General features: G+C 46.7%; 47 protein-coding genes (1 of these 47 running past the window's edge). 22 read left to right on the top strand and 25 right to left on the bottom strand.

Annotated elements, in window-relative coordinates; all coding sequences use genetic code 11:
• Together hmpF and QUB44_RS12450 are read right to left on the bottom strand one after the other, a co-directional pair.
• On the bottom strand, positions 1-447 hold the start of the coding sequence (gene hmpF / locus QUB44_RS12455) for a pilus motility taxis protein HmpF (RefSeq protein ID WP_333367458.1). It extends 1299 nt beyond the left edge of the window; the window shows 447 of its 1746 coding nt (coding positions 1-447); its start codon is at positions 445-447; the stop codon falls past the left edge of the window.
• A 151-nt stretch (positions 448-598) separates the two neighbouring features.
• On the bottom strand, positions 599-877 hold the full coding sequence (locus QUB44_RS12450) for a hypothetical protein (RefSeq protein ID WP_333367455.1): 279 nt from the start codon (positions 875-877) through the stop codon (positions 599-601).
• A gap of 563 nt (positions 878-1440) precedes the next feature.
• On the opposite strand from QUB44_RS12450, the gene QUB44_RS12445 reads away from it, so the two are divergent.
• The 7 genes from QUB44_RS12445 (at position 1441) to QUB44_RS12415 (ending at position 15735) form a co-directional block, all read left to right on the top strand.
• A complete protein-coding gene (locus QUB44_RS12445; protein ID WP_333367452.1) occupies positions 1441-1650 on the top strand; it encodes a hypothetical protein in 210 nt (69 codons plus the stop codon).
• Between the two features lie 434 nt (positions 1651-2084).
• Positions 2085-3323 carry a response regulator gene (locus QUB44_RS12440; RefSeq protein WP_333163926.1) on the top strand — a complete coding sequence of 413 codons (1239 nt, stop codon included), beginning with the start codon at positions 2085-2087 and terminating at the stop codon, positions 3321-3323.
• A gap of 698 nt (positions 3324-4021) precedes the next feature.
• Positions 4022-4555 (top strand): chemotaxis protein CheW, encoded by a 534-nt coding sequence (locus QUB44_RS12435; protein WP_039887356.1) that lies wholly within the window; start codon positions 4022-4024, stop codon positions 4553-4555.
• A 147-nt stretch (positions 4556-4702) separates the two neighbouring features.
• Positions 4703-7795 (top strand): methyl-accepting chemotaxis protein, encoded by a 3093-nt coding sequence (locus QUB44_RS12430; RefSeq protein WP_333367449.1) that lies wholly within the window; start codon positions 4703-4705, stop codon positions 7793-7795.
• 141 nt (positions 7796-7936) lie between these two features.
• A complete protein-coding gene (locus QUB44_RS12425) occupies positions 7937-8755 on the top strand; it encodes an HNH endonuclease (protein ID WP_333367446.1) in 819 nt (272 codons plus the stop codon).
• Between the two features lie 51 nt (positions 8756-8806).
• Positions 8807-14125 carry a response regulator gene (locus tag QUB44_RS12420; protein WP_333367442.1) on the top strand — a complete coding sequence of 1773 codons (5319 nt, stop codon included), beginning with the start codon at positions 8807-8809 and terminating at the stop codon, positions 14123-14125.
• Positions 14126-14424: 299 nt separating this feature from the next.
• Positions 14425-15735: a Rid family detoxifying hydrolase gene (locus QUB44_RS12415; protein WP_333367438.1), complete on the top strand. Its 1311-nt coding sequence runs from the start codon at positions 14425-14427 to the stop codon at positions 15733-15735.
• A gap of 436 nt (positions 15736-16171) precedes the next feature.
• On the opposite strand, the gene QUB44_RS12410 is transcribed toward QUB44_RS12415, so the two are convergent.
• Positions 16172-16837 (bottom strand): methyltransferase domain-containing protein, encoded by a 666-nt coding sequence (locus QUB44_RS12410; protein ID WP_333367435.1) that lies wholly within the window; start codon positions 16835-16837, stop codon positions 16172-16174.
• 25 nt (positions 16838-16862) lie between these two features.
• A complete protein-coding gene (locus QUB44_RS12405) occupies positions 16863-18206 on the bottom strand; it encodes an amino acid permease (protein WP_333367431.1) in 1344 nt (447 codons plus the stop codon).
• A gap of 688 nt (positions 18207-18894) precedes the next feature.
• Here QUB44_RS12405 and QUB44_RS12400 point away from each other — a divergent pair.
• Entirely contained in the window at positions 18895-20118 is a 1224-nt protein-coding gene (locus QUB44_RS12400; RefSeq protein ID WP_333367428.1) for a PQQ-dependent sugar dehydrogenase, read from the top strand.
• Between the two features lie 517 nt (positions 20119-20635).
• On the opposite strand, the gene QUB44_RS12395 is transcribed toward QUB44_RS12400, so the two are convergent.
• Positions 20636-21025 carry a hypothetical protein gene (locus QUB44_RS12395; protein WP_333367425.1) on the bottom strand — a complete coding sequence of 130 codons (390 nt, stop codon included), beginning with the start codon at positions 21023-21025 and terminating at the stop codon, positions 20636-20638.
• 159 nt (positions 21026-21184) lie between these two features.
• On the opposite strand from QUB44_RS12395, the gene rppA reads away from it, so the two are divergent.
• Together rppA and QUB44_RS12385 are read left to right on the top strand one after the other, a co-directional pair.
• The gene (gene rppA / locus QUB44_RS12390) at positions 21185-21859 is read left to right on the top strand and encodes a two-component system response regulator RppA (RefSeq protein ID WP_333367422.1); all 675 of its coding nucleotides are present in this window, start codon (positions 21185-21187) and stop codon (positions 21857-21859) included.
• A complete protein-coding gene (locus QUB44_RS12385; RefSeq protein ID WP_333367419.1) occupies positions 21852-23108 on the top strand; it encodes a HAMP domain-containing sensor histidine kinase in 1257 nt (418 codons plus the stop codon). The genes rppA and QUB44_RS12385 overlap by 8 nt, the downstream gene beginning before the upstream one ends.
• A 289-nt stretch (positions 23109-23397) precedes the next feature.
• Here QUB44_RS12385 and QUB44_RS12380 read toward each other — a convergent pair whose 3' ends face one another.
• Positions 23398-25551: a polyribonucleotide nucleotidyltransferase gene (locus QUB44_RS12380; protein ID WP_333163904.1), complete on the bottom strand. Its 2154-nt coding sequence runs from the start codon at positions 25549-25551 to the stop codon at positions 23398-23400.
• A 449-nt stretch (positions 25552-26000) separates the two neighbouring features.
• On the opposite strand from QUB44_RS12380, the gene QUB44_RS12375 reads away from it, so the two are divergent.
• Both QUB44_RS12375 and QUB44_RS12370 read left to right on the top strand, forming a co-directional pair.
• Positions 26001-30758: an SNF2-related protein gene (locus QUB44_RS12375; protein WP_333367416.1), complete on the top strand. Its 4758-nt coding sequence runs from the start codon at positions 26001-26003 to the stop codon at positions 30756-30758.
• A gap of 219 nt (positions 30759-30977) precedes the next feature.
• Positions 30978-31805, top strand: a complete 828-nt coding sequence (locus tag QUB44_RS12370; RefSeq protein WP_333367412.1) for an SWIM zinc finger family protein — start codon at positions 30978-30980, stop codon at positions 31803-31805.
• Between the two features lie 151 nt (positions 31806-31956).
• Here the strand turns inward: QUB44_RS12370 and QUB44_RS12365 are convergent, their stop codons facing one another.
• Together QUB44_RS12365 and queG are read right to left on the bottom strand one after the other, a co-directional pair.
• On the bottom strand, positions 31957-32595 hold the full coding sequence (locus QUB44_RS12365) for an HAD-IA family hydrolase (protein WP_333367409.1): 639 nt from the start codon (positions 32593-32595) through the stop codon (positions 31957-31959).
• A 172-nt stretch (positions 32596-32767) separates the two neighbouring features.
• On the bottom strand, positions 32768-33733 hold the full coding sequence (gene queG / locus QUB44_RS12360; protein WP_333367406.1) for a tRNA epoxyqueuosine(34) reductase QueG: 966 nt from the start codon (positions 33731-33733) through the stop codon (positions 32768-32770).
• A 279-nt stretch (positions 33734-34012) separates the two neighbouring features.
• On the opposite strand from queG, the gene QUB44_RS12355 reads away from it, so the two are divergent.
• The 3 genes from QUB44_RS12355 to QUB44_RS12345 all read left to right on the top strand — a co-directional run bounded on the left by QUB44_RS12355 (position 34013) and on the right by QUB44_RS12345 (position 36061).
• A complete protein-coding gene (locus QUB44_RS12355; RefSeq protein ID WP_333367402.1) occupies positions 34013-34975 on the top strand; it encodes an orange carotenoid protein N-terminal domain-containing protein in 963 nt (320 codons plus the stop codon).
• Between the two features lie 338 nt (positions 34976-35313).
• Positions 35314-35739 carry a ketosteroid isomerase family protein gene (locus QUB44_RS12350; RefSeq protein ID WP_333367399.1) on the top strand — a complete coding sequence of 142 codons (426 nt, stop codon included), beginning with the start codon at positions 35314-35316 and terminating at the stop codon, positions 35737-35739.
• A 148-nt stretch (positions 35740-35887) separates the two neighbouring features.
• Entirely contained in the window at positions 35888-36061 is a 174-nt protein-coding gene (locus QUB44_RS12345; RefSeq protein WP_333367397.1) for a hypothetical protein, read from the top strand.
• A gap of 18 nt (positions 36062-36079) precedes the next feature.
• Here QUB44_RS12345 and QUB44_RS12340 read toward each other — a convergent pair whose 3' ends face one another.
• The 3 genes from QUB44_RS12340 to rsmH all read right to left on the bottom strand — a co-directional run bounded on the left by QUB44_RS12340 (position 36080) and on the right by rsmH (position 40152).
• On the bottom strand, positions 36080-36502 hold the full coding sequence (locus QUB44_RS12340) for an ATP-binding protein (protein WP_006633914.1): 423 nt from the start codon (positions 36500-36502) through the stop codon (positions 36080-36082).
• A 508-nt stretch (positions 36503-37010) separates the two neighbouring features.
• Entirely contained in the window at positions 37011-38684 is a 1674-nt protein-coding gene (locus QUB44_RS12335; RefSeq protein WP_333367395.1) for a SpoIIE family protein phosphatase, read from the bottom strand.
• A gap of 565 nt (positions 38685-39249) precedes the next feature.
• Entirely contained in the window at positions 39250-40152 is a 903-nt protein-coding gene (rsmH, locus tag QUB44_RS12330) for a 16S rRNA (cytosine(1402)-N(4))-methyltransferase RsmH (RefSeq protein ID WP_333367392.1), read from the bottom strand.
• Between the two features lie 57 nt (positions 40153-40209).
• Between rsmH and QUB44_RS12325 the strand changes: the two genes are divergently transcribed.
• Genes QUB44_RS12325 through QUB44_RS12310 form a run of 4 tightly spaced genes read left to right on the top strand, consistent with a single transcriptional unit; the run spans position 40210 to position 43213 of the window.
• Positions 40210-41394 (top strand): NAD(P)H-quinone oxidoreductase subunit H, encoded by a 1185-nt coding sequence (locus tag QUB44_RS12325; RefSeq protein ID WP_333367389.1) that lies wholly within the window; start codon positions 40210-40212, stop codon positions 41392-41394.
• 40 nt (positions 41395-41434) lie between these two features.
• A complete protein-coding gene (locus tag QUB44_RS12320) occupies positions 41435-41713 on the top strand; it encodes a type II toxin-antitoxin system HicB family antitoxin (protein ID WP_228049875.1) in 279 nt (92 codons plus the stop codon).
• On the top strand, positions 41713-41940 hold the full coding sequence (locus QUB44_RS12315; protein ID WP_333240184.1) for a type II toxin-antitoxin system HicA family toxin: 228 nt from the start codon (positions 41713-41715) through the stop codon (positions 41938-41940). Before QUB44_RS12320 ends, QUB44_RS12315 begins: the two co-directional genes overlap by 1 nt.
• A 34-nt stretch (positions 41941-41974) precedes the next feature.
• Positions 41975-43213, top strand: a complete 1239-nt coding sequence (locus tag QUB44_RS12310; protein ID WP_333367386.1) for a class I SAM-dependent methyltransferase — start codon at positions 41975-41977, stop codon at positions 43211-43213.
• On the opposite strand, the gene QUB44_RS12305 is transcribed toward QUB44_RS12310, so the two are convergent.
• The 7 genes from QUB44_RS12305 to QUB44_RS12275 form a co-directional block, all read right to left on the bottom strand.
• The gene (locus QUB44_RS12305; protein ID WP_333367383.1) at positions 43214-43810 is read right to left on the bottom strand and encodes a hypothetical protein; all 597 of its coding nucleotides are present in this window, start codon (positions 43808-43810) and stop codon (positions 43214-43216) included.
• A 2-nt stretch (positions 43811-43812) separates the two neighbouring features.
• On the bottom strand, positions 43813-45525 hold the full coding sequence (locus QUB44_RS12300; RefSeq protein ID WP_333367380.1) for an AAA family ATPase: 1713 nt from the start codon (positions 45523-45525) through the stop codon (positions 43813-43815).
• A 17-nt stretch (positions 45526-45542) separates the two neighbouring features.
• The gene (locus QUB44_RS12295; RefSeq protein WP_333367375.1) at positions 45543-46685 is read right to left on the bottom strand and encodes a DNA cytosine methyltransferase; all 1143 of its coding nucleotides are present in this window, start codon (positions 46683-46685) and stop codon (positions 45543-45545) included.
• 96 nt (positions 46686-46781) lie between these two features.
• Positions 46782-47531: a Uma2 family endonuclease gene (locus tag QUB44_RS12290; RefSeq protein WP_333367373.1), complete on the bottom strand. Its 750-nt coding sequence runs from the start codon at positions 47529-47531 to the stop codon at positions 46782-46784.
• A gap of 138 nt (positions 47532-47669) precedes the next feature.
• Positions 47670-48944 carry a histidine--tRNA ligase gene (gene hisS / locus QUB44_RS12285; protein ID WP_333367369.1) on the bottom strand — a complete coding sequence of 425 codons (1275 nt, stop codon included), beginning with the start codon at positions 48942-48944 and terminating at the stop codon, positions 47670-47672.
• Between the two features lie 102 nt (positions 48945-49046).
• Positions 49047-49328, bottom strand: coding sequence for a hypothetical protein (locus QUB44_RS12280; RefSeq protein WP_333163930.1), 282 nt, complete (start codon positions 49326-49328; stop codon positions 49047-49049).
• 34 nt (positions 49329-49362) lie between these two features.
• Positions 49363-49638: a photosynthetic electron transport-dependent transcriptional regulator PedR gene (locus QUB44_RS12275; RefSeq protein WP_333367365.1), complete on the bottom strand. Its 276-nt coding sequence runs from the start codon at positions 49636-49638 to the stop codon at positions 49363-49365.
• Between the two features lie 444 nt (positions 49639-50082).
• Here QUB44_RS12275 and QUB44_RS12270 point away from each other — a divergent pair, with 444 nt between their 5' ends.
• Positions 50083-51060 carry a carbohydrate kinase gene (locus QUB44_RS12270; protein ID WP_333367362.1) on the top strand — a complete coding sequence of 326 codons (978 nt, stop codon included), beginning with the start codon at positions 50083-50085 and terminating at the stop codon, positions 51058-51060.
• Between the two features lie 416 nt (positions 51061-51476).
• On the opposite strand, the gene QUB44_RS12265 is transcribed toward QUB44_RS12270, so the two are convergent.
• The 3 genes from QUB44_RS12265 to QUB44_RS12255 all read right to left on the bottom strand — a co-directional run bounded on the left by QUB44_RS12265 (position 51477) and on the right by QUB44_RS12255 (position 53392).
• Positions 51477-51965 carry a gluconokinase gene (locus QUB44_RS12265; RefSeq protein ID WP_333367359.1) on the bottom strand — a complete coding sequence of 163 codons (489 nt, stop codon included), beginning with the start codon at positions 51963-51965 and terminating at the stop codon, positions 51477-51479.
• Between the two features lie 128 nt (positions 51966-52093).
• Positions 52094-52792 (bottom strand): aquaporin Z, encoded by a 699-nt coding sequence (gene aqpZ / locus QUB44_RS12260; protein ID WP_333367356.1) that lies wholly within the window; start codon positions 52790-52792, stop codon positions 52094-52096.
• A gap of 345 nt (positions 52793-53137) precedes the next feature.
• The gene (locus QUB44_RS12255; RefSeq protein WP_333367353.1) at positions 53138-53392 is read right to left on the bottom strand and encodes a hypothetical protein; all 255 of its coding nucleotides are present in this window, start codon (positions 53390-53392) and stop codon (positions 53138-53140) included.
• Between the two features lie 616 nt (positions 53393-54008).
• Here QUB44_RS12255 and QUB44_RS12250 point away from each other — a divergent pair.
• Both QUB44_RS12250 and QUB44_RS12245 read left to right on the top strand, forming a co-directional pair.
• A complete protein-coding gene (locus QUB44_RS12250; RefSeq protein WP_333367349.1) occupies positions 54009-54308 on the top strand; it encodes a type II toxin-antitoxin system HigB family toxin in 300 nt (99 codons plus the stop codon).
• Positions 54292-54690 carry a transcriptional regulator gene (locus tag QUB44_RS12245; RefSeq protein WP_333367346.1) on the top strand — a complete coding sequence of 133 codons (399 nt, stop codon included), beginning with the start codon at positions 54292-54294 and terminating at the stop codon, positions 54688-54690. The genes QUB44_RS12250 and QUB44_RS12245 overlap by 17 nt, the downstream gene beginning before the upstream one ends.
• 215 nt (positions 54691-54905) lie before the next feature.
• Here QUB44_RS12245 and QUB44_RS12240 read toward each other — a convergent pair whose 3' ends face one another.
• The 4 genes from QUB44_RS12240 to QUB44_RS12225 all read right to left on the bottom strand — a co-directional run bounded on the left by QUB44_RS12240 (position 54906) and on the right by QUB44_RS12225 (position 57572).
• Positions 54906-56228, bottom strand: a complete 1323-nt coding sequence (locus tag QUB44_RS12240; protein ID WP_333367343.1) for a 3-isopropylmalate dehydratase large subunit — start codon at positions 56226-56228, stop codon at positions 54906-54908.
• A 79-nt stretch (positions 56229-56307) separates the two neighbouring features.
• Positions 56308-56574 (bottom strand): MafI family immunity protein, encoded by a 267-nt coding sequence (locus QUB44_RS12235; RefSeq protein ID WP_333367340.1) that lies wholly within the window; start codon positions 56572-56574, stop codon positions 56308-56310.
• A 23-nt stretch (positions 56575-56597) separates the two neighbouring features.
• Complete coding sequence (locus tag QUB44_RS12230) at positions 56598-56987, bottom strand: EndoU domain-containing protein (protein WP_333367337.1); 390 nt, start codon at positions 56985-56987, stop codon at positions 56598-56600.
• A gap of 225 nt (positions 56988-57212) precedes the next feature.
• Entirely contained in the window at positions 57213-57572 is a 360-nt protein-coding gene (locus tag QUB44_RS12225; RefSeq protein ID WP_333367334.1) for a DUF2442 domain-containing protein, read from the bottom strand.
• Between the last annotated feature and the right edge of the window lie 99 nt (positions 57573-57671).

Below are 57671 nucleotides of genomic sequence, written 5' to 3'. Positions count from 1 at the left end.
ATCTCTAGTATTTTCAATTTCCGAGCGCTGAGCCTCCAGCCGCTCCAACTCCTCTTCCATTTGAGCCAACTGCTCTTCGCGGGCTTGCATTTCCATTTCCCGGCGATTGAGTTCCTGACTCGAAAACGTCAGAGAAGCCTTCCACTGTTCAATTTCCTCTTCCTTATCCTTAAACTTGTCCTGCAATCGCGAGAAATTTTGCAGAATGCTCACCAACTGGCGGGCCGCCTCCTGAATCCGCTGCACTTGCTTGCTAGCGCTCAACTCAACCAGCACCAGCGTGCCGTCGTTAAACTTATTAGCTTCCTCAACTGGGATCCCGTCATCGCCAGGTACGGCGCTCCAGTTATGTTCGCCCCGCTGACAAGCTAGCAGTTTCAGTTCAGCCTTACCGCCACCGAGACCAAAGCCGCTTTTCTGTTTTTGTACTTCCGCTAGATACAGCACACTAATAGTCCTCTGCTTCGTAAAACCTATCCCAACTTACTTTAAGTTACTTAAAGGCCTAAAAGATAAGTGGTGTTTACTTCCTACGCTGTTGGGTAGACGGCTAATTCCAACATAAGTAGGCTATCCCCCTTAAGCCAAAGGTTCTTGGCTAAACATAACACTGCGTGTGATCTTTAGTCAACTTACCTAAAGTAAACAAGTATAGGCAAGTAATGATAACTTTTTGCCACTTAAGTCTTACTTTTTGGTATCGTTTGCCCAATCGGGGGATAGCATTTTTTTCTAACTTTTCTTCAGCACTCACGCATAGCAAGCCCTCACGGGAGAACTTCCAGAAAGTACGGCCGCCGCCAGTTGTCTGGAGGAATGAGAGAGCAGTACCAATGCCGCTTGATTCAAGACTAGCTCTCACTGCGGGGACTGCCATAGGCTAAACCTGAAAAAGGTCAGTCCTTGAACCTCCCCACCTCACCTCTAAAGCCGGGGGATTCTTGCCCACCTTCAAGACGACAACGGGACATTCAAATATCCCTCTACTCACTCAAAGAACTTTACTTCTCCAGGAGCGCAGACTTGCTGAGTTATTCATATTTTTAAGGTTGAACGTGACCTATGCTGCAATTATTTCCCCTTTAACTATTCCGAATTAATAGGATTAGTGCGTTGCCGGGGTTGCTCGCCCTCTTGGATATTTCAATGGGTTGAAAGTTATTCTTACTCTGGCGAATGGCTATCTGCCAATTATACCACTCTGGTTTTAGCAACACAATCGTTTCACGAGACTTAAAAGTCCCTACCGACTGATCCCCAGGTCTAAATCCCCATGTCGTTAGCGCAGGGCTTGCCTCTGGCGTTTCGATCAAAAACTTTCTATTGATTTTACAAAGCTTTAGTTATGGGTCGATCGTGAGAAAAGCCGTTGCGGCCCCCAAGCCGGCGCAGGGGTTCGGCGGACTAGGGATTTGAACCGCGCTGCCTTAGAATAGGGTAATGACGCGAGCCTATGACGCTCGCCGCGGGCGAGCAAAAAGGTCGATCGGCACTGAGGGTTTTGCTGACAATTGCCAACAAAAGTTCATTTTGACTGCACCTGATTTTAGGGCTGTGGCAAACCCAAAAAAACCTCGATCGCAACTCATCCAACCCAACAGACTAGCCTCAAGTTCCCATCGGGGCTTGATCGGCACTTCCTGCTGGTAGCAGCGGTAAAACCAGAGAATCCTCGGTATTTTGAAGTTGACCTACGCCAAGATGTGCTGGATAAACTGACGGCATACTCAGCCAAAAACTTCAAAAGTTTGGCGATCGAAGACTTGAACCAGTCGGGAATGCCAGCCTTGCACACTCGAAGAACCCGTGCAATCGTGCGATGTGGATTCTACGAGTTTAGGCAACAGTGGGAATACTAAGGTGAAACTCTACACTTAGAGAATGCCGCGAGTTTCGCGGTTTCAGCTTGTGGACTGGTAGCGCGGCCGAGGAGCGGCAGCAAGTATCGCCCTTTCGTCAATTCCCAATTGTGAGATCGGCATCAGCGCGTAAATTATTGACGGAAACTAAAGTCAATCTTTTCGCCAGCACACAGTCTTTCCGAGCTCAGACGCCAACGGTTTTAAGGAGGATACTTTAGCTGCATGCAGGGAAATTTGAGTGAAATAGACATCCGCAGCATCCTGCAATTGATTGAGTTAGGTCAGCGAACCGGAGAACTGTTCGTAGAGGCCTACACCTCCACCGGCAGCAGCACGGGTACTCAACCTACCCCGCGCTCCCTTGCAGGACAATCCTGGTATGTCTTCTGCTTCAACGGTCAGATTATTTACGCTACCCAGAGTGCGGGCAGTTTGTTTCGCTTGCGCGATTACCTGCGCCGCTACAAAGCAGATACCGCCCTCGACAAAATCCAAGTTCCCTATATGGCATCTACCAATGCCCCAGAATACGGCTACCTATGGGCCCTGCTAGAAAACCACATCCTCACCCCAGCTCAAGGGCGCAACATCATCCAGAGCATGATCCACGAAACCCTATTTGACTTGCTCAGTCTCCACCAGGGTTCCTTCACTTTTGAAATGGGCCCAGCTTTGGCTCCTCAACTGACCAGCTTAGAAATTAGCTCGCTGCTGGCCAAGATTGTCAAACAGGTGCAGCAGTGGAAGCAGTTTCACCCTCACATTCAGTCGCCCAACCAATGCCCGGTGATTTCAGATCCCTCCGAGCTGCGAGTCGCGCTGCCTGTCAATACCTTTAATACTCTCAGACGCTGGGCAGACGGGCACACTTCGATCCGCCAAATGGCGCGCTACCTCAACCGAGACGTGCTCACTGTCGCTAAGGCGATTTACCCCTTTGTGCAGCAGGGATTGGTGCAAGTATTTTACGAACCCTCTGTTGCCCCCACCAACAACAAAAAAGAATGGTCGTCCCCAGAAACCAAGGTTCCCAGAGTTGTCTGTATTGACGACGACAATACTATTCGCAAAACAGTCGAGTCAATTTTAAATGAACACGGTTACGAAGCTACCACGATCGGCAATCCCCTCCAAGCCCTGAGTTTGGTGTTTCCACTCAAACCCGATTTAATTCTGTGTGACATCGCCATGCCGGAACTCGACGGCTACGAAATTTGCGCTATGCTGCGTAGTTCTAGCGCTTTCCGGCAGACGCCGATTGTTATGCTGACCGGCATCGACGGATTTATCGACCGCGTTAAAGCCCGCATGGCCGGAGCTACAGACTTTTATACCAAACCTTTTGGTGAAAGTGAGTTATTGATGCTGGTAGAAAAATATGTAGGTCCGGGCTACCCTCGGCTCAATCTCTCGGAAAGATTATTAGACCGCTCGCTAGAAGACCAATTAGAAGAAAAATAAATTTCGCACCCATGCCATGATGGAAGCTTTTTTGTACCTGCGGTTAGATCAAGTCTCGGTCGTCACAAAGAGAAAGCTGGCGGACACTATTGGCGATCGCACCATAAACTAGAATGTATAAATCCGCGCGCTGGCATGAGGGCGTCGGTAAAACTCTGTTCAATTTCTAGACCCAAGTGGGTCTAACACGCTCAAAGTGCAAATATAATATACTTGTTCTCCACTTGCAGCCACTCCGAAAAACTGATGCACAGAGCTACTTATTCCTAGGTATTTCTGTACAAAGTCAGAGAGTGCATTCTCTGTCTTAAGTGACTCCGTTCATCAATTGTCGCGACACTAGCCATGTCAACAACTCCTCGCTGACCCGAGTATCGGTTTAGCATTTATCGCAAAAATTACCCATAGTTTTACCACTTGAGACGGCGGTGGGAGTACAAAGTGAAGTTTTAGGGGTTCCCAATTAATTGTTCGTAGTCGATTTAAGCTAATTTGTCAGCAAAGGTCGCGCGAATTATTGATTGCAGTCAATTATGGACGGAGCAAATTTATTGCCAAGCACCTCCGGCAGTCGCGCCATTCACCCCTTGGCTGTGCCAAGCTTGGCTGTGTCAAGTTTCGAGCATCGAAGTTTCGATCGGGTTCTTCTTGGCGGGAAACCTCAACAATTTGCTAGAAATGCAGGTGTCAGAATTATGATTAGCGGTAGCCCAGACTTTATATTACCAGGACTAGGGGTAGATCCGGCTCCGGAATTCCAAGAACTAGAAACTCCCGAAGGTGAGCTGCACCTGCGGTTCTACGTTCCTTCGGGGAACGAGTTCGCACTGCCAGCGACAGGGATTAGAGAGGTACTATCCCCGTCCCCAGACCGCATGACACCGATCCCCAACGTTTCCTCTTTGCTTTTAGGTACGCTAAATATGAGAGGACGAGTGATTTGGGTGGCAGACCTAGGCCAATTTCTGGGAGACCAAACACCTCTGAACACAGATAGACCCGAAATCCCGATCGTGGCTGTGGAAGACCAAGACACGATTTTGGGGCTGGCAGTCGATCGAATTGTGGGGATGGACTGGCTCGACGTAGAGCAACTGCACTCTCAGAACAATGCACCAGACGGCATGATTCCATTTCTGAGGGGAGAATGGATGTTAGGTGCACCAGCTCAGAAAGTGCTCCGACTGCTAGATCAAGTGAAAATTCTGCGCTCGGCGCGGTGGGCAGCGTGAAATCGATTTTAGATTTGCGATTTGCGATTTTCGATTGAGGTCTAACCATCAACAGTCACACGACTTGAGGCGCGCATCTAAACATTCAATTCAAGATAAAAATCAAAAATCTCAAATCTAAAATCTAAAATCCAAAGAGGGCGGCAAATGGCAACAAGTACCAACTTTCAGCAGGACTACCAACGGGCAGAAGCGGCCTACATGGATGGCAATTATTCAGAAGCCGCAGCCCTAGTTTATCAATTAGTAGAAGATTTTCCCGAAGACCCCAGCGCTCGCCTGCTGTGCGGACACATTTACTGCTACGGACTGCAACAGTATGAGGTGGCGCGGGAACAGTACACGGTTGTGCTAGGCCTGAGTGACGACCCGAGTTTGGTGGAACACGCTCACAACGGAATTACCTACACTGACCAATTTTTATCTGGAGAACTACAAACGGAAAATTTCGAGGCTTTGTCTGCTGAAACTGAATTAGAATTCTATCCAGACTTATCTCTCGATGAAGGGTTAGAAGACCCGGATTTGGGACTTTTCCAAGGAAATTCCTCATCCCTTTCCTATAGAAGTCAATCTCCAGACGACATGGAAAACGAGGACTTAGCCGACTTGGGCATGAGTGGCTTGGGGTGGGAAGCAGAAGACGACGATGGCGCAGGCTCAGTCCCAGATTTAGCCTCACATTCTAACCCCTTTGGTGGCGACAGCGGCGGAATGGCAGCTTATGCTGACAACTCCGACTCGCTAGACATAGACGAGTTTGCAGACTCGGACTTTGGAGACCCTTTTGCCTTAGATGATGGAGGGTTTGATGCTGCTGACTTGTCTAGCAGCAAACTGTCTGGTTCAAGCGCACCTTACTCAGGAGATTCGTTTTCAGAAGCTCCGACTCAGATGCTCAACGGTCAAAGTTTTACCTCTTCAGAAACCGGGAATTCCTTCGACTCGAACCAACTAGACTCCCCCATCGGGCCCTCGGACAATTTTGGCGAACCTTTTGCTGCGCTCGATTTGCCAGACGAATTTGACGATAACTCCGACTACGACTACCAATCCCCGCCCCAGAGTGGCCAAAATTACGGTCATAACGCACCTCTGGCAGAAGAGGAAGACCCCTTTGCTGAGGCGATGCCCTCGTCGGGTTTCGGGTCTTCTCGAACTCAAAACAAACAGCCGAATAACGGGTCGGACTACTCGTCAAACTATTCGCTGGCGGAAGACGAAACGCTGTTGATGGGAGGTGCAGTCCCTAACTCTCAAAGTCAAAGGTCGAGCCGGGGACAATTTAATTCAGTCGATCGATCTTCCGCCAACAGCAACGGTTACAGCGACTCGGAACCCCCGGCATTTGGCTCTAGAGACAACTTCGAGTTAGATGCTTTTGATGATGATGCTTTTAGCGATTCTTTCTCTTTCGACGAAAACGAACAAGCGACAGCTTTCGGAGCGTCCGACAAGAACAGCAGCGCCTGGTCGTCAAAAACTGGGAACGCTCAAGAACACAGCGACTTTTTAGACGAATTTGACGAGTTTGACGATTTGGGCAATTTGCCGGACTTTGATATCTCAGAAGATGCCACCAGTTCGATCCTGACTAGAGGTAACACCAATTTCGGCAACTCGACCAGCGGCATGATGGGAACGACGGGCAGCAGCCTGGACTTTGACAACAGCGATGGCTCAGCAATTCGGGATGACGAGATATTTAGCATAAACGGCCCGGCTGATGCGTCGGTGCCGACTTTTTCTCCCAGCGAAACAGAAGCGCTCGATACTTCGGTAACAGTAGAACAGGGGGGACTGGCTTTCTTGGAAAATGCCCCTTTGTTTACAAAACAGTTGTACACGGCAATCGGGGCGGGACTGGTTTCTCTGGTAGCTGTGGCTTTCGTCACCAACATTGCCTCCTATCAAGCTCTGCGGCAAGACAAACCGGAGGCGATCGTTTACCTGCGCCAAACAGGCTGGGTAATGACCGCAGCAGCAGGCTTTACGAGCTTTTTAACTTCTTGGGGCATCGGCCAGTTGATCGCCAAGCAGGTACGCAAGTCGTCGGATAATTTGCAAGCTCAGTTCGATGCCGTATCTCAAGGAACTTTGGATGCTCGAGCTACGGTTTACTCGGAAGATGAATTTGGCAAAATGGCTGCTAAATTCAACCACATGGCGAAGGTCATCCAAACCACGATTAGCGATACCAGGCGCAAGTCTGACGAGCAGGAACAGGCAAAAGAAGACTTGCAGCGCCAAGTGATTCGCTTGCTAGACGACGTGGAAGGAGCGGCCCGGGGTGACTTGACGGTGACTGCGGAAGTGACTGCAGACGTTTTGGGTGCTGTTGCTGACTCGTTTAACTTGACAATTCAAAATCTGCGCGAAATCGTCCATCAGGTGAAGCAGGCGGCTCGGGAGGTTAGCAAAGGCGCTACAGATAGTGCCAAGTTTGCGGGCGATTTGTCTTCAGACGCGCTGCGACAAGCTGAGGAACTGGCGGCAACGCTGAATTCGGTGCAAGTCCTCACCGACGCGATTCAGCGGGTCGCAGAGAGCGCTAGAGAGGCAGAAGAAGTGGCCCGGGGTGCGGCGGCAACGGCTCTGAAAGGAGGCGAGGCTGTGGAGCGGACGGTGGCCGGGATTTTGGAAATTCGAGAAACCGTAGCAGAAACCACGAGAAAAGTCAAGAGGTTGGCGGAAGCTTCTCAAGAAATTTCTAAGATTGTGGCTTTAATTGCGACGATCGCCTCCCGGACGAATTTGTTGGCCCTCAACGCCAGTATTGAGGCGGCGAGAGCTGGGGAAGCGGGCCGGGGTTTTGCGATCGTGGCAGACGAGGTGCGACAGTTGGCAGATCGATCGGCTAAGTCTTTGAAAGAAATCGAACAGATCGTGATGCAAATTCAAAGCGAAACCGGCGCGGTAATGACGGCGATGGAAGAAGGTACGCAGCAGGTGATTGAGGGGACAAGATTGGCAGAACAGGCGAAGCGATCGCTTGAAGATATCATTCAAGTTACTAATCGAATTGACGTGCTGGTGCGATCGATTACTGCGGACACTGTGGAGCAGAATGAAACAGCTCGCTCGGTCGCCAGTGTGATGCAAGCAGTCGAGCTAACTGCTCAGGAAACATCCCAAGAAGCGCAGCGAGTTTCCGGTGCTTTGCAAAATTTGGTAGGTGTTGCTCGCGACCTTTTGACATCGGTGGAAAGGTTCCGAGTAGAAACAGCAGAAAGACAATAATTGATTGTTTAATGCTTTTTTTACTTGCTGACTTACAAGCACATTAGTGTGGCAACAATGATAGATAAAAAGCAACCTCGCAGTCTTGAAACCGCTGCGGGGATGCCAATCCAGCACCTAAATAAACTAGGAGTTGTACAGATGAACGATAACATAGTAGAGGTAATTCCTGGCATATTTGGTGAGATTCAGCCGACGGGCTGTATTATCTCTACCCTAACAAAATCTAGCAGCGGCTATGCGAACAAAAGACTTCGCATTAACGGTGAATGGAAAACGTTTACAGTCCACCGTTTAGTATTAGAAAATATATTAGGTCGTCCGATTAGACCGGAATACTTTGCTTGCCACAGTTGCGATGTCCGCAACTGCATCAATCCTAACCATTTATGGGAAGGTTCTCGACTGGAAAATTCTCAAGACAGGTTTAAAAAAGGACGTATTAAGGATGTAGGAAGTACATCGGCCCCGACACCTCAAAAACAACTGGTAGGCAGAGAAATAATTCCCGGTATTCGCGCTGAAATACAGCCGAACGGCTGCATGATTTGTACCTTGGCTAAAAGAAGTGATGGTTACGCCATTAAGGGTACTAAAATTAATGGCAAAACAAAAAGTTTCTACGCTCACAGACTGGTACTGGAACACAAACTGGGACGACCTGTAAAATCAGGTTATTTTGCTTGTCACAGTTGCGACGATCGCGGTTGTGTCAATCCTGACCATTTGTGGGAAGGAACTCCCGCCGATAACTCCCGCGATTCTATAGAAAAAAACCGCTTTCCTTTCGTTCCTGGCAATATCTGCCCTAACCGCAAACTAAAACCCGAACAGGTGCGGGAGATTCGCTATCTTTTAGGTGAGGGCATATCGAAAAGAAAAATAGCCAGGACATTTGCCATATCTCACAGTCAGATTATTCTCTTGGCAAGGGGCGAGATCTACAGAGACATTCTCTAGAACTACTAACATAGACCCAATACAATAACGCTTAAAATCAGGAATAAAACTATGCTGCCGGAGCAACAACAGAGGATAATGGGCTACTTTATTGAGGAGGCAAAAGACCACCTCAATACGATCGAACAAGGCTTGCTGAATCTGCAAACCACGATCGAAGACCCAGAACTGGTCAACGAAGTATTTAGGGCCGCTCACTCTGTCAAAGGAGGAGCAGCAATGCTGGGGCTGACGAGCATTCAGCAAACAGCTCACCGACTAGAAGATAGTTTTAAAGTTTTAAAAGAGTGCAGCGTTAAAGTAGACCAACAGCTAGAGTCCCTGTTTCTGCGAATTTTTGACACATTGCAAGGGCTGTTAGAGCAACTGTCGGGGCCTTTTGGACTGACAGAGGAATTGGGAGAACAGATGGTTCGAGAATTAGAACCAGTATTTGAAGAACTCAACGGACACTTGGGGGGACTCGTTGGACACGGAGAACACCATGCAGACGAGAGCTACGCGATGCCAGTACCCGAACAAGTTATGGCGGGGGTGGGAGTCGGGGCCTTTGCCTCATCAAAGAGTTTTCCAGATTCGCGGTCAGTTTACGCACCTGATGTCAGAGAAACAGAAGACAGCGCGCTGCTGCTAGTATTTGACTCAGACGTGCCGGCGAGGATGCGGGAACTCCTGCAAGAGTTCAAACAGCCCGAAGGCCCAGAAAGCAGGCGACAACTCAAGAATATTTGTCGGAACTTGCTCAGGGCAGGGGAAGAATTTGAACTGCCCTGCTGGATAGAATTGATCCAAGCTGTATCCAAGGCGATCGCCAACCCAGAAAATAGCTACCGTACCTTAGCCGCAATAATCATAAGAGACATCAAACAAGCGCAAGAACTGGTAATTTCTGGTCTAGAATCGTCGATCGCACCAAGCGCAAAACTTCTGGCGCTGCAGCCGGCTGTTCTGGTTCCAGAAACAGATTTTGAAGATTTGCTGGCCTTTGCTCAACCGAGTAAATCCGGGAAAAATGTGGTTTCTGTTGAGGATGAGGCCTGGGATCTGGTGGGTTCGGGCGATGCCCCGGATGGATTGAACAAGTTGCTGCCGACTATTTCTGGGCTGAGTATAGACGAGCTGTTCGACCAACTCGACAGCGGCGACAGCAACGATGACAGTGGCATTAGATCGTCCCAGTTCGACGAAGATTCCGCCTTCGCAGAATCGGATATGGAGACGGGTGCTTTTAGAGGCTCGACCCGCACCGGCCCGGAAGTGGGCGCTGCAGAACTAAACACCTTAGCTGACTTGTTTGACGGCGAGTCCCCGGAACTCGACGGCGCTTGGGAAGAAGAAGAAGAAGACCTCGACTACGCACAGTCTTCTGGGATATCGGCGGCGGGAATGCTGGGTTTAGACGACGACAATTCCGGCGATTTTACTGATTTGTTGTTTGACGAATACGATGCGGAAAGTTCCGAAACGAACACGACACCTCCGATTGACGACCTGACGAGTTTGTTTGGAGAGGATTTGCTGTTTGGAGAGGAGGCAGAGGGCTCGGCAGTAGCTGCCGGTCAGAAAAATGCGGGTTCGAGTCAGCGGTTAACTCGCAAACAACTTAAAACGGGTAAGGGTAAGGGGGCTTTGGAGCGGCGAGAGGACAAGGTTGCCCCAGGCAGGGGACAAGCGGACGAAGATGCTCTCGGTACGCTTTTGGACGAAGTGGCTGCCCAAACTTCTGCTGGTGTTACGGACAATGCTGATTTCGATAACTTGTTCGGCGATTTAGGCTTATCTGAGGCAACGGGTGGGCCGGCAGTCTCTTCGGAGTATTCCCTGAAATCGGAGGGTTTCGACGCAGGATCGAAGGAGCCTGCAGCAGGGGTTGGCAATGATTCAGCGGATGCTGAAGCGCTTGCTCTGCCTGAAATGGATGATTTCGAGTTGCTCTCTGAGCTTGGCGAGGATTCGGATTTGAGCGAGCTGTTGGGGATTACTTCTAATTTCCTTTCTTCAGAAGACGAAGGTGGGGAGAACGGGGGCGATCGAGATCAAGCTGCAAACATCCCACAAAATGAGGAAATGGGCAACGTTCTTAACATGACATCAAATTCTGATTTAGATATCTCTGCGGATGAAAACTGGCTAGAAGATGCTTTCGGCATGGAAGACGAGTCTGTGCAATCGCTCAACCTGGAAGTGGAGGATACAGATTTAGATGCGCTGTTTGGGGATATGACCTCGGACGCGATTTCTGAGGATGAACAGACTGTGCGGGATCGGCAAGGAGCGGCTACTTCCCGAGAAGCGGCAGATTTGACTGAGCTGTTCGGTTCTGTACCTACTGGTACTGAGTATGACGGAGAAGCTTCGGGGCAAGCCCGTGGGAGTTGGCCCAATGATGGGGATTCAGAATTGCTGAGTGCGGATGTGGGAGTTGAGGAGGGCGACTTGGGGAGTTTGTTCGAGAACAATGGTGCCGCTGTTTCCGACCAAGACTTGACAAATTCGGCAGAGGTTGAACTTGGGGCTTTGTCGGACGATCGTCCTGAGTCGGAAATTTCAAATGTCGAATCTGATGAGGGCGCAGCTTTCGATTTCTTGGAGGATATGTTTGCCGAAGGCATGGTGCACCCAGGCGATGCTGGAGCGGCGCCAGATGACGGCGCTGCTGTGGATGTGAAGGAGTTGTCTGCCCAACCTGCCGAGGGTTGGGCAGGCGGGGCGAGTGCTGATTTGTTCGATCGAGCCGAAACAGATGTCGCCGGGGAGTATGAAGGCGAAGATGATTTGTTTGATGCTTTGGAAACTGATTTTTCGAGTGTGGATTTAGAGCCGCTGCCTGCAGAATCTCTCGATGGTATGTTTGAGGGCGATGCTGACTTGCTCTCGGCGATGGAAACCGGGGCTACTCTCAACAACGCAGAGTTGGAGGGTTTTGATGATTTGTTGGATTCGATCGATGCTGAGGTTTTGGTGACTTCGGAACTGACGACGGGCTTTTGGGACGCTGAGGACGAGTCGGCCGAGGCCGATTCCTCGGAGTTGGAAGAGGGATCGCTGGCAGACTTTTTTGCCGAGGGCGAATCAGGCGATGAGGATGATGCCGAAGGCAATTTTGACGATTTAGAAGCACTGTTAATTGCAGGCGGTGCTGGAGCTGTCATAGCAGCTTCTGGGAGCACAAATCAGAGTCCGGTAAATACAGAAGTTTTCTCGGATCTCGAAGAGCTCCTCAGCGAGAGCGCAACTATGCCGGAAATTCACGGGCTACCGGCGACAACTGGCAGTAAAGCTCCGCGCTCTGCAGCCGAGGAGAGCGACGACGAATTTGGCGATTTGGAAAAACTGCTCGAAGATCCCAAGGATAGTGGTCGCCAAGGGGAAGGCAATATGGGGCCGTCGGCGATCAACAGACCCAGGCGCAATATGCGCGCGGGCGGGTTCGGCGACCAGACGATGCGGGTGCCGATCAAGCAACTGGATAACCTCAGCAATTTGATGGGGGAACTGGTGGTAAACCGCAACAGTTTGGAGCAAGACCAAGAACGGATGCGGCAGTTTTTGGACAATTTGCTGCACCAGGTAGCGCTGCTGAGCGATGTGAGCCAGCGGACTCAGGATTTCTACGAGCGGAGTCTTTTGGAGATTGCTTTGCTGGCAAACCGTCAGGGACACCGATCGGCCTGGCGCTCTGAGGATTCGGCCCACACGCGCGAAAGTGCCTGGAGACCGGAGGAAATGGACAGGTTTACTCCTTTCCACAGTTTGGCTCAGGAGATTATTGAGCTGATCGTGCGGGTGCGGGAGTCGGCGGCGGACATTGAGTTTTTGGTGGATGAGGCGGATCAGGTAACTCGCCAACTGCGACAAGTTACGACTCAACTGCAAGAAGGTTTGACTCGCGCCCGGATGAAGCCGTTTGCGGAGACGACGGACAGGCTGTTCCGGGCGGTGCGCGAAATTGCGATTAAGTGCGGGAAGCAGGCTCAGTTGCAGGTTGAGGGTAAGGAGATTTTGATCGACAAGATGATTGTGGATCAACTGTATGACCCGATGACTCATTTGGTGAACAATGCCATTACTCACGGGATCGAAGCGCCGGAGGTGCGTCTGGCGGCTGGGAAGCCTGCAGTGGGCAGGATTACGATTCGCGCTTTCCACCAAGGGAATCAAACGGTGGTTTCGGTTTCTGACGACGGGGCGGGAATTGATCCGCAAAGGGTGAAGGCGAAGGCGATTAAGCAGGGTATGCTGACGGCGGCTCAGGCTCAAAGGATGTCTCGCTCGGAAGTTTACGATTTGCTGTTTATGCCGGGTTTCAGCACTCAGGAACAGGCGACGGAGTATGCAGGCCGGGGGGTCGGTATGAATGTGGTGCAGACTTCCTTGCAGGAGATTCGGGGAACTGTGTCGATCGATTCAACCATCGGCAAGGGGACTGTCTTTACCATCCGTTTACCTCTGGTGTTGAGCATTTCTAAGGCTCTGACTTGCATTAGCGATCGAGCTCGCATTGCTTTCCCGATGGATGGGGTCGAGGATATGATCGATGTGCCTCGCGATCAGGTGACGACGGGGGCGGACGGTTTGCCTTGCATTGAGTGGCGGGGTCAAAGCTTGCCGTTCCGGCCGCTGCGGGATTTGCTGGCTTACAACCGCCATTTGGGACGGGGCAGTGTTTACGGGTTTAATACTGACGATGACATGATTTCGGTGATCGTGCTGCGGTCTGCTGGCAATTTCTTGGCGGTGCAGGTGGATCAGGTTTCGACGGAACAGGAAATTGTGATCAAGCCGTTGGAGGGGCCGGTGCCGAAGCCGATCGGGATTGCTGGGGCCACCGTGCTCGGGGACGGTCGGATTGTGGCGATTGCGGACGTTCTGGAGCTGATCGATTTGGCTACCGGAAGGCTGCGGAAAGACGCTGGCGGTACGCTTTGGGATGAGGCAGAGAGGGCCACGAAGGAGGCGGAAATCGAGAAGACTGAGCCGACTGTGCTGATTGTCGATGACTCGATTACGGTGCGATCGCTATTGTCGATTACTTTCGAGAAGTCTGGCTATCGTGTGGAAGAAGCTCGCGACGGTAAGGAAGCTTGGGAAAAGATGAAATCTGGTCTGCCTTGCGATATCGTTTTCTGCGATATTGAGATGCCGAGAATGGACGGTTTGGAACTACTTTCTCGGATGCAGAAAGATGCTGTTTTGTGTGAATTGCCGATCGCGATGCTAACTTCTCGCGGTGCTGACAGACACCGCCAAATGGCTTACAGTTTGGGCGCGAAAGGTTATTTCACTAAGCCTTATTTGGAGGAGCAATTGCTTGATGCTGCTTCTCGGATGTTGAAAGGTGAGGTTGTTGGTGCTCCGGTTGGTGTGTAATCTGTAAATCTGCTTTTATCTGCGGTTGAAAAATGGTAATTTCTTAACCGCAGATGAAAATGGAATGATTAAACCGCAGAGGACACAGAGAACGCAGAGAAAGAGAACAGAGAGAGCGATGATTCCGAGGAAGGACGAATTTGATATAATTTATCTGGGTTTATCTGTGTTTATCTGCGGTTGAAAAAGGGAGTTGATTGACCGCAGATGAAAATGGATTGATGCGGATTTAGATCGCGCTTTCGGTTTTGGTGGTAGGCTGGGAAAGTGGGGTGTAGCGGAAGGGCGATCGGTTATTTATGAAAGCTGAAGAACTTTTAGAAAGATACGCTAAAGGCGAACGTGCATTTAAGAATGCACAGTTAAGTGAAGAAAACCTTAAAGGTGCAGATTTGAGTGGCATCAACTTAGACAATGCAAATCTTTCAGGTGCAGATTTGAGTGAGGTAATTCTCACAGGTGCATACCTTCAAAGTACAAACCTCACTAAAGCATCGCTGATAGGTGCTAATTTAAGTGGCGCCATTGCTGGCTCAGCGAATCTCAACTGGGCTGATTTAAGAGGTTCTGATTTGAGTCGATCGAATTTTAGTAATGCGATAGTGAGTAATGCCAACCTAGAGAAGGCAAATTTAACAGGAGCAAACTTAACTAGCGCTAAATTGATTTATACCAGACTAGACAATGCAAACTTGAGTGGGGCAAATCTGAGTAGCACAGATATGAGTGTAGCTTCTTTACATCGGGCAAGCCTAAATAGAGCCAATCTGAGCAAGGCTAACATGGATGAAGCATACTTGGTTGAAGCAGACTTGACTCTGGCAAATCTGACAGATGCAACACTCCACAATGCAAAGTTTCAAGGCTCTAAACTCGAGAGAGCTAATCTGTATAAAGTTGATTTGTCAGGCATAAATTTGGCTGAAGTAGATATTAAAGAAGCCTGTCTTCAAAGTGCAAAGCTAAAAAAAGCCTGTCTTCAAGGCGCCAACCTAGAGAAAGTAAATTTCAGGTGGGCAAATTTGAGCAGGGCCAATCTAAATGAAGCAAATTTGAGAAGATCTGACTTGACAGGAGCAATAACCTATGGCTGGAATATTAAAAATGCTGACTTCACTGATGCTATAATGCCCGATGGAGAAATCTACCAGCCTGAAACCTCTGAGGCAGAACTCTACCAGCCGGAAACCTCGGAAAAACTATCCCAAAAAGTGATATCTATGACGCGCAAAATTATTCGTACTGACAAAGCACCGGCACCCGTGGGCCCATACAATCAAGCGATCGCCGCTACGGGCACTATGCTGTTTGTAGCTGGTCAAATTGCGATCGACATTAGACTAAACGATATCGTCTACACCGACGACGTGGCAAAACAAACCGAACAAGTCATGGCAAATCTCGAAGCCATTCTCACAGAAGCCGGCGCTACTTGGTTGGATGTGGTAAAAACTACGGTTTTCCTCAAAGATATGAATGATTTTGCCGCCGTGAATGCGGTTTATGCGAAATATTTTGATGCGGAAACTGCACCGGCGCGCGCTTGTGTGGAGGTTTCGCGTTTGCCGAAGGATGTGTTAGTTGAAATTGACTGCATTGCTGTGATTTAACGTGAGTTAGTGTGCTGACCGAAAGCATCCAGGATACAAGCCCCCGGATTCATCCGTTCAGAAATAAAAAACCTGTATCCGATGAAACTTGCCCCCCGGATTTATCCGTGGGGTCAATGCTTCAAATCTAAAATCTAAAATCTAAAATCTAAAATCTAAAATCGATTGACTCAATTATTTCTCTTTGATTAAGTCGCCTTTTATGTGAAAGGAGCAAGAGTTTATTAGACCTCTTGCAAAAATAATTAGGATGGGTTCTCAGGCCCATCCCACAAGAAAAAATACAGCATATTCCATGTAGATGTAGATCGCGCTCAACCGGGTTTCGAGCAACAGAATCAGTAATGATGCGAGAACTCTAAAGAAACCCGGTTTCTGAGGTGTACTTCATAAAGCTGGAATACGCTGTATGACTCATCAAGCTGCCGTAGTCTCACTATTTCAAATTAGCAGGAGGAGTTTCAGGTACAACCCAGTAGTAGACTGTTCTGCCGTCCACTTTTACTACCTGCTCAGGTTTCCACTCGCCCATATCGAATTCATGGGACACAATGCGCGTACCTGGTTTTAATTCACTGAGTAATTTGGGACGCAGTTTTACGTTGAGTTCTGGCAGTAAGTAAAGCGTGACAACTGTTGCCTCACTGAAGTCCGTTTGGAATAAATCTTGCTGACGAAACTCGACACGATCGGTCACGCCAGCCTTTTTGGCATTCTCGTTAGCTTCTCGAATGCGTTCTGGGTTGATGTCAATACCAATGCCCCGCGCGCCAACCTTTTGAGCGGCTGCAATCACAATCCTACCGTCGCCACTACCCAGGTCATAAACCACGTCATTGGATTGCACGTTGGCCAGCCGCAGCATTTCATCCACAACAGGTACAGGGGTTGGAACGTAAACGACATCGGGTTGACGGGTGGGAGCTTCTGTTGTGGGGCTAGGAGTCGCTTGAGCCAGATCGGAAACAGAATTAGTTGGGGATGTGGCAGCCGGAGTTGGAGCCACTGTCTCAAAGTTACGTTGTTCGGTACAGCCGATCGCAGCAAAACTGAGAATGCTAATGCCAACAAAGAATGATTGCCTAATAGTTTTGAGTTGCATGATGGTAAATCTCCAAAAAAAGTTGCTATGTAGTATGACGGGCAAAGGGAATACCCAGTAGAACAACGATGACCCCTACGATCGCGCCGATGCCTGTATAGACCAGACTGGAATAGAGCAAATAGCCACAAATGGCGCAGAACACTATAGGAATGATCGGGTAAAGCGGTACGCTAAACGGGCGAAGTCGATCGGGTTCTCGAATGCGTAAAACAATCAAGGACAGGGTGCTGATCAAAAAGAAAAACCAGAAGATGGGCGCAGTGTAGTCCACCATTGTTTCAAATCCTTTGCGGGTGAAGGTTCCCAGCCCAATCAGCGTCAGGGCGATCGCACCTTGCAATAAATAAGCGGTTGTCGGTGAACTCGGATGCGGATGCCAGCGTCCCAACCAGCGAAACGCAGACCTATCCTGCCCCAGAGCAAAGCTGCTGCGTGCCCCCGTAAAGATGCTGGCGTTGATCGACCCCAGCGTGGCGGTCACAACCAGTAAACTCACAAACGCGGCTCCTGGTGCACCCAGCACTCGCCGCAGTAAATCTGATGCAACGGCTTGAGAGTCAGCCATGCCTGCGATACCCAATCCCCGCAGATATGCCAGATTAATCAGCAGATAAAGTCCTGTAATGATGCCAATACTCCAGATGAACGATCGCACAATATTGCGTTGCGGGTTGTGAATTTCGGCAGAAATGTAAGCGGCTTCATTCCAACCCCCATAGGACAGCAACACGAAGACCAGCGCTAAGCCCCAGGAAGAGGTACGAGAGGCATTCGAGGAAAGGGAGGGGACGGCAGGAGGGGAGGATGCCAGACCAACCACGATAACCAGCAGTAAGCCTAAAATGAGTATCACCGCTAGCCCGTTCTGGAGGCTTTTACTCTGGCGCAGTCCAATGATATTCAGCATTGTGAGCAAGGCGATGGCGAGTGCTGCGTAAATTGCAGGCGAGTAGCCACCTAGTGGAAGTAGCTGAGAGGCATAGTCGCCAAACACAAATGCCAGCAGCGCGATCGATCCAGTCTGAATCACAGTCATGCGTGCCCAGGCAAATAAAACTGCGATCGGTTGCCCAAATGCCCGTTTCAGGTAGTAGTAGTTGCCGCCGACATGGGGATATGTCGTTGCCAATTCGGCGTAGCAAAGTGCCCCCAGCAATGACACAACACCGCCTATCAGCCAGACTCCTATGACACCACCAACCGTTCCGGTATTAGCAGCGACCAGAGCAGGGGTTTCAAAAATGCCTGCGCCGATTACTAGCCCGACAATCAAGGCGATCGCTTCAATTAGAGTAATAGAGGGTTTTGGAGTCCCTGTTAGGGGTTCGTTACGTTCCACCAGTGCAGTGTTCTCTAATCTATCCACAGTTTTAGCTTCTCAACGAGTAAAATTTGTAACGACACCTAGGCTTAAACCAATTTCCGTTTTGCCCAAAAATCCGACGCCCACTCAGAATAATTAAAATTCCTGCGATACCAGAAATTAAAAAGAGTTGCTGGAAACGTGAACTGTTCATCCTCAAAAACCTATTTAGGATAGGGTAGACAATCAAGGTCTACTCTTAGCGTCCACAGCAAATGTGACTCAAAGGTGACAATTCCCACATTTTTCCAATTAATTACTGAGAGCAGGCTCCCATGCTTCGATTGTTTGCAGGATAATCAAACCAGAACGAACCATTGCTTGCAGTTGAGGTAGCATCTACCACATCCGCGTCACTACTGAAATCAATACATGAGCGCTTCGATCGCCAATCAGACAACCGTACAGATAATCCAGAAACGGGACTCAGCCTTTTGCAAGATGAGCAACTCTACACGATCTTGCACAATAGCAATCATGTTGTTGAATGGTTAGAAGCACTGGATTGCTAGATCAGGGCTTGGTATTGTCGGCAAATTTGTGGCTCAAAAGTGATTAAACGACGATCGATCGTGTCTACAAGAAAAAGTGATTTGAACAGGTGGATCAGCGGTGTTAGCTGTTTTCTTTGATTCACAAAAATTGATGGCAATTGAAGCGTAGCTCAAAAGTAATTAGTAGGTAAAAAGGCATGAAACGAACAAACATTCTTAAAAGTGGGTTAATGTTGAGCATCATGGGTCTAGTTGGCTGCACTTCTCCCCAGGCCCAGGTGCGCGAAACACCGGCTTCTGTCCAAATTAGTAGTGAAGCGCAACAGGCACAAACTAATCAAACGGCCCAGCCAGCCAGTTGCAAATTGGTGGAAGACGGGTTTGGTCCGCAGGGGCAGGTGAGTGTACGGGTGGAGGAAGTGGTGACAGGGCTGGATGTTCCCTGGGGGATTGCCTTCTTACCAAACCGCGATCTGCTTGTTTCTGAACGATCGGGACGGGTGCGGCTAGTGCAAAATGGCAAGCTGCGCCCCCAAGCGATCGCCACCATCAATGTCAGCGATCGCGGTGAAGGTGGATTACTGGGCATTGCCACTCATCCCGATTTTGCCAATAACCGATTCTTTTATGTGTATTTCACGACCAACCAAAATGGCACTCCAGTGAATCGTGTGGAACGCTGGCAGTTGTCCCAAGATGGGGTGAGTGCAACCCGCGATCGCACCATTGTTGGCAATATTCCCGTTGCTCAATTTCACAACGGCGGACGGATTCGATTTGGTCCCGATGGGATGCTTTATATTGGCACCGGAGACGCCAGAGATCCAAACCTTTCTCAGAATGTCAAAAGTCTTGCAGGCAAGATTTTGCGCGTCACCCCTGATGGCCAGGTACCCGCTGATAATCCCTTCCCAGGAAATCCAGTTTATATCCTGGGAATTCGCAATACTCAGGGGTTTGATTGGGTGAATGTATCGACTCTATTGGTCAGCGATCATGGCCCCAGTGGCGAGTTAGGGCGATCGGGACACGATAAAGTAAGTGTTGCCCAGGCAGGTGATAATTTGGGCTGGCCCACTATCTACCGCTGTGAATCACAGCAAGGATTAGTAACCCCTGCGATCGTGTGGCAGCAGGCATTACCCCCCGGAGGAGCCGCCATCTACACAGGCAATGCGATTCCTGAATGGAAAGGCAACCTCATCGTTGCAGGATTGCGGGCAGAGCAATTGCAGCGAATTGTCATTGATCCTCGATCGGGTCAGGTGCAGCAGCATGAAGTGTATTTGCAGGGGCAGCAGGGACGGCTCAGAGAAGCGATTATGGGCCCCGATGGGGAATTGTATGTGACCACCAGTAATTGTGATGGTCGCGGCAGTTGCCCACCAGAACAGGACAAGATTCTTCGCATTACTCGCTGACTCAGTTTTTGAACCTGTCACCTTCCGATCACTTTTCGGCTTCAAATTGAATCGGGATTTAAACGGTGCTCGTGGGATTTTCCTTCGGGCATTGGTTGATAGCTAGTCAAAGTATAGTCATTTATGACCAAGCATTATTGGAAAAATACATTCCTCTTCATCTGGGCAGTCGGCATTAGTTTGTCTATGCGGCTCCGGTGATGATGGATGCCGTTGAGCGGGCGTTATTTGAACTAAAGGTTCCCCTCACGAACGTTGACAAGGAACACTTTGATTTAGCTTAAGGGGGGGCTATTCGTTACAGTATCATGTTGCAACTGGTAGCAGGCACAAAGATTATTTTGTTGGGAGTTGCTGTTCTCTTTGCCTGGATTCAAACTCGAATTGAGCCGATCAATCTTAGAGAAGACACAATTTCTAGTCCTTCTCATCACAGGCACTAAATCCATGCTTATGATCAGCGCCACTTGATCTATTTCCCACTCGCCAATGGTGGAGCAATTTTTCGATCAACCGCTTAGTTCTTAATCCGGTAGCTGATCAATTTGCGGACCTTTTCAACCGGCATTGCTAATTCTTGGGCGATCGCTGCTTCGAGCTGACTGGTTTGGGTTACTGGAAACTCGTATTCCAGCTTCTTTAGAGTTGAGTCACTGGTGTTGACAAAAATAGTGGTAACACCGACGCTGCGATCGATTTCTGCATTTATGGTCAAGATTGTTACTGGTAATCTCCGATTTAACGGTCTATCTGCCTGGAGTTTGTGGACAGAGTTATAAGGACGGCTGAGAACTTGAACCGCGAGGAAGTTACCTGTAGTCCAGAATAAGGCTGCTACCAAAGGCAGAGGTACCCAGAATTCCCAGGCAGCGCGGTGTAAAAGTGGTAGGAAGCGAGGTAAAGCCATTGGAATGTTGGATTTTAGATTTAGATGGCTCGAAATAATCTGGAGAAACTACCAACATTTTAGTTAGCAACAGATTGGCATAAATCTTACCTGTGATGGAGGCTTTTCCTAAATTTCTTCTCTACCATACGTAAAATTTGCCAAACAATGGTTAGACGGATGCGAATTCTCCTGGTAGAAGACGATGTAGATCAACTGGAGCCACTTCAAGCTGCTCTCTCTGAAGCGGGACATATTGTCGATGGTGTAGAAGATGGGGCGACGGCCCAGTGGATTTTATCGAAGCGGGACTATGATCTGTTGATCCTGGATTGGTTATTACCAGAGGTCAGTGGCTTAAGCTTATGCCAGCAATACCGCCGTCTGGGAAAAACGGCCCCAGTGTTGCTGTTGACTGCCAAAGATGCGATTGTTGACAAAATTAGCGGCTTAGACGCTGGAGCAGATGATTATCTCATCAAACCTGCCGATGTGTTTGAACTGCTGGCACGGGTGCGGGCATTGGGACGACGATCGCCACTTTGGAAAGGAGATACTTTACAGGTTGAAGATCTGACTCTACATCTATCAACGCTGACTATTGAACGGAGGGAGCAGAGTCTGCAGTTATCGACTCGTGAATTTCTATTTCTAGAGTATCTGATGCGCCATCCTCGTCAGGTACTCTCCCGTGGCCAAATTGAACAAGCCTTGTGGGAGTGGGGCAACGAACCGGAGAGTAATGCGATTACTGTCCTAGTGCGTCGTCTGCGGCAGCGATTGCAGATGATAGGTGCTGTCAGTTGGCTGGAAACCGTATATGGTATGGGATATCGCTTGAATCCAGATGTTTAATCGTAGCCGCCGCAATCTTGCCCACTGGTTTACGCTCTCGATGGGGGCTATTCTGATCATTTTTGCAGGGATCATTTACTACCAGCGAGCGGTTAACAGCTTAGAACAGAGCGATCGACTACTCTACAAAAAAGCAAGAGTCATGGCTGCCAATATTGACTATGGTTTGCGGCAGGGAAAAGAACACATCGATCTGAGTAACGTTCCGATTCTGGGTAATTATGCTCCTCCCTCTGACAGTGAAGTTGTTTATGCTCGGTGGTATTCAGCGACTGGACAACTGCAACAGTTTTATGGGGCGCAGCCCTCGGATCAGATTCAGGCTCGCGCGGCGTTTCAAACCCTTCAGTCTCCCCCCGAGTGGCTGCGACAATTAACGCTTCCGGTTGACTACAAGGGACGCACGATTGGCTACCTCCAGATTGCCATCCCATTGACGGATGCTCAGAAAACACTCAGAGAGTTACTGATTGTGATGGTGGTAACATTGCCCTTGACCCTGGGCGCGATTAGTCTAGTAGGTTGGTTTTTAGGCGGATTGGCTATGCAACCGATTCAAAATGCCTATGTCCAAATGCAAAGATTTACGTCTGATGCTTCCCACGAACTAAGAGCACCGCTTGCCACCATACTCAGCAATGCCCAGGTTGGCTTACTCAGCCCAGTCGATGCCGGCAAGCCTAAGCATTCTCGATTGGAAAAGATTGCTGAAACGGCTAAGTCGATGAATCGGTTGGTGACTGATCTCTTGTTTTTAGCACGACAGGCAGGACAGTTAGACGCAAAATCGATTCAATCGATTCACTTGAATGACCTGTTAAAAGATACGATCGCCACTTCATCAATACAGGGTGTTGCCCAGCATTTAAGCCTTCATTTAGAACTGCCTGAAGAGAGAGTTATGATCAAAGGCAATTCTGATTTATTAAAACAAGCTATCACTAATCTACTCACCAATGCCTGCAAATATACCTTACCTGAAGGAACAGTGTGGCTGCGGTTATTGAATCAGTCTCATCGCATTTTAATTCAAATAGAAGATAGGGGAATCGGCATTCCAGAGGCAGATTTGCCACACATTTTTGATCGATTTTACCGAGTTGATGAGGTACGAACACGGAAGAAAGGTGGCTCTGGATTGGGATTGGCGATCGCCCAGCAAATTGTGGAAGCTCACGGCGGACACCTAACGGTAAGTAGCGAGGTTGGGAAAGGTTCTCTGTTTCAAATAGAACTGCCCCTATCATAGAAGATATCCTGCAGCTATAACGGGGACATCCAAGATTGTCACTCTTGAATCACAGTTGCGATCGATTGTGTAGTTGTGGTTTCAGCCGCAGAGGGGAAAGTGCGCGACTTTATTAACTTCTACAGCCGATCGCACTATTGTCGATCTGTCGCTGTCGCGCACCCTACTCCCAAATCAATCTGAAACAATCAGATTTAATCTCAATTAGCAATTAGCAATTACTAATCACGAGTTAGCAATTAGCAATTAGCAATTACTCTACAAGTAATTACCAATTACCAACCGTAAACTATTTATTCAACGCTTCGCGGGCGGCTACCGCTTCGTCGGGATGAATATTCAAGCGGGTCAAATTAATTCGACCTTTATTGTCAATTTCTCGCACTTTGACAATCACTTCATCGTTCACAGCTAACTCGTCTTCCACTTTGCCAACGCGGTAGTCCGCTAACTGGGAAATGTGAATCATTCCTTCTTTTCCGGGCAAAATTTCCACAAAAGCGCCGATCGGAATAATTCGAGTTACGCGGCCGACATACACGTCTCCTGCATTCAACTTGCGCGTCATGCCTTGGACAATGTTGTAAGCCCGTTGAGCTTTTTCGCTGTCGTTGCCAGCAATTGTCACGGTTCCGTCGTCTTCGATGTCAATTTTGACACCGGTTTCTTCGGTGATGGCTTTGATCGTTTTGCCACCAGGCCCAATTACCAAACCGATAAATTCTGGATCGATTTTCAGGGTTAGCAAACGCGGTGCAAACGGCGACATTTCCTTGCGGGGAGTGTCGATGGTTGCCAGCATTCTTTCTAAAATGTGCAGTCTAGCCGGTTTGGCTTGGCGGATGGCGGTGGCTATCACATCTAAGGGCAAACCTTTGATTTTCATGTCCATCTGCAAAGCAGTAATCCCGGTGTCGGTACCGGCTACTTTGAAGTCCATGTCGCCTAAAAAGTCTTCAATTGCCTGAATGTCAGTCAAAATTCGGACTTCATCGCCTTCTTTAATTAAGCCCATTGCCGCGCCGCTGACGGGTTGGGAAAGGGGAACGCCTGCATCCATTAATGCTAGCGTTGAGGCGCAAACTGAACCCATTGAGGTGGAACCGTCGGAAGAAAGGATTTCTGAAACTACGCGAATGACGTAGGGGAAATCTTCTTTGGATGGCAAAACCGGCAGTAAAGCGCGTTCTGCGAGGGCTCCGTGACCGATTTCTCGGCGTCCGGGCGATCGCATCGGCTTGGTTTCTCCCACGGAAAACGGCGGGAAATTGTAGTGATGTAGGTAGCGTTTGTCTTGCTGCGGGTGCAAGTCGTCTCCTAAGTCTTGGGCGTCGCCTGGGGTTCCCAGGGTAGCTGCGGACAACACTTGAGTCAAGCCCCGATTAAACAACGCACAGCCGTGTACTCGCGACGGCAGCACGCCTACGCGACAAGAAACGGGTCGCACCTCGTCTAGCTTGCGACCGTCTACACGGATGCCATCTTCGAGGATCTGCTTCCGCATCATTTTTTTGGTAACGTCTTTGAAAACGTTGCCGATCGCCTTGCTGTTGGCGGTGGCGGCTAGTTTTACCGGATCGTCTTCCGAGAGTTCGGCGATCGCAGATTCGACTGCATTTGCCTTAACTTCGTCCAATGCTGCATTCCGTATTGTTTTGTCTTTTTCAAATCTTGACAAAATGATGCGGATGGGTTCTTGGGCGCGATCGCGAATGAAGGTTTCCAGGGCCGAATCTTGCGATGGCCGTTCTTCTACCACCAAATCGATGCCCAATTCCGCCATAATTTCGCGCTGGGCTTGAATCAAGTCACAGGCTGCTTCATAGCCGAAGTCGATCGCCTCGATGATATCCTGTTCGGGCAATTGGTTAGCGCCGGCTTCTACCATGATTACTCCGTCAGGAGAACCAGCTACCACGAGATCCAACTCGCCTTCTCTGATTTCGCTGTAGGTTGGGTTGATGATGAAATCGTCCCCTACCAAACCGACTCGCACTGCCGCCATCGGCCCGTAAAACGGCATTTTCGCCAGCAGTATCGCCACCGAAGCCCCCGTCACCGCCAAAACGTCCGGCGGCACTTGTTCGTCCATCGAAACCGTTGTGGCTACAACTTGGATGTCATCTCGCAGCCAGCTTGGAAATAGCGGACGCAGCGGTCGATCGATCAAACGGCCAGTCAAAGTCACTTTTTCTGGGGGACGCCCTTCCCTTCGCAAAAATCCACCGGGAATTTTACCGCCAGCGTAGAGTCTCTCTTCGTAATCCACCAACAGGGGCAGGAAATCAATTCCTTCTCTCCCCTGCGATCGAGTCGCTGTCACCAAAACCGCCGTGTCACCTGACTGAATCAAAACTGCACCGCCTGCTTGAGGCGCCAGTAAACCAATCTTCAGTCTAATATCCCGTCCATCGAAGGATATTGACTTGTCTATCTCTACCATGTAGCACTGCTTCCTTATCTACCACATTCTTTCTCTGTCGGGATCGTAACATTACCACAGGATGTTTGAGAGTCCGACGCCAAAAGACGGGGATAATCGCCTCGCGATCCACTGTCTGCGTCTGGCTTGTAAGCATTTATACTCTCGAATTATTTTTTGCACTCAGGGGTCGATTCTCCGGTCGATCGTCCGCTAAACGCCTGAAATAGATGGTAGGATGAGTTTTCATTTGGGAATTGGGACGTTTAAGGAAGAAGGAAAAGGGATTTAGTTATCTAGGTCAGGGAATCAGCGGTAAGGTGTGCCATAAGTACCTAAATATACAGGTTCTACCTAATTCCTATCAGGCTCAAATTTTCCTCGGTTTGTTTTAAATAAAATTTTCATAAATTCTATATAAATGCTGTAGTCAACCTCGCACTTAAATACAAATATCAGGGTAAAAAAATATGGCTATTTTACACGGCAGTTGGCTCGTAGAGAATGAAAAAAGTTGCTTATTTATTTGGGGAGAAACTTGGCGTAAAATTGGAGCCATTGAAACCATAGAATCGGGGATAAATATACCGCATCCCTTAGCAATGACCGAATCGGAATTTAGGATTTTCCTAAATTCGTTGCAGCAGTCGGGAAAACTGGATTGGCAATTACCGGAAACCGCAGAAACTCCATCGGAAAAAAGCAAAAAAACTAGGCGGTCGCCCAAAACTCAAAACGCAGAAATTACCCCCCCAAACTCCTCAATTAAAAGGGAAATTCGGGTGATAGCACTTCCGACCAAAATCTCAGAATCGAACGCAAATCTGATGCCGCAGCACTCAGCAGCAGCACTTGAGGAACCGGCCCAAACCGAGGAAATTTACCTTTATCCCTGGCAAGTCGAGGGTTTGTGTCTCAATCCTCAAGCAGCTTTTGTTTTCTTGCAATCACTACCGCTTAACAGCACGGAACCCGACTCTTTTGTCGGCTCAGATTTGCGTTTTTGGTCTCATATTGCTAGGTGGAGTTTGGATTTGTTGGCAAGATGCAAATTTTTGCCGGGATTGGAGAAACAGTCCGACGGTTCTGCTATTGCCAAATGGCAACCGCTGTTAGATAGTTCTACAGATACATTCCGCCTCGCCACTTTTGTCAAGCAAATGCCGACGGCTTGCAGAACATATCAATCGAAGGAAGAAGGAAGTTCGGCAACGGATTCTGTAACGGATGTAACGGATATCAGGAAGAAAGAAGAAGGAAGAAGGAAGAAGGAAGAAGGAAGAGGGGAAAAGAAAGAAGAATCGAGTCAATTGCCTTTAGCTGTGGATTTGCCGATGGGGGCTGAGGAATTAGTGTTAGGCTTTTTGAGCAGTATTGTAGATAGTCAAGTGCGATCTGCTGGTAGCTCTACTTTAGACATCAAAGCAGTTTCTCCTGTGCGCGACTGGCTGCAAGCTTTGCAGCAGGAATCTGGGATTGTGCAAGTAGAAACAACAGCATTGGAAAACTTGGCAACCAAGCTGAGTGCTTGGACTGCACCGCTGCAAAACCAATTATCTCAACAAAGTCAATTTCGCACTTGCTTTCAACTCATACCGCCGTCTCCTGGTAAAGCCAACTGGAGTTTAAATTATTGCTTGCAAGCAGCAGATGAAACGGAATTTTTGGTTGACGCGACAACTATTTGGAACAACTCAGTCGAGCGTTTGGCTTATGCGGGGCGGACAATAGAATTGCCCCAAGAAACTTTGCTCAGCGGCTTGGGTTTAGCCTCGAAACTTTATCCCTTAATTGAACCGAGTTTGCAAGCACAGCGGCCTCAATCTTGCCAATTAAATCCGCTGCAAGCTTACGAGTTTATTAAGTCTGTAGCTTGGCGGTTTGCTGATAGCGGCTTGGGCGTAGTTTTGCCGCCGAGTTTGACAAAGACGGATGGTTGGGCGAGTCGTTTGGGTTTGAGCATTCAAGCGGAAACTCCGAAAGTGACTCCGGCGAAAGGTGGGCTGGGATTGCAAAGTCTGCTAAATTTTAAGTGGGAATTGACGATCGGCGGACAGCGCATTTCTAAGGCAGAATTTGACAGATTGATCGCGTTGAATTCGCCTTTGGTGGAAATTAACGGCGAGTGGGTGGAGTTGCGTGCGCCGGATGTGAAAGCGGCTCAAACTTTTTTTGCCAGCCGCAAAGAGCAAATGACTCTTTCTTTGGAGGATGCTTTGCGTTTGGCGTCGGGCGATACTCAGATGATCGAGAAATTGCCTGTGGTGAATTTTGAGGCAACCGGTCAACTTCAGGAATTGTTGAATACTTTGAGCGATAATCAAGCGGTAAGTGCGATCGCAACTCCCGCTAGTTTCCGAGGACAATTGCGGCCTTATCAAGCCCTGGGAGCTGGCTGGTTAGCATTCTTAGAACGCTGGGGTTTGGGTGCTTGTCTCGCGGACGATATGGGATTAGGAAAGTGCATTTTACCACATTCTTTGCTTTTTGTTAATGGTTTTTTACAAAAAGCTGAAAAAATATGGGAAGCTTATGCCGGAAAAACAGAATTCGACGGTGAGGGCTTTTGGTCTGAACCTAACGAGCAATTACTGGTAAATTCCATAAATCAGGAAACAGGCAAAATTGTACAGGCGACTATTCGACGACTTTACCGCCAGCAAGTGCAAGAAAAGTTGCGAACCATCAAACTACAAGATGGTAGCAGCATCACAATTACCCGCCGCCACAAATTGTTAGGACGCGATGGCTGGACAAATGACCTCAAGGTTGGAGATTATGTTTGCGTTCCTGCTAAATTGTATTGGGAAGGAAAGCCGGAAGATCCCGATTTGGTCAAGTTTCTGGCTTGGCAGATTGCTGAGGGATATGAGCAGCGCGATCAAGCAATGCTCACAATAACGCAGAAAGATGTGGCAGTTATTGAAGAATTGCGTTTCACACTTCACCGTTTAAGCAAAAAGTATGGGATAAAAATAAATAATCCTGCTGTTCGTACTCCCGGTAAGGAAAGAGCAGCATATTTAGCTGTGTGTAGTCGATCGTACCAAAGCTTTCTTGAGGCTAAAGGCTACGAGTGGGGGAAACTGTCAGCCGAGAAAAGCTTCCCACAATTTATCATGCAAGCCAATCTTGACAGCATACGAATTTTCCTCAAAAACTACTTTGATGCTGAAGGTTCTGTCATTCCTAAAATGCGGACTATCGAAATTAGCACCGCTTCGCCTTTAATCATCCAACAACTTTCTACACTACTGCGGCGCTTTGGAATTTGGCTGCGAATCGCCACTAAGCAGAAACGCGCCACCAATGGCAGCGGGATTTTTCGCACGTATTACATCGGCACTTTCGGCGGTAACTCAGCGCGCATATTTTTGCAGGAAATTGGCTTCGGTGATTCCGAAAAACAGCGTAAATTAGAGCAGATTTGCGAAGTTAGTGCCAATACAAATGTCGAAGGAATTCCGGTTTCGGATCTTGTTGCCGATGCAGTGGAGATGACCAAACTGCCGCTACGGCATTTCGGAATGCACAATCCTGTTTATATTAACGGTTCCCAGCAGTTTTCCCGCATCAGCCTAGGAAAGGTGGTAGCAGGTATGGAAAATGTGCTTGGTGGTTCCGCAGAACATGAGTACCGCCAGCTAAAGCCTTCTAAATGGACGAATCAGACCCTAGAGGCTTATGCAAATCTCAATGTAGCGCAGCTAGATAGTGTCCGAGAAAATTTGCAACTTATACTCGATCGCGAAGTATTTTATTGCAGAATAGAGGAACTTGAGGATTTTGAGTACAGCGGGTGGGTCTATGATTTTGAGGTGGGCAAACATCACAATTTTGTTGCCAATAATATCTTGTGCCACAATACTATTCAGCTAATTACTTTTCTCCTGCATTTACAAGAACAAGATGCCCTAGAAGCGCCAACATTACTGGTTTGTCCGACATCAGTATTGGGCAATTGGGAGCGGGAAGTCAAGAAATTTGGCCCGACGCTGAAAGTGTTAGTTCACCACGGAGACAAACGTGCTAAAGGCAAAGCATTTGCGACGGCAATTAAAGGAAAAGATTTAATAATTACCAGTTACGCGTTGGTGTTCCGCGATGCGAAGGAATTTCAAGGCATTAAATGGCAAGGATTGGTTTTAGATGAAGCGCAAAATATTAAAAATTCTGAGGCGAAGCAGTCGCAAGCAGTGCGACAAATTGAGGCATCTTTTAGAATTGCGCTGACGGGAACTCCGGTGGAAAATAGACTGCAAGAATTGTGGTCAATTTTGGAGTTTCTCAATCCTGGCTATTTGGGGCCGCGCAATTTCTTTCAGCGCCGATTTGCAATTCCGATCGAGAAATACGGCGATCGAGAATCTTTGCAGACTTTGCGATCGCTCGTTCGGCCTTTCATCCTCCGCCGCCTGAAAACAGACAAAGAAATCATCCAAGATTTGCCCGAAAAACAGGAGATGACTGTATTTTGTGGGCTGGCAGCTCAACAGGCGGTTTTATATCAGAAAATAGTCGAAGAGTCAATAGCTGAATTAGACTCAGCCGAAGGTATTCAGCGCCGGGGAATGATTCTGGCTTTGCTGGTAAAACTCAAGCAACTTTGCAACCATCCGGCTCTTGTGAAAACAGAAGCTAAGCCGAAAGAATTGGAGATTAAGAGTCAGGAATCGGGGAAATTGCAGCGGTTGGTGGAAATGTTAGAAGAGGTGATCGCTGAGGGCGATCGGGCTTTAATTTTTACTCAGTTTGCCGAATGGGGAAAACTCCTGAAACCGCATCTAGAACAGCATTTAGGGCGAGAAGTTTTGTTCTTGTACGGAGGAATTCGGCAACAGCAGCGGGAAGAAATGATCGATCGCTTCCAGCACGACCCCCAAGGCCCGCCGATTATGATTTTATCTTTAAAAGCAGGCGGCACAGGTTTGAACTTAACCAGAGCAACCCACGTTTTCCACTATGACAGATGGTGGAATCCCGCAGTGGAAAATCAGGCAACTGACCGCGTATTTCGCATCGGTCAAACCCGCAACGTGCAAGTTCACAAATTTGTTTGCACAGGTACGTTAGAGGAGAAAATACACGATATGATCGAAAGCAAAAAAGCTCTAGCCGAACAAGTTGTCAGCGCCGGCGAAAACTGGCTCACCGAGCTAGATACAGACCAACTTCGGAATTTACTAATCCTCGATCGCAATGCTATCATAGAAACGGAAGAAGAATAATATAGAATTTCTCAGAAAGATGAGGTGCTATCGGTCATAGGGCATAGGGGATAGGGCATACCTCACCACGCTTGAGAACCGCTATATGACCCATTCCCAACAGCATGACACGGAAGTCAGGAATACACGGATAGCTATTTTTTTCTTTCTGAATTCAACATCCCAATTACCAATGCCCGATGCCCAATGCCCGATGCCCAATTCCCAATTCCCAAATAAATGATTGACAGAGAATGGTGGACACAACAGTGGTTAGATTTAATAAATACCTACCGCTTCAAAAAGCGCTTAGAACGTGGCTGGCAATACGCGCGCGAGGGAAAAGTTCTCAGCATTAAATTCCCTAACCAAGAAGTAATTGCCGTAGTTCAAGGAACTGATCCAAAACCCTATCAAGTTTCTTTAGGGCTCGACACCTTAAGCGATGAAGATTGGGATTATGTGATTGAAAATATGTCGCAAAGAGCAGTTTTTTCAGCTAAACTCTTAGCAGGAGAAATGCCACACAATATTGAGGATGTATTTGCGGCGGCCGGCAAAACCCTATTTCCGTTAAGTTTATCTGATATTCGATCGCGCTGTAGCTGTCCTGACCCCCAAAACCCTTGCAAACACATCAGTGCAGTATACTACTTATTGGGCGATCGCTTCAGTGAAGACCCCTTCGTACTCTTTCAACTCCGGGGGAGAACCAAAGAGCAAATCTTGACAGCACTTCGTCAAAGACGAGGTACGCAAGGAGAGGAAAATTCCCAACTTAACTCCGGGGAAAATTCCCCCACTACGAATTCTAAATTGCCGAAGGTCGATCGCTTTTGGGAATACAACCAGCAGCTAGAATCATCTTTAGTAGTCATTGTACCGCCACCCAGCAGCGAAACAGTATTAGATATCTTAGGCCCAATTCCCCTCGCAACCGACGGAAAAGGAACCGCTAGCAAATCCTCCCCTGCATCAGACGCCCTTAAGCAGCATTTTAGCAAAATCTACCAAGCAGTTAGCCAGCAAGCAGTTTTAGCAGCACTGAAACGGGGCGAAGGAGATTAACATAATTTATTTGCAGAGATGATACTAGGGAATATGGCTGATAACAAATCAGGCTTTTATACCCCTTTTATTCTTTAGTCCCTCTCTGCTGGAAGGAAAGTTTGTCTAGAAGAGATTTCAACCGACGAGTCTTACTTTTGGCAATTTCAGTTTAGAGTTCCCGTAAATTACTCATAATCTCTATCAATTCCTGGGGGCGTTCAATCAAAAAATCGGGATTGTGTGCAGCCAACGCCTCCTGAGAATTAAAACCCCAAGCTACAGCCATTACCTTAATTCCTGTTTTTCTAGCAGCTTCTATATCTCTAATTTCATCTCCCACATAAAGGACTTCTTTAGCATTTATATGTTCGGTTTTTAGCCATCTATTAATAACTTTATGTTTACCAAAAGTTGAGCCAGAGTAAATAAATGTAAAAGTGTCTTGCAAAGCATTTTTCTCCAGCGATGCCAAGACGTTTTCTCTGGAATTAGATGTGATAATGCCCAGTTGAAATCCCATTTCTTTTAACTCCAGTAAAACTTGTTTAATTCCTGGAAATAATTGAATGTTGGGAATTTCGCTGCGTAACTCTGATTTCAACATTCTAATCAACAGCGGGAATTTGAAGATAGAAATGCCCGAATATTGAAGAATTTGCCAAGAAGTTAAATTGCTCAGTTGAGCGATTTGCTCTTTGGTCGCAGATTTAAAGCCTAATTCTACTGACAAACGGTTGGTGATGCTTAGAAGAATATCGATTGTATCTGCTAAAGTACCGTCAAAATCAAAAATAATTACTTTGGTCATTGGACAATAGCAAATAAGGAACGGGGAAGCATACAATTTTAGATTTTAGATTTTAGATGGGGAATGACTTACTGCATAATGTATTGACTACTGGCGATCTGTACATACACTAGGGTTATTATCTATAGGGTAAGGTTTCCCCTAAGCACCCTGAGTGCGAACATCTCAACTTTTAATCGTTAATTTGATTGGCTTTCGCATTTCGCCGCAGCATTTCGGGTTTTATGCGCCGCAGCGCCGAAGCGGTAAATCTGCGGTTCCATTCTTCGTCGGAAATGTCGGCTAATTCTGCAAGTGTCGGTGCTATGTTTTCAGGATAAGGCTCAAAGTCTGTAACATCAGTTGGTTTAGCAAATCGCTGATTCCAAGGACAAACATCCTGACAAATGTCGCAACCTGCTACCCAACCTTGTAAATTAGAGGCAATTTCGTCGGGCAATCTTTCGGCTCGATTCTCGATCGTGTGATAGGCTATACATCGATCGGCATTCACCACAAAAGGCTCAGTAATTGCTCCCGTCGGGCACGCCTCAATACAGCGAGTGCAAGTACCGCAATGTTCCGTATGAGACTCATCCGACGCTAACTCCAAATTAGTCAAGATTTCGCCCAAAAACACCCAAGAACCGTATTCGCGCGAAATTACATTACCATTTTTAGCAATCCAACCAATCCCGGCACGCTGCGCCCACATTTTATCCTGAACTGGCCCGGTATCAGCATAATACCGCGCTTCAATTCCCTCGCCTTGCGATCGCAGCCAATTTGCCAATATTTTCAGTTTTTTGTGCAAAATTTTGTGGTAATCCCGCCCCCAACCGTAGCGAGAGATTTTAGCATATTCGACCGCTGCATCGTCCCCCCCCTCCCACACGGGATTTTCGGGGCGTTGGTGGGGCGTGTAGTAGTTGATGGCGACACATATTAATGACTGCACCTCTGGCATGAGCGATCGAATATCCTGCCGTTTCGGGTTTGCCATCCAAGCCATATCCGCCTGATAACCCTTGTCCAGCCAAGCCTGCAATCTTTGTTTTTCTAAATCAAAATCTGCGTCTTTTGAGGCTATCCCCACTTTGTGAAATCCCAACTCAAGGGCTTTTTGCTTCACCAAAATGCTGCTAATTGGCGCTTTCATTTGATACCCGGTAAATATTTACCTTTTGTATTGACTATTTTGATTTTATATGATAAGATAAGCAATTTTTAACGATCGGCTTCCAAAATAAACTAATTCGGCAGACGGTCTAGTGACAGCGATCGCATTTGACCAAACTATTGATTATAGTTTGGTAACTCAGCTATATGTAATTTATATTTGCAAAAATTCACAAAACGTTACATGATGTTAATCAAGGGAGCTAGAGGTTTCCTAACTCAAGTACCTCACTAAAACCACAAATCCCACAGCATACACATGGCAGTTAGCATTCAATCCGCTCAATCTATCTTCTCAAACACCGAGATTGCTAGCGTTGTTCCGGCTACCACCGAAGCCTTCTACAAACTCAGCGTTGAAGACCAACTCGCCTTGCTCTGGTATGCCTACACCGAAATGGGCATTACCATTACCGCAGCCGCCCCAGGAGTAGCCAGCATGGCGCTTGTCGAAGGCGTCCTGGGCGAAATTAAGCAGATGTCGCCTGCAGATCAAAGCAAAACCATGTACGACCTGGCTAGCAATGCTGACACCACAATCGGCCGGATTTACACTTCATTGCGCGTCAACACCAAACTCGGTTTCTGGTACGAGTTGGGACAGTTGATGAAACAGGGCCTTGTCGCTCCGATCCCGGCTGGCTATCAAATGTCTCCCGAAGCCACCCAAGTCCTTGAAACCATCAAGAAACTCGATCCGGGTCAGCAAATTACCGTACTTCGCAACACCGTAGTTCACATGGGCTACGACCCAGATTTCAGCCAAGAGTACGGCAAACGCTCGGCCCCCCGCAGCACTCCCACCGCTCCAGCAGAGCGGGTGAAAACCAAAATTGAGGGTATCAGCGAGCAGACTGTCCTCAACTACATCGACTACATGAACGCCTTCGACTTCACTCCTGCTGTCGGTTTATTTGCCCCAGAAGGTGCCCTGCAACCGCCGTTCCAAAAGCCGATCGTCGGTCGCGAAGCCATCCTCAACTATATGCGGGAAGAATGCGTCGGACTCAAAATGATGCCGCAGCAAGGCGTGTCCGAACCCGCAGAAGATGGCTACCGCCAAGTGAAAGTCACCGGCAAAGTCGAAACTCCCTGGTTTGGATCGAATATGGGCATGAATATTGCGTGGCGCTTTTTGCTAGATCCCCAAGGTCAAATTTTCTTTGTGGCGATCGACTTGTTGGCATCTCCGAAGGAATTGCTCAATTTGATCCGCAAATAGAATATTCTGGTTGGCTCTGTTAAACAGGCTTGCCCAAAAACCCAGATGCCATTAGGTGTCTGGGTTTATATCATTTTAGATTTTAGATTTTAAATTTTAGATTCAAGAATTGAAGGATGGGAAATGACTGATGCTATCAGGGTTTGCAGCTTGGCTACACTTGGATTTTTTGGAAGTAATATTGATTTTGGTCGATCGCTCTGAAAGCTGCGATGACGCTCTCCGGTTCTCCTTTTTTAGGAGAATTATTTTCCTAGCCCTACTTATATCTTTTGAGGGATTTGCTGCGGCAAAGATAATGATTAAAGTATACTCATTCATTTGAAATTACTTGTTTTATGACCGCAACAACTCGACCTATTTTAACTACCTCTATAAAGATTGCAGGCATCACCATTCCAGCCGTATTGCAATATTTTGAAACTTTAAACGCGGGCGATTTTGAAGCGACGGCTAATTTATTTGCCGATGATGGGGTTCTAAACGCGCCGTTTGAAGATCCAATTATCGGCAACATCTCGATCGCCACTTATCTTAAAAAAGAAGCGCGAGGAATGCAGCTAGAACCCCAGAAAGGTGTCAGCCAAATTTTAGGAGATGACCAAGTAGAAGTTCAGGTCAGCGGTCGGGTGCAAACTTCCGCATTTGGTGTTAATGTCGGATGGCTGTTCTTGCTCAATTCAGACCAAAAAATCCTTTCTGTAACGGTCAAACTGTTAGCTTCTCCCCAAGAATTACTAAATCTGCGGTCATATAAGAAATGAGATGTTTGATAAGCTGTTTCAGATTTAAATTGCCTATTGGGGTTTGACCTGTCGATCGCACGTAATAGCTAAAGTCGTGCGATCGACAGGTTAATCGGCTTTTTATCGCCAGAATAAGGCAGAAACCGGGTTTTTATCCAAATATTTGGTGAAGTGCCACTCACGGTATAAAAATCCCGTTTCTTGGCTATTTGTGCGATCGGAACTTTACCCCTACAATCTTACAGTCTCGCCTTGGGCGGACGATACTGCACGAAAAATTGGCTGTCACCGCACCGTGCGACAGACAGCCAAAGCGAGTCAAAAAGTGCATTGTCAATGACTAAGGACTAATGACTAATTAAGATTTTTCCGGCAAACTTGCTTCCAACTTCAGACAGTTGCGACCGTCTATTTGCAAAGTGTAGTCCACCCGATCCATAAGTCTGCTCATAATCAGCCAGCCGTAGCCGCTTTCCTGTTTAGCTTCCGGTCTCGGGGGATTGTAAGTATCCATTTCGTAACCTTTACCGTAATCCCAAATTTCTAAACCAATATCCCTATTTTTTAAATTCAAGCGAATTAACACGGGCAAATTGGGTTGATCTTTGTGAGCATGGCGGATCACGTTAGAATAGGCTTCTGCTAACACCAAGCGCAAACGATTCGACTGACGCGGCCAATCGACGTGCTCTCCTAGCTCAACTTCCAAACTGCTCAGCAACCAATTTTCAACAATTGTTAAAAACCGCAAGTCGCTTGGCACATGAAGCTCAGTATTCATAAAAAAATCCCGTAAGTTTGAAAACCCTGTGTCTTCACACCAGGTATGAAACACGACGCGCCGAATGGATTCGGCCTCAATACTTGTCGCTACTCGGAGGATACTAGCCTTTTCTGTTTAAAAATCAGGCATTCGTCATTGGGTAGAAGGCAGAAGTTAAGAGTATAGTTGAAAACTTTTGTTATGGGCCTAAAGCCCCTTAACAATTGATAATTATACCGAGACTGCAAGCAGCGAAGTATAAAAAATCTGTGTTTCAATCCTTGGCTTTTAAGCGTTGGTTTTTTCTGACGAATGCCTTCTACCTTAACCCTTTACAGGTATTTAATCCCCCAGGAAAGCGATTCAGGAAACTAGCTGCGCCATCGCCGGCTAGGTTTTTACTGTGGTTTTTGACTGTTGACGATAACGCCGTCCTTTGCAGGACTACTCTATGGGCCGTCAACAAGCAGGGCTTAAGTTTTTTCGGCTCTCACCCCCGACTATGCGTTGGGAGTCGCTGACAGATTCAAAGAACTTCCAGAGAGAGTATGGTTTGGTCGTCTTCCTGAACGGGATTATCGGCTCGGATGTAAGCCAACAAATTGTCCAAGTTGAAAGAACCAGGTTCCTGAATCAAGAGTTGCCAAAGCCCTTCTTGTTGTAGCATAGAACGGGTTGGTTCACCCCCTGCGACCCCTTCAGTGGTAACGCTAGCTTCAGTAATGCCATCACTCGTCAGCAGAAATACATCTCCTGACTTTAATTCGATCGTACCTGCTTTGCCTCTCCAAACTGGTAGTATCCCCAAGGGAATGCCACGAGCTTTCAGGAAATTCGGCTCGACTGGCGTTTTACCGCTAGCGGCTTGAGCTTTCACCTCCGAGTGAGACCAAACAATCGGGTAAATGTGACCGGCATTAGCAAATGCCAGGTGTCCGGTTGACGGAGTGTAACGAGCTACAACCATTGTAATAAAATGATTGTTGCCGATCAGGTCGTCAGACATACTGCTATTCATGTTCTGCATAACTTGATCTGGCTCTGGAGAAACTTCTTGGGAAAGTTCCCGCCGCATCACCGAAATCGCGCTGGCCATAAATAGAGCAGCCGGAACTCCCTTACCCGAAACATCTCCTACCGCTATCCAAATATCCCCTTGGGAGTGGACGTAGACTTCAAAAAAGTCGCCGCCAACTTCCCGCGCGGGATAGCAGCAAGCTTGCACCCTGACAGTTTCAAAATCCGGCCAACTTTGGCGCAACAAGTTTGTTTGGATTTGGCGAGCCACTTCCAACTCGGTTTGCATCTGCTTGGCTAAATCCAGAGTGCGCTGGTATAGCTTAGCTTGAGACAGGGCCAGAGCAGCTTGAGCTGCTACACCTTCTATTAACTCTATATCTTCTGCCGACCAAGGGTTAGTGCCGCCAATCTGGCACAAAGCCAGTACCGCCAGCAATTCTTGCTGGTAAGTCAGGGGCACGGCAATCTCAACCGAGTTACCGTCGCCCCCACGGTTTGGGTTCACTTGAGTTTGGCGGCTGGCTACGGCTTGAACCAGCAGATTTTCATCAAAAGAAAAGTGAATGGTTTCGTCGGTTTGGGCTTGGTAGGGGAAGGTACTCGGCAATAGTCGATCGGTCTCTACCGGCCGCAGCATACAATAGTTGGCCTCAAAAGTTTGACCTACGGTTTGAACAATAGTTTGTACCATACTAGAGTAATCTAGCGACCCGCGAATCACGCTCATTACCTCATTGAACAGAGATTCCTTGCGTAAAGCGCGGCGCAGTGCAACGCTGCGCTGCTTATAGTATTTGTAAGTTTCTGAGGCTTGATTGATCACCAATTTGAGTTCTTCTGGATTCCACGGTTTGGTGATGTATTTGAAAACTTGACCTGAGTTGATGGCCTCGACCAAATCTTCAACATCGGTGTATCCCGTTAGCAGAATCCGAATCGTATCGGGAAATCGCTCGACAGTTTTCCCCAAAAACTCGGTGCCATTCATTTCTGGCATCCGCTGGTCAGATATAATCACCGCCATCTCGCCCTGTTCGTCTAGAACTTCCAGGGCGCTGAGGGCGCTATCTGCTTTGTAAACCTGAAAGTCGCGTCGAAACGTCCGGTACAATAAATCCAAGTTGTCGGGTTCGTCATCGACTACCATCAGTTTCAGCTTGCTTCCATCTCCCCGACTCATCTTTCTTCCCCCTTGAAAACCCCCACCATAGCTGTAATCAGCAAGGTGGCGGGAGGAAAAGGGGGGCTGGATATATGCAACATATCAGTTACGTCAAGTTGAGTTAAAGAAACCCGTTTTACCTTAAGGTGAGCATTCCTTTCGCACCATCTGTTCGCACAACAGATGAGAGGCTTTTGATACTGTAACCCGCCTCGGTAGGCCGCTTCAATAGGGAAAATTCCCGAGTCAGCTTTCGTGCTTTGATAGGAGCAACGACCGTGTTAGCAATCGGTACTTTTGTAAACACACCAGCCTCCAAAATGACTAATTAATGCTCTGATTGCAGAGTTCTTAACTAGCTGGGTACTGTCCTCGGTGTGAATTTTAACACTTACTACTAACGCAGGTATTGCTACCTAAGTCTGGTCAACACCGGCTGTATTTCAAGCCGCACTGTACCCGGAGGGTTAGTGGTGGGTTGTTGGCGCTATTGCCTACATCTTTGCCGAATCGTACTTGATTGCTGCATACAAGTCTCCCTAATCTCTGAACTTTTTGCAGCAAGCATATTACTACTGCCGAATCAAGTTATTCTTTCTGCCAGTCTGAGCTTAGCAGAACGAGAGCGGGGATTTCTAGCGACTTCTTCGGATTGTGGCACGATCGGCTTTTTTGTCAGTACCTGCAAATTGGGTGTTCCTCTGAGTTGGTGCTTGACTGGTCGGTCTTCGAGACTGTGAAATGTAATGATTCCCATTCTCCCACCGGGTTTTAACCACCTTGGGGCTTGGTTGAGGAAAGTTTCTAAAGACGCTAGTTCGGAGTTGACGGCTATCCTTAAAGCTTGGAAAGTACGGGTGGCCGGATGGATTCTGCCGTTGCGCTGCTTGGGGGGGAAGCTGGAGGCGATCGCCCCTGCAAGTTCTGTTGTAGTTTGAAAAGGACGGCTTTGCACAATCCGCCTCGCGATGCGCCGCGACAGTCGCTCCTCGCCGTACTTGTAAATAATATCTGCTAGTTTAACTTCTTCCCAGTGGTTGATAATCTCTTCTGCCGTCAAAGATTGCTGCTGGTTCATACGCATATCTAGTTGAGCTGGGTGGCGAAAACTAAATCCTCGTTCCGGTGTATCGAACTGAGCAGAGCTGACGCCCAAGTCTGCTATGATACCATCAAATTCGGCCTCTGGGGACTGATATTCAGCAAAGTTGCCGTGCCAAAACTCAACGGGCGAGTTGGCAAATCGGGCTTGGCAAAAACGGATGGCTTGTTCGTCGCGGTCGATCGCCACCACTGTAACATCAGCCGCCGCCGCTAAAATCAAACTCGTGTGTCCGCCGCCCCCAAGCGTCGCGTCCAAATAGTGCCCCCCTGGACGCACTGCTAAACCCGCAATTAATTCTTGACCCAAAACTGGAACGTGATAGGTGTCAATACTGACATCTGATCCAAGGGTCTCCTTCTCAGAGAGCTCGATATCCTTCATAATCATAAAAGCCAAACAAAAATCAACAATAGCTAGTAATCATTAATTCATTTAATTATGTCAAGAATTGAGACTAGAACCGAACCGATGGTGCTCAACATGGGCCCGCACCACCCATCCATGCACGGGGTACTCCGGCTAATCGTCACCCTAGACGGGGAAGACGTAGTGGACTGCGAGCCTGTTTTGGGCTATCTGCACCGCGGGATGGAAAAAATCGCCGAAAATCGCACCAACGTGATGTACGTGCCCTACGTGAGCCGCTGGGACTATGCGGAGGGGATGTTTAACGAAGCGGTGACAGTAAATGCGCCGGAAAAGTTGGCGAATATTGCTGTCCCCAAACGGGCGAGTTACATTCGGGTAATCATGCTGGAGTTGAACCGGATTGCTAACCATTTGTTGTGGTTGGGGCCGTTTTTGGCGGACGTGGGGGCGCAAACTCCTTTTTTCTATACTATGCGCGATCGCGAGATGATTTTAGACTTGTGGGAAGCAGCCACAGGTTATCGCATGGTGAATAATAACTATTTCCGCATCGGCGGAGTCGCCGCGGATTTGCCTTACGGTTGGGTTGATAAGTGCGAAGATTACTGCGATTATTTCATTCCCAAAATTGACGAGTACGAACGTTTAATTACCAACAACCCAATCTTCCGCCGCCGGATTGAAGGCCTGGGTACTATTTCTCGCGAAGAAGCGATTAACTGGGGACTGTCCGGTCCCATGTTGCGCGCTTCCGGCGTTAAGTGGGATTTGCGGAAAGTTGACCATTACGAATGTTACGACGACTTCGACTGGGAAGTTTGTACCGAAGCTGCTGGCGATTGTTTGGCCCGGTATTTGGTGCGGATTCGGGAGATGCGCGAGTCGGTTAAGATTCTCTATCAAGCCTTGAAAGGACTCCCCGGTGGATCTTACGAGAATTTGGAAGCGAAGCGACTCGAAAGCGGGCCAAAATCTGAATGGAATGGTTTTGACTATCAGTTTATTGGCAAAAAAGTAGCGCCGACTTTTAAGATTCCCAAGGGCGAACATTATGTCCGCGTTGAAAGCGGCAAGGGTGAGTTGGGGATTTATATTATCGGGGATGATAGTGTCTTTCCTTGGCGCTGGAAGATTCGGACTGGGGACTTTAATAATTTGCAGATTTTGCCTCACATTGTGCGCGGCGTGAAGATTGCGGATTTGGTGGCGATTTTGGGGAGTATCGACATTATTATGGGTTCGGTTGATAGGTAGACCCGCGGTTAGCAGTAAGGGCTTTAGTTATTAAACGAGTATGACTAAAGCCCTGACTGTTAATAATGATATAGTAAAATTTAAAGAACAAAGAGGTTGCAGAATGAATGTCAGCAAGCAAGAGTTCTACGTCATTATTGAACGAGATGAAGATGGCTATTATGTCGGGGAAGTCCCACAGCTAAAAGCCTGTTATAGCCAAGGAGAGACTATTGATGAGTTGATTGCCAATATTAAAGAAGTTATTGCACTTTGTTTAGAAGAAGAGGGTAATGAAAAATTACCTGAATTTGTAGGTATTCAAAGGGTGATGATTTAATGCCCAAACTACCAGCTTTAACAGGAAATACAGTTATTAGCGCCTTAGAAAATGCAGGCTTTCAGACGATTCGACAAAAGGGCAGTCATGTGCGAATGATCCATGCAGATGGACGGGTAGTAACGATTCCTGTCCATGCTGGCAAAACCATAGGTAGAGGTTTACTCCGCAAGATACTGCGGGATGCAGAACTCACAAGGGAAGAGTTTATAGCACTACTCGAATGATTTTGTTCAGCTTGATTAAGTGCCTCATAAAATTATGACATCCCAGCAATCAGATATTAATGATAGTAACCCGGAACTCTGTGCTGTAATCTGCGAAAGAATTGCCGCCAGCCCGCAGCGGCGTATTACTTTTGCTGAATATATGAATTTGGCATTATATCATCCGCAGCACGGTTATTATAATAGCGATCGCCCGTCGATCGGCAAAGGGGGCGATTTTATCACGTCGTCTCATTGGGGTGCTGATTTTGCGGAGGTTTTGGCGGATCAGTTTGTGGAAATGTGGGAATTTCTCGATCGACCTCAAAACTTCGCGATCGTAGAAATGGGCGCTGGGCGGGGAACTTTCGCCGCAAATGTGCTGCAATATCTGCAACTGCAATATCCCGATTTATTTAAAACTTTAAGATACATAATTGTTGAAATTTCGCCAATACTTCAAGCAGAACAACGGCAAAGGTTATGTGATATCAAGTGTGTTAAATGGTGCAATTGGGATGAGATAGTTAATAATTCAATTGTCGGTTGTTTTTTTTCTAATGAATTGGTGGATGCTTTACCCGTGCATCAATTTCTTCTGGAACAAGGGAAAATTCGGGAAATTTATATTACCACAGAAACACAAAAAAATCAACAAGAAGAGATAAATTTTGTTGAGGTAATTGGCGAAGTTTCTACGCCTAAAATTGCTGAATATTTTGAGTTCTTGGGAGTCGATTTGTCGGCGAGTTCTTATGGGGATGGTTATCGCAGTGAGGTAAATTTGGCGGCTTGGGACTGGATGAGTATAGTTGCTCAAAAGTTGCAGCGGGGATATTTGTTAACTATTGATTACGGCTATCCGGCGCACCGCTATTACAATCCGAGGCGCCGGGAGGGGACGCTGCAATGTTATTACCGCCACCGATATCACAATAATCCTTATATTAATGTGGGGCGGCAGGATTTAACGGCTCATGTTAATTTTACGGCGCTGGAAAGGCAGGGTGAATTGTGCGGTTTGGATGTGGTAGGGTTTACTCAGCAGGCTTTGTTTTTGATGACGTTGGGTTTGGGCGATCGTATTGCTTCTCTGTCTGCAAATGATGCGGAAGCATTGGATTTGGCAACGTTTTTGCGCCGACGGGAGGCTTTGCATCAGTTGATCGATCCGATGGGTTTGGGGAGTTTTGGGGTTTTGGTGCAGTCGAAGGGGTTAAGGGAGGAGGAAAAGTCCGCGCAAGCGAAGCTATCCCGTAGGGAATCGCTCAAAGGTTTCACGGTGCCTGAGTGATTATTCCAGATTGATTATTAACGAATTAAGCTGTTTTTTAACCGCACGAGCGATTAAAGGCGCTTTCTTTTCTAACCCTTCTAAATTAAGTTCGTTCTCTCGATACATCCGATACCACTCCTGACGTTGTTCTATCACCCATTCACTATTCTGAATCTGTAACTTTTTGAGGGTAAATTCGGCTCGATCGCGCTCGTGGGAAGGAATCGCGTCAGTCAAAACCAACTGACAAGAAGGTAGGATAATCTCAAACCAATTATCTTCTACTTCAAACGGATCGAGAATTTGTTTATCGTAAATTCCTTTGCAGCTATTTACCCGTTGCAAAGCATAGCGATAGTTTTTCCAGTCATAAATCAAATCCCGATTTTCTGCTTTACTTTTACTCAAATAATGATCTACAGTACCCATCCCACTCGGTATGAACATAACTGAATAGCCACAAAGATGTTGGAACTCTTCAGCTAATTGAGGTTTGAAGGTAGACCAAAAATCTTTTGGGTTCTTACCAGGATTTTTAACTAACCAATTATTGCCTGCTTTTCGCACCTCTTGCTCAAACTCTGCTGGTTCCGGTAGGGGAATAAATCGCATCATCTTTACTCTACCTCGGTGCTCACAATCCATCGAGGCCAGAAGCGATCGTGTTCTGGTAAAACTCGCAGGAGTTCCTGATGAATTTGCTCCTTAGTTCTGAGGTACTCAGGAAAAGTTTCCATGCTTTCTCCTCGCATGAAGGTATACGCAGCCTCAATCGCTATTTCTGCTTCGCGGGAACGAGCCTGTTTTAACCCAAAAATATCTGAAGTTAGCCACCCAACAGCATCTCCTTGTTTTGCCCAAGGAACTTCATTAAGAGTTACATCTTTACCTTGTAACTCAAACAAAAATAACTTATCTTGTTCCTCATCAAATTGAGGCTCAATTGAGGCAAGTACAAGAGGAGAATGAGTAGTTGCTATTAACTGAACTTGCATTTCATTTTTAAGACTTTTAACTACTTCTAATATCGCAGGCAGAATCGATCGTTGCCAAGCTGGATGTAAGTGAGCTTCAACCTCGTCTATTAAAAAGACTATTTGATCGATAGGTTCTTGCTGCCGCAATTTAGATGCTTGTGTATGTTCATACCAAGTCCACATTAGTAAGTAAGCAAGTCCTAAAATTCGTTTTATTCCCGCTGATGCGTAGATGATCGGCACATTTCCATAAGGGAAATTCAGGGTAGGAATATCACGAGTATCTTCTACAGAAACCCGTATTGGCTTTCCCGGTTCCATCCATTCATCTGCATGGGGAGAAAGTTGTCGAATCACAGAAGAAAATATTTCAAATGTAGACTCTTCTCGCTGTCGTTGCCAATTGACCCAATCGTGAATTAAACCATTACATAGAACTTTATTATCGGTTCTTAACCCATTCCAAAGATGATCGGAAGTAAAGTTATAGATACTGGACTGTTGACGAGCCGGGTCAAAAACTGAAAATCCACCATCAACACGGACATAAACAATCAAGCTTCTTAAAAAGGGAGGTATTCGCAGATTCAGCCATTCCTGCTCGAAAAAACTAAAAAGGCTACGATATTCCTCAGAATCTGTCTGAGAACTCAACATATAGGTAATTTCTGGTGTTTCTTCCGGTATTTTTCCCTCTATCTGTTGAGGCCAAGCAGGTTGGCCAACCCAGTTTCCAGTTAGTCCCCACCAAGCAATATCTAGTAAAAAAGTTTTCCCAAGACCATTGTCTCCAGTAAACAAATTGAGTCTTTTGGCGAAGTGAACATCGAATTCAGGAGCTGTTCCTACCCATTTTAGGTGAAGTTTTTTCAGCCTGTTATTCGTCTTATGGTGAATAGATAAATCAAATTCTAGGTAGTATTCAGAATTAGATAATTTATACAGACGGATATAGTCTCTACCATAGGCTTTAATTGTCTGGATAGTAACAGGTTCAAATTGTTTCAGGACACCACTTTTTTCTAGCTTGCCTTTAATCCAACGTCCTAAAATTGTTAAATCATCTTTGGATCTAAAGTTTTTATAATTGACTCCCTGAGTTTGGCAGGCAAATGTTAAACCATCATCTGTATGAGCGATAAAATTACCTTTTGGGTAAATAGGATTATCACTTGTTTTTTTATCCACAATAAGTTCAACTTCGTACCAATCTCTTGGGATAACTTTACCAGTAGATTTATTCTGTCGCCCTTTGCCAAAAAAAGTATTGAGATTTGATTTCCGTTGTCGCCCTACTCTTGATAAAGATATGTCCACATAGGGAGTTTCTGGAGTTATGCTAGGTATGGACATTAAGTCACCTCACTTGACTAAACAGTAACTGTCAACTGTAATTGCTGTTCAGAAGCTTCTGATTCTGCGTGTTCTAATCGTTCCTTAATTGACATCATTTGCAACTTTTGATTTAACTTGTATAAATCTACTTTCGGATAATTCCCTTTAAATAGCGGAATCAGAGATTCAACAACGTCAACTATTCCATCTGGCGGAACTGCATTGCCAATTTGTCTTCTTACTTCAGTAATAGAACCTTCAAAAATAAAATCATCGGGAAATGTTTGCAACCTAGCTCTTTCCCTATTTGTCAATGAACGGGGTTCGGGATAATGATATCCCCAAGTACCGCCACCACCACCAGCAATAATTGTAGCACAGGGTTTATCTGGATGAATTCGCCGATAAACGTGACTGATCATGCCTTTTACATAGTATGGACTATCCTTAGGAATATCAGTAAAATTCCCTCCGGGGTTAATTAGACTCAAAATTTCAATGGTTCGAGGCTGAATTTTCTGATGTTCCTGATTATATTTCACTTTTTCCACATTTTTGAGTGCTTCACCTGCTGTGCGATAAGGATATTTACGATTTTGTCCGTATTTGGGCTGAGGATGCACAAAATTAAATTCTGTATCCATCCGAATGCCAACTAATAAAACTCTTTGGCGAAATTGGGGAACTCCGTAATCCGCAAAGTTGTAGAGTTTAGGTTTAACTAAGTAGCCAGGAGCTATACTTTCAAAGTCGGAAATTATTTGTTTTATTGCTTGATAATTATTCGCACTTAATAAACCTTTGACATTTTCTGCTACAAAAGCTTTGGGCTGTTTTTTGTTGACAAAGTCGAGAAAGTATGTATATAAATTGCCTCTGGTTCCTTCCAGGCCGGGACGTTTCCAAATCATGGAAAAGTCTTGACAAGGAAACCCTCCTATACATATTTCTGCTTCGGGAACTTGTGCAATGTCTATATTTTCTATGCTGTCGTTCACGATGACATCAGCAATGTTTCTGCTGAATGTTTTGCAGGCGTATTTATTGGAGTCGATCGCCCAAACTACTTCAAACCCCGCTTTGTGGAATGGCAAGTCCATGCCGCCACAACCTGAAAACAATGATATCAGTTGCGGTTTGGTTTTCCAGGCGATCGGCTTGAGACGTTCGATTAACATATTAGTTCGCATTAGGACAAGGGCGGGCTGGATGCCTGCACCACAAGATATTAATTATACCAAAACATCATGGTATTCGACTCATCAATTGATATTTCACTCTTCGTCATCTAACTCGATCCCCGCTTGACGCAGTTTTTCGGCCAATTTTTCCGCGCGGAGTCTTTCGCGATCGGCTCTTTCTTCCGACCAAAGCAACAACTCGCCTTCAGGATTCCACCACCTCAACCAACAGCCTGTTCTCCCTTCGTGGGTTCCTTGCCACATTCCTAAAAACAAGTCTAATCCCGGTATCCAATAACGTCCGTTTTCATCTGCTTTTTGCAAGTTGTAGTGATCTGATTCTAAAGCGTAAACTTCTAAATGAGCTGTTTTGGCTCGGAATATGACGTATCGGGGGACTTTGATTACTTGCTCGTAAAAATACCACTTTCCCACCCGCGAGGTAAATTCAACGGAGTATTCTTCTCCATAGGTTTCTGAAAGAAATTCCATCACGATTTGGGGGATGGTTCCTTCTGTGTGTGGGGTGTAACTGCGGCGGACTTGCGAGACATTTTTTGGATTGACGGGTTTCACGTACATCCAATTTGGCGTTTTGCAGATAATGCGCTGTTCGTCGCTGCTTGAACCTGGGAAACTTATGCCGGCGCACAAGGCAAAGTTGGAAACAATTAAGGCATCCTGCATTAATTCTGGAAATGCTGTTAGCGGCTGACGCAAAGCGGCGGCTAACAATGGTTGGCTTTCGTCTTCTACGGGGTCGTCTGGTAGTTGAAAATCTTCTGGTAGCAGCGGCCAGGTGATTGTGAGTTGTGTTTCAGCATTTTTAGTTGCTACAGACATAGTTTATCAGAGGTTAAATGTTTTAATGCTTAAATTATATCTCTTGGTTTTTGGGATTAATGTTAATGGCTTAATGACGAGGCAGAGCCTCTGGATATGCGTTACCGGGCAGAGCCTGGTAACGAGGAACTGAGAGTTTTAAGGGTTGTTAATTTTCTGCTGTAGTTCGGTGGTCATTGCTAGTAGTTCTGATTGTGCGATCGCACTTTGTTCACCACTCGCCAACCACTTCAATTGTACCGTCTCGTTTTCAGCTTCCGCATCTCCCAAAACTAAACACGCAACAGCACCGCTTCTGTCGGCTCTTTTAAACTGTTTCCCGAAAGCACTACCGCTCAAATCTATCTCGACGCTAAACCCCGCACTCCGCAATTTTTGTGCTAACAATACCGATTGCTGTTCTGCTTTTTCGCCCCTGGATACCAAATAAAAATCCTGCTTTGGTACTGGCAAAGGTTGCAACTTTTGCAGCAGGATAATCAACCTTTCGATACCCATTGCCCAACCGACTGCCGCCGTATCTGGGCCGCCCAATTCCTTTACTAAACCGTCGTAGCGGCCGCCTCCGCAAACTGTGGCTTGCGCTCCCAAATCGTCGGAGATAATTTCAAATGCGGTATAGGTATAGTAATCTAAACCGCGCACTAATCTGGGATTTAACTGATAGCTAATTCCTAAATTTGTGAGCATAAGCTGCACTTGCTCGAAGTGCGATCGCGATTCCTCTCCTAAATAGTTCAAAATACTCGGCGCACCAGCTACAATTTCTTGAGTGGGCGGATTTTTGCTGTCCAAAATCCGCAGCGGATTGCGAGTCAAGCGATCTTGAGAATCCGCGTCTAATTTGTCTTTGTACGGTGTAAAATAATCTATCAAAGCTTGCCGATAATTTTGTCTGTCTTGTTTATTCCCGACAGAATTAATATCGAGACGCAAATTCTTTAAACCCAGGGTTTGCAGGATGTCGCAGGCGATCGCAATTACTTCGACATCCGCACGAGGATTCGCACTCCCCAAGACTTCCACGCCAATTTGATTGAACTGCCGCTGTCTTCCTTCTTGCGCGCGTTCGTAGCGAAACATCGGCCCAGCATACCACAGACGCTGCACGTCTCCCGCCGCGTACAAACTATTTTGAATAAAAGCTCGGACTACTCCGGCGGTGCCTTCTGGACGCAAAGTAGTCGATCGATCGCCCTTATCCTTAAAAGTGTACATTTCTTTGCCTACAACATCGGTAGCTTCGCCGATGCCACGTTCAAATAAAGATGTCTGTTCAAAAATTGGCGTCCGAATTTCTCGATAAGCCGCTTTTTTTAAAATGGTTCTAGCGACTTCTTCTATATTTTGCCAATATTGAATTTCAGCGGGCAAAATATCCCGCGTTCCCGGTAAAGTTTTAATTGCACTCATTTTGTTAGTCAGTTGTCAGTTGTCAGTTGTCATTAGTCATTAGTTATTAGTCATTAGTTATTAGTCATTAGTCAATAGTCAACAACTAACAATTCCCAATAACTAATGACTTAATAATTCCCACGCTCCATAACGATCGCCATAATAAGCCAAAATGCGATCGACCCGCTCGCGACCTGTCAAATCGAACCCTTCAGGATACAGTATCCACAAACCCCCAACTTGGCTGTCGTAGTAATCAAACCGCTGCGACTGCTGCGGAATTAAACCGGTTTCCACCCCTTCAACTTGACGCAAATGGATCGCCACTTCGCGATACACCGCCAGTGGCAATCCAGGGCATTGAATTTGATAGCGGAGTTGTTTTTCTTGTGCCGTTTGCATCATTTCTTTGCCTGTCCCCAACCTGATCCCCTACTTAAGATACTTCTTTATCGATCTGCCGCGGTAGAGGACAGCAGTTAATATTGTCCAAACATACCTTTCCCCACTGCAACGCCCAGCGTACAAGCGTAACTCGATTGTCAGCGCGCGTCTTGTTCAAGATATTGCTAATGTGGTTGTCAACTGTACGCTTGCTAATCTCTAACTTTTCGGCTATTTTCTCATTAGTCAATCCCGCCGCTACTAACTCTACCACTTGCAATTCTCTGTCCGACAGGGTGACAGGGGTCCCAGAGACAATCCCACTCATAAATTTTTCCTATGTCTGCATATTTACCTATCTACAATTCTAGAGGATGAGGGATGAAGTATGAAGAGAAAATTAAATTTGCTGTGCTACTCTTTCGGGCCCGAAGCACCAACTCGCTTGCAGAATCGCAAAAAGTGCAAACTCAGCGCCGACACAGCATGACCCGCACCGACTTGCACTGCTGGCACCGTTCCGGTGGCGGGTGATTCCTTTACCTGCGCGCATCTGACATCCGGGCCAAACCCGCAGATGTTTTCAGGTAAAACAACTGATACGCCCGCACTGCACTTATGCGTTGAGCGAGTAACTGCCAGTATCAGTAAGTCTGATATTATAGGAGCAGCTATTAAAAAATAGCTTGCAATTTTTCTGGGATGGGTTAAAAATAATTATTAATCTGTCTACTGCTGGTCTAAAATCTAAAATCTAAAATCTAAAATAGATATGACTTATCCTCGCGTTCTGTGTCTGGGTGAAATCTTATTTGATTGTTTAGCAGACAAACCAGGAGTATCTCTCGAAGAGGTAGAATCTTGGACGGCATATCCCGGCGGTGCTCCTGCTAATGTTGCCTGTGCTTTGGTTAAATTGGGGACGATGGCGGGATTTATCGGTGCTGTAGGTGGGGATGAATTGGGGAATTCCCTAGTGCAGGTATTGCAAGAAGTAGGGGTTGATATCGCTGGAGTGCAGCGACATCCAAGTGCGCCTACGCGGCAAGTTTATGTCTTGCGGAATGAAGCGGGCGATCGATCTTTTGCCGGTTTTGGCAAATTTGATACTGCGGAGTTTGCCGACACCCGCCTCCTCGCTGCACAACTACCCGAAGTGCTGTTTGAAAATGCCGAATATTTAGTGCTAGGCACTTTAGAATTAGCTTATCCTGAAAGTCGAGAGGCGATCGTCCGAGCGATCGAACTAGCAGAACAGTATGACATTAAAATTATACTTGACATCAATTGGCGTCCCGTGTTTTGGCCAAATCCAGACGAAGCAAAAGCGCGTATTAGAAAAGTTTTAAAAAAAGTTGATTTTGTCAAGTTATCTGAGGAAGAAGCCGAATGGTTGTTTGACACTACCGACGCAGGATCTATTACCTACCGTCTCGATTCTGTAGAAGGCGTTTTGGTGACTGCGGGCGAGAAAGGTTGCGCCTATTGTATCTCGGAAAATGAAGGAAAAATCCCCGCATTTACAGTAGATGTTGAGGATACAACAGGTGCAGGCGACGCATTTCTGGCTGGTTTTGTGCGGCAGTTGTGCAAGCATGGAATTAAGAATTTAGCCGATCCCAAAATAGCCCAAACAATTGTAACTTATGCCAGTGCGGTAGGTGCGATGACAGCGATGAAACCCGGGGCAATTAGATCTCAACCAACCGCGGCTGAAGTAGAAGCTTTCTTATATTTGTACAAAAATTAGGGCCGCAAACCTATCAGTCTGGAAACGGAGAGGGGGCTAATTTTGGTTCAGAAACTCGGTTAATCAGAAAAAAAAATAACTCTTATACTAAATCCGCCTTAAAAAATATCAATCCGGCTGTTTGAAATCCATACTATAGCAAGTCTATTTGAGTCGTGAATGTAGAACCACCTGAAACGTTTGTGATGATTGAATCCATTGTTTACAAATCAAATGGTTTTGCTATATATAGCAATCCTTGCAGGAGTCGTAAATTTTTTACCGCACCCCAACCCTCCCCGAACCCGCAGAGAGTCCGTAATAAATTCACAAATGATGTGAGGATTCCTATACAAACTCTCCTCCTAGCTGAGAGAAACTAAGAAATCAAGGGGTATTTAAGCCTGATTTGGTCTTAGAGGTTTTATTGTGGGCAATTAACCGCACATCAGATGATTTTTAATTTGGCGCAAAATCAACTCTAACGGCTGCGAAGCATCTATGATAATTGCATCTTCAGGTTCTTCGAGACTGTTTAACTGACTTAACAGCAAGTCTGCTTTCATGTAGTGATTTTCGCGAGTTTTTAACCTTGTGGCTAATAGCTGAAAAGAACATTTTAGATAAACTATCTTCATGCGCTTTTGGTCTCGGTAGAGCATTTCGCGGTAAGAGGTTTTTAAAGCAGAACAAGCCAAAACCACATTTTTATTTTCCAACAGCCACCTGTCTATTGTACCTTGCAATTGTAATAGCCAAGGAAGGCGATCCGCATCTTCTAAAGGAATGCCCCGACTCATTTTATCGATATTAGCTGATGGGTGAAAATCGTCAGCATCGCTGAAATCCCAGTTGAGAGATTGCGCCAGCAACTTGCCAACAGTAGTTTTGCCAGAACCTGAGACTCCCATCACGATCGTAATCATGGCACCTATTTACCGAATACTTGCAATTTTATCAAGTTGTGCGATCGACAAACCGGGTTTCTTAAGTTGCCGGATGAATTCTACCACCCTAAAAAATTCAATAAACCCGGTTTATTTTTGATTCTCGATCAAATTTCTTCCATAGTGGGTTTAATGAGATTATAAGCCAAAACGCCGATAATTCCACCAATCACTGGGAATACAATAAACGCCCACAACTGTTGGATTGCCCATCCGCCTTGAAAAAGTGCAACACCGATACTTCTAGCTGGGTTAACTGAAGTATTGGTTACGGGAATTCCGATTAAGTGAATCAACACCAGCATCAAGCCGATGGGAATTCCGCCCAAACCGACGGGATATTTGGGATGGGTAGTACCCATGATTGTAAATAACAGAAAAGCAGTTAGTACAATTTCCGTCAAAGCTGCTGCCAAAAGTCCGTAACCAGTGGGAGAATGTTGTTCAAAACCGTTAGACGCAAATCCTGAAGCCGCCGCATCAAAACCCGGTTTTCCTGATGCTATCATGTACAAAACAAGACCGCCTAAAATTCCCCCTACAATCTGACCTCCTATATAATAAGGAAGCAAAACAGCATCGATCAGTTTTGCAACTACTAAACCGATGCTTACCGCCGGATTAATGTGGCATCCAGAGATAGGGCCGATCGTATAAACCATGATTAAGAGAGACAAGCCAAAGGCGATCGAAACTCCCAAAAAGCCGATTTTATCTCCAGCTAAAACCGCACTGCCACATCCACCTAATACCAACACAAAAGTACCAAAAGCTTCAGCAACCCCTATCTTTATTTTTTTGTTCATACTCACAATTTGCGGAAGTTTCTAATCTGTCAATTTCGCACCCATACAAGTTCTAATTATAATAATTAGAACTGGAATTTGTTTCACTCAGCGCAACAATACTAATCGAAATCATTAGCAATATATAACTCTAATTTTCAGAAATTGTATGGGCTTAACTGAGAATGCGAAATTGGGAATCGATAAATTAGCTCAAACATACTCTATTATGGAAACAATGTCAACACTTAGCTAATTATTCGTCTAAATTGTGCAATTTTCTGTATTCAATCTGTATTCAATTCACAATAATTAACTTGACTTCTTCCCTAATTATGCGATCGTAATTTTACTTATTGTTGCTGATTATCCGATCGCACTTGCAGCTAAAACATCACTGCTAACCGGCTGGTACATCGGGCCTTGGAAGGGGCGAAAGCCTCGCCAATCGGCGGTCATCTTGCACAGCAAGCGGAACTTGAGCGGCGTTGGGGGTTGGTTGAGGCGATCGACTTCTACGCGAACCAATGCTGGATGCTGCGAGATAATTTTAAAAATATCATCTAAAAGATAGCGCTGACAATAGCTTACAATCCAGTCATTTTCAGTACAAAGCAGCAAGCCGCAATGATAAAATTCAACGACAGCAACGGTTTAAACCCGGAGATAAGTTGAGCTTCTAGAACACCATTTGTATAATTGAACTGGTATTCTTTACCGTTAAATGTCAATCGACCAATCGGAAACCAAGAACCGCTGCCCGGGCTTTGCCAAGCCAAAAATAGTGTTTTCAAAGTAAATCTCCTGTCAATTCAAGTAGGGTGCACAGTGCGTACTGCACAAACACAACTCACCTACGCGGCTTAAAAAATGTTTACCCGATCGACCCTTGACATCTTCCTCTCAAAATGAGAGTATAAGTATACAAACAGGACTTATACCAAATCCGAGTTTACCACCCCTGTGATAAATATTCCGTCATTGCGAGCGAAGCGAACCAATCGCTTCCCTCTCTGCGATTGCTTTGCTTCGCTCGCAATGACAATAAAGGAGAGGCCTAACCCGGATTTGGTATTACGCTGCATAACCGAAATTTTACATCACTTGTAGAGTTCTGGTGGACAGCGATCGCTATACAGATAAAATCTGTGAGTAAGTCCTGCATAAAGTGATGAAATAAGCCACGTTAGCGAGGGGAAAGAGATGCAGTACAAAACCACCAAAAAACTAAAAACAAATGCACCTAATTTCGCTCCGCAACCTCCGTAATGATGCTGCTAAGTACCCGGATGTCAAAAACCAAATTGAGATTTGGAAAGAAACTGTCAACAAAGCGGAATGGCAGAATTTGGAGGATGTTCGCAAAATTTATCGGGATGCCGAAGCAGTAGGAAACTTTACCGTCTTTAATATCAAAGGCAACGACTACCGCCTGATTGTTGGGATTAACTATGAGAACCAAACTGTTTTCTACAAATATTTCCTAACCCACTCTGAATACGACAAAGAAAAATGGAAAAATGACCCTTACTTTTGACCTAACGACTTACAGCAACTTGCTCGCAGAAATTGCTCCCAAGGCGATCGAAACTGAGGAAGAATACGATCGCCTCCTGGCAGTTGCAGAAAGGCTAACATTTGCTAAAAACCTCACTCCAGAGGAGAAAGTTTTATACAAGTTGTTAGTCACTTTGATAGAAGTTTACGAGACAGAAAACTATCCGATAGACAAATCCGAACCTCATGAGATTTTGCAACATATCATGGAATCCACCGGCACCCGCCAAGCAGACTTGGTAGGTATCATCGGATCTAGCGGCGTAGTATCTGAAGTTGTGAACGGCAAGCGATCCATTAGCAAAGCACAAGCTAAGGCACTCGGCGATTATTTTCAAATCTCACCTAGCTTGTTCATTTAATTTAAGATGAATCGATCGGTTACAATCTAATTCCATGTCTTGTAGGGGCGGATTCACCAATAATATTTGCCTAGAATCGACAATACAATAAACCCGCCCCCGCCCAGATCGAGACTAATCGATCGAACATAATATAAGGTGCGTCATATCCGAAACCCTCGATAAATTCTAGAGTGAAAGTCTGACGCACCCTACAACTGGTAAAAAGCAACTATCTAACACAGGAATTCGCGCGGATCGGTGACATACCCAGTCAGGGCAGAAGCCGCCGCCGTGTAAGGCGAAGCTAGATAAACTTGCGCTTCTTTGTTCCCCATGCGGCCGGGGAAATTCCGGTTAGTTGTAGACACGCAAATTTCGGGTTCGTTCATCCGCCCGAAAGTATCTTTTGGGCCACCCAAACAAGCGGCGCAAGAAGGCGCTGCGGGTTCAATACAGCCTGCAGCTAAGAAGATTTCCGAAAGCGTTTGACCCTCGTATTTTGTGACAAACAAATCTTCGTAAACTTTCTGAGTTGCTGGTACTAAATAAGTCGGAACTTTGACTTGGTTTCCTTTGAGAATGCGGGCGGCATTCAGAAAGTCGGAGGTTTTGCCGCCGGTGCAGGAACCGATGTAAACTCGATCGATCTTGACATCGCGACAGTTGCGGGCTAATTCGCGGTTGTCGGGAGAGTGCGGTTTGGCGACGACTGGTTCTAATTGGGTGACATCGTAAGTGCGATCGCTATAAAATTTAGCATCCCCATCGCTGTAAAATGAATCGAAGGGTTTATCAGTCCGAGAAGTAACGTAATCAAACGTAGTTTTGTCGGGCGCAACCGTGCCGTTTTTACCACCAGCTTCAATCACCATATTGCACAGCGTCATCCGTTCTTCCATCGTCAAACGCTCAACTGTATCGCCCGCAAATTCCATTGTCCGGTAGTTAGCACCGGCCACGCTAATATCACCAATAATCTGCAAAATCAGGTCTTTTGCTAACAAATAATCCGGCAGTTCGCCGTTGAGTACAAAGCGCATGGTTGCCGGAACTTTGATTAACAGTTTGCCGGTTCCCATGATAAAAGCCGCGTCTGTATTGCCGATACCGGTGGCAAATTGTCCGAAAGCCCCGGCATTGCAGGTGTGGGAATCTGTGCCGAAGAGCACTTCGCCCGGTCTGGTGTGGCCTTCTTGTGCTAGCGCGATGTGGCAAACTCCTTTGTAGTCGGGATTTGCTTTGAAGTCCGATCGATCCGTGATGTCGTAAAAGTATTTTATCCCTTGTTCTTTGGCAAAATCGCGGAGAATATCGACGTTGCGGTTAGCGCGTTCGTCGTTGGTGAAAATGTAGTGGTCGGGAATTAGGACGATTTTGTCGGGATTCCAGACTTTAGCATTCTCGCCGAATTCGCGTTTGAAAACGCCGATGGTGCCTGGCCCGCAGACATCGTGGGTCATCAACACGTCGGTTTCTACCCAAATGTTTTCTCCGGGCTCAACTTTAGTGCGGCCTGATGCTTTGGCTAAGATTTTTTCGGTCAGGGTCATTCCCATAGTTCGATCGCTCTTTTTTGTTAGATGCTACATACTGTAATTGTAAGCGAAACATTCCCTGTTACCGAGGATACTGACCTCAAGGAGCTACTTGGACTTTTAGCATCTCCCAAGTTTCTTGTTCCATGTTCAAAGTATTGCCTACTTCTTCCAAGAGTTCATAACCCTTTAAATCTAGAGGAATCTCTTCTTCAATGAGAAGATCGCAGACAGTCTCTAACGCCAAATTCCACTCGCCAGCCTGAATGTCTGAAATTATAAATTCTACTTGAGTTTCTGAAAGTTGTGGTTTGATGATGTTAATGACTTGATGGAGTTTACTTTCTACAACTTTATAGTCAAACATTTGTTTAGATCCTGACAACATTGCTAGGGATTTTTAGGTAGATTCGTTGGGAAAGCTGTAATGATTCCTCTCCCATCAGGTTCTACTATTACCTTAATATTAACACTATCTCTAGTTCCTTCAATCTGCCATCTTACGGGCTTACCAGCAATCGTATATTTACTGCCCGGTTGACCTGTTCGCTGAACCCACTGAGAATTAGGGTCTTGAATCACCTCCGAAATATAATTGATAGTCTGCTCATCGCTCCAGTGCGCGGGAAATTCACTTTTACCAGAAATTCCTCTACCAGGGCCGTGACCGCCTCCTGTTGTGTCACTATCGAGAATATGTGTCCGTTGCTGAGAGTTGATTTGAGATAGATTATCGACATCAACTCCACCGGGAATATTGCCTGAAGAATTATTGTTCATAGATGGCTTTTGGATATTGCCATAATTTTATAGTAGCTGTATGTAGGGTGCGTCGCCCTCTACAATCCTCGATCGTAGCGACAATCTCGCAGCGACGCACCTTACCAAATAGTGTGGAAACATCGGTCAATAATTTATTAAAGCATCCGCATTTTTTGCTGCAATTTCCGATTTGGAGCGATCGCAAGTCGATGGATAATGATTCGTGCTTTGAGCGAAACCGGGCTAGGCAACAGTTTGTTGCTGGTGGAGTTGTTCCATCCAGGTTTTAGTGCCGTAAATGCCTCTGAGGAGGGATGGGACTGTTAAATCGACATCGAGGGTTTCCCAATGTAAGCCGATACCGGACGGTGTAACTTCGACGGCGGCGAGGTCATCTGGGGTGGCGTTGGCTAGCCCTTGTCCCAGGTGATGGGGGAACATGAAGGTGGAACCATCTTTGAGGTGAATGACGATATTGCCGGAGGTGCGATCGTAGCAGGCCCAACGGGCGCGGGGTTCGGTAGCATTGGCAAGGATGGCGGCAGCTTCGGCGCGATCGAGTTGTTCTTTAAGTGCTGCTTCTGTGAATTCAAGTTTCTCCATGAATTTGTCTCCATGCTTCTAATAGACCTCTTGCAAAATAATTTTATGATATAATGGAAAGTTTTGCTTTACTGGATTGAATCCCAACTCTTAACTTAT

Origin of the sequence: Microcoleus sp. AT3-D2 (assembly GCF_036705715.1) — a bacterium.
In the GTDB taxonomy this organism is placed as follows: domain Bacteria; phylum Cyanobacteriota; class Cyanobacteriia; order Cyanobacteriales; family Microcoleaceae; genus Microcoleus.
The sequence above is the reverse complement of the archived record's forward strand: the minus strand, read 5'-3'. Positions and strand labels throughout refer to the sequence as shown.

Excerpts from the sequence above, each read along its gene's own strand:
- QUB44_RS12265 (WP_333367359.1), bottom strand. The coding sequence starts at position 51,965 with ATGATTACGATCGTGATGGGAGTCTCAGGTTCTGGCAAAACTACTGTT.
- QUB44_RS12380 (WP_333163904.1), bottom strand. The coding sequence starts at position 25,551 with ATGGTAGAGATAGACAAGTCAATATCCTTCGATGGACGGGATATTAGA.
- QUB44_RS12250 (WP_333367349.1), top strand. The coding sequence starts at position 54,009 with ATGCACCTAATTTCGCTCCGCAACCTCCGTAATGATGCTGCTAAGTAC.
- QUB44_RS12410 (WP_333367435.1), bottom strand. The coding sequence starts at position 16,837 with ATGCAACTCAAAACTATTAGGCAATCATTCTTTGTTGGCATTAGCATT.
- QUB44_RS12385 (WP_333367419.1), top strand. The coding sequence starts at position 21,852 with ATGTTTAATCGTAGCCGCCGCAATCTTGCCCACTGGTTTACGCTCTCG.
- QUB44_RS12270 (WP_333367362.1), top strand. The coding sequence starts at position 50,083 with ATGACTTATCCTCGCGTTCTGTGTCTGGGTGAAATCTTATTTGATTGT.
- queG (WP_333367406.1), bottom strand. The coding sequence starts at position 33,733 with ATGAAAGCGCCAATTAGCAGCATTTTGGTGAAGCAAAAAGCCCTTGAG.
- QUB44_RS12375 (WP_333367416.1), top strand. The coding sequence starts at position 26,001 with ATGGCTATTTTACACGGCAGTTGGCTCGTAGAGAATGAAAAAAGTTGC.
- QUB44_RS12420 (WP_333367442.1), top strand. The coding sequence starts at position 8,807 with ATGCTGCCGGAGCAACAACAGAGGATAATGGGCTACTTTATTGAGGAG.
- rppA (WP_333367422.1), top strand. The coding sequence starts at position 21,185 with ATGCGAATTCTCCTGGTAGAAGACGATGTAGATCAACTGGAGCCACTT.
- QUB44_RS12235 (WP_333367340.1), bottom strand. The coding sequence starts at position 56,574 with ATGTTTGACTATAAAGTTGTAGAAAGTAAACTCCATCAAGTCATTAAC.
- QUB44_RS12445 (WP_333367452.1), top strand. The coding sequence starts at position 1,441 with ATGACGCGAGCCTATGACGCTCGCCGCGGGCGAGCAAAAAGGTCGATC.
- QUB44_RS12320 (WP_228049875.1), top strand. The coding sequence starts at position 41,435 with ATGACTAAAGCCCTGACTGTTAATAATGATATAGTAAAATTTAAAGAA.
- QUB44_RS12225 (WP_333367334.1), bottom strand. The coding sequence starts at position 57,572 with ATGGAGAAACTTGAATTCACAGAAGCAGCACTTAAAGAACAACTCGAT.
- rsmH (WP_333367392.1), bottom strand. The coding sequence starts at position 40,152 with ATGAAGGATATCGAGCTCTCTGAGAAGGAGACCCTTGGATCAGATGTC.
- QUB44_RS12370 (WP_333367412.1), top strand. The coding sequence starts at position 30,978 with ATGATTGACAGAGAATGGTGGACACAACAGTGGTTAGATTTAATAAAT.
- QUB44_RS12310 (WP_333367386.1), top strand. The coding sequence starts at position 41,975 with ATGACATCCCAGCAATCAGATATTAATGATAGTAACCCGGAACTCTGT.
- QUB44_RS12440 (WP_333163926.1), top strand. The coding sequence starts at position 2,085 with ATGCAGGGAAATTTGAGTGAAATAGACATCCGCAGCATCCTGCAATTG.
- QUB44_RS12275 (WP_333367365.1), bottom strand. The coding sequence starts at position 49,638 with ATGAGTGGGATTGTCTCTGGGACCCCTGTCACCCTGTCGGACAGAGAA.
- QUB44_RS12430 (WP_333367449.1), top strand. The coding sequence starts at position 4,703 with ATGGCAACAAGTACCAACTTTCAGCAGGACTACCAACGGGCAGAAGCG.
- QUB44_RS12305 (WP_333367383.1), bottom strand. The coding sequence starts at position 43,810 with ATGATGCGATTTATTCCCCTACCGGAACCAGCAGAGTTTGAGCAAGAG.
- QUB44_RS12245 (WP_333367346.1), top strand. The coding sequence starts at position 54,292 with ATGACCCTTACTTTTGACCTAACGACTTACAGCAACTTGCTCGCAGAA.
- aqpZ (WP_333367356.1), bottom strand. The coding sequence starts at position 52,792 with ATGAACAAAAAAATAAAGATAGGGGTTGCTGAAGCTTTTGGTACTTTT.
- QUB44_RS12355 (WP_333367402.1), top strand. The coding sequence starts at position 34,013 with ATGGCAGTTAGCATTCAATCCGCTCAATCTATCTTCTCAAACACCGAG.
- QUB44_RS12415 (WP_333367438.1), top strand. The coding sequence starts at position 14,425 with ATGAAAGCTGAAGAACTTTTAGAAAGATACGCTAAAGGCGAACGTGCA.
- QUB44_RS12300 (WP_333367380.1), bottom strand. The coding sequence starts at position 45,525 with ATGTCCATACCTAGCATAACTCCAGAAACTCCCTATGTGGACATATCT.
- QUB44_RS12335 (WP_333367395.1), bottom strand. The coding sequence starts at position 38,684 with ATGAGTCGGGGAGATGGAAGCAAGCTGAAACTGATGGTAGTCGATGAC.
- QUB44_RS12425 (WP_333367446.1), top strand. The coding sequence starts at position 7,937 with ATGAACGATAACATAGTAGAGGTAATTCCTGGCATATTTGGTGAGATT.
- QUB44_RS12450 (WP_333367455.1), bottom strand. The coding sequence starts at position 877 with ATGGCAGTCCCCGCAGTGAGAGCTAGTCTTGAATCAAGCGGCATTGGT.
- hisS (WP_333367369.1), bottom strand. The coding sequence starts at position 48,944 with ATGAGTGCAATTAAAACTTTACCGGGAACGCGGGATATTTTGCCCGCT.
- QUB44_RS12240 (WP_333367343.1), bottom strand. The coding sequence starts at position 56,228 with ATGGGAATGACCCTGACCGAAAAAATCTTAGCCAAAGCATCAGGCCGC.
- QUB44_RS12400 (WP_333367428.1), top strand. The coding sequence starts at position 18,895 with ATGAAACGAACAAACATTCTTAAAAGTGGGTTAATGTTGAGCATCATG.
- QUB44_RS12340 (WP_006633914.1), bottom strand. The coding sequence starts at position 36,502 with ATGAATACTGAGCTTCATGTGCCAAGCGACTTGCGGTTTTTAACAATT.
- QUB44_RS12280 (WP_333163930.1), bottom strand. The coding sequence starts at position 49,328 with ATGCAAACGGCACAAGAAAAACAACTCCGCTATCAAATTCAATGCCCT.
- QUB44_RS12395 (WP_333367425.1), bottom strand. The coding sequence starts at position 21,025 with ATGGCTTTACCTCGCTTCCTACCACTTTTACACCGCGCTGCCTGGGAA.
- QUB44_RS12230 (WP_333367337.1), bottom strand. The coding sequence starts at position 56,987 with ATGAACAATAATTCTTCAGGCAATATTCCCGGTGGAGTTGATGTCGAT.
- QUB44_RS12365 (WP_333367409.1), bottom strand. The coding sequence starts at position 32,595 with ATGACCAAAGTAATTATTTTTGATTTTGACGGTACTTTAGCAGATACA.
- QUB44_RS12315 (WP_333240184.1), top strand. The coding sequence starts at position 41,713 with ATGCCCAAACTACCAGCTTTAACAGGAAATACAGTTATTAGCGCCTTA.
- QUB44_RS12325 (WP_333367389.1), top strand. The coding sequence starts at position 40,210 with ATGTCAAGAATTGAGACTAGAACCGAACCGATGGTGCTCAACATGGGC.
- QUB44_RS12290 (WP_333367373.1), bottom strand. The coding sequence starts at position 47,531 with ATGTCTGTAGCAACTAAAAATGCTGAAACACAACTCACAATCACCTGG.
- QUB44_RS12350 (WP_333367399.1), top strand. The coding sequence starts at position 35,314 with ATGACCGCAACAACTCGACCTATTTTAACTACCTCTATAAAGATTGCA.
- QUB44_RS12295 (WP_333367375.1), bottom strand. The coding sequence starts at position 46,685 with ATGTTAATCGAACGTCTCAAGCCGATCGCCTGGAAAACCAAACCGCAA.